This is a genomic window from Streptomyces sp. TRM49041 (assembly GCF_008271805.1).
GTDB lineage: Bacteria > Actinomycetota > Actinomycetes > Streptomycetales > Streptomycetaceae > Streptomyces.
Genome location: NZ_VSRY01000159.1, coordinates 56,727 through 111,870 on the forward strand (window position 1 = coordinate 56,727; position 55,144 = coordinate 111,870).

At 71.1% G+C, this 55,144-nt stretch carries 53 protein-coding genes and 7 tRNA genes (1 of these 60 running past the window's edge); 44 read left to right on the forward strand and 16 right to left on the reverse strand.

Going from position 1 to position 55,144, the window contains the following annotated elements; all coding sequences use genetic code 11:
- Nucleotides 1-482 carry the 3' portion of an RNA methyltransferase gene (locus tag FVS66_RS26800; RefSeq protein ID WP_149183804.1) on the forward strand. The gene continues 337 nt to the left of window position 1, outside the view, so only the last 482 of its 819 coding nucleotides appear in the window; its start codon lies off the left edge, out of view; the stop codon is at nucleotides 480-482.
- On the opposite strand, the gene FVS66_RS26805 is transcribed toward FVS66_RS26800, so the two are convergent.
- Nucleotides 473-1,786 carry a serine/threonine-protein kinase gene (locus tag FVS66_RS26805; RefSeq protein WP_149183805.1) on the reverse strand — a complete coding sequence of 438 codons (1,314 nt, stop codon included), beginning with the start codon at nucleotides 1,784-1,786 and terminating at the stop codon, nucleotides 473-475. The two genes, FVS66_RS26800 and FVS66_RS26805, sit on opposite strands and share 10 nt — an antisense overlap.
- A gap of 624 nt (nucleotides 1,787-2,410) precedes the next feature.
- On the opposite strand from FVS66_RS26805, the gene FVS66_RS26810 reads away from it, so the two are divergent.
- Nucleotides 2,411-2,620 carry a hypothetical protein gene (locus tag FVS66_RS26810; protein ID WP_149183806.1) on the forward strand — a complete coding sequence of 70 codons (210 nt, stop codon included), beginning with the start codon at nucleotides 2,411-2,413 and terminating at the stop codon, nucleotides 2,618-2,620.
- 193 nt (nucleotides 2,621-2,813) lie between these two features.
- On the opposite strand, the gene FVS66_RS26815 is transcribed toward FVS66_RS26810, so the two are convergent.
- From FVS66_RS26815 to FVS66_RS26835, 5 genes are all read right to left on the reverse strand, one after another.
- A tRNA-Val gene (locus tag FVS66_RS26815) sits at nucleotides 2,814-2,885 on the reverse strand.
- Between the two features lie 48 nt (nucleotides 2,886-2,933).
- A tRNA-Val gene (locus FVS66_RS26820) sits at nucleotides 2,934-3,005 on the reverse strand.
- A 28-nt stretch (nucleotides 3,006-3,033) separates the two neighbouring features.
- A tRNA-Val gene (locus FVS66_RS26825) sits at nucleotides 3,034-3,105 on the reverse strand.
- 1 nt (nucleotide 3,106) lies between these two features.
- Nucleotides 3,107-3,180 (reverse strand) — tRNA-Cys (locus tag FVS66_RS26830).
- 37 nt (nucleotides 3,181-3,217) lie between these two features.
- Nucleotides 3,218-3,290, reverse strand: a tRNA-Gly gene (locus tag FVS66_RS26835).
- A 179-nt stretch (nucleotides 3,291-3,469) separates the two neighbouring features.
- Between FVS66_RS26835 and FVS66_RS26840 the strand changes: the two genes are divergently transcribed.
- From FVS66_RS26840 to FVS66_RS26850, 3 genes are read left to right on the forward strand one after another with little or no spacing between them, the layout of a single operon-like run.
- Nucleotides 3,470-4,528 carry a chorismate-binding protein gene (locus FVS66_RS26840; protein ID WP_149183807.1) on the forward strand — a complete coding sequence of 353 codons (1,059 nt, stop codon included), beginning with the start codon at nucleotides 3,470-3,472 and terminating at the stop codon, nucleotides 4,526-4,528.
- A 1-nt stretch (nucleotide 4,529) separates the two neighbouring features.
- Entirely contained in the window at nucleotides 4,530-5,342 is an 813-nt protein-coding gene (locus FVS66_RS26845; protein ID WP_149183808.1) for an aminodeoxychorismate lyase, read from the forward strand.
- Nucleotides 5,343-5,385: 43 nt separating this feature from the next.
- A complete protein-coding gene (locus FVS66_RS26850) occupies nucleotides 5,386-6,183 on the forward strand; it encodes a GNAT family N-acetyltransferase (RefSeq protein ID WP_149183809.1) in 798 nt (265 codons plus the stop codon).
- Here the strand turns inward: FVS66_RS26850 and FVS66_RS26855 are convergent.
- Complete coding sequence (locus FVS66_RS26855; protein WP_149183810.1) at nucleotides 6,177-6,722, reverse strand: DsbA family protein; 546 nt, start codon at nucleotides 6,720-6,722, stop codon at nucleotides 6,177-6,179. The two genes, FVS66_RS26850 and FVS66_RS26855, sit on opposite strands and share 7 nt — an antisense overlap.
- A gap of 167 nt (nucleotides 6,723-6,889) precedes the next feature.
- Between FVS66_RS26855 and FVS66_RS26860 the strand changes: the two genes are divergently transcribed.
- Nucleotides 6,890-7,321: a hypothetical protein gene (locus FVS66_RS26860; protein ID WP_262387228.1), complete on the forward strand. Its 432-nt coding sequence runs from the start codon at nucleotides 6,890-6,892 to the stop codon at nucleotides 7,319-7,321.
- A 143-nt stretch (nucleotides 7,322-7,464) separates the two neighbouring features.
- Nucleotides 7,465-7,632: a hypothetical protein gene (locus tag FVS66_RS35240; protein ID WP_187645711.1), complete on the forward strand. Its 168-nt coding sequence runs from the start codon at nucleotides 7,465-7,467 to the stop codon at nucleotides 7,630-7,632.
- Between the two features lie 35 nt (nucleotides 7,633-7,667).
- Here FVS66_RS35240 and FVS66_RS26865 read toward each other — a convergent pair whose 3' ends face one another.
- Together FVS66_RS26865 and FVS66_RS26870 are read right to left on the reverse strand one after the other, a co-directional pair.
- Nucleotides 7,668-8,228 (reverse strand): CGNR zinc finger domain-containing protein, encoded by a 561-nt coding sequence (locus FVS66_RS26865; RefSeq protein ID WP_149183812.1) that lies wholly within the window; start codon nucleotides 8,226-8,228, stop codon nucleotides 7,668-7,670.
- 253 nt (nucleotides 8,229-8,481) lie between these two features.
- Nucleotides 8,482-8,895: an SsgA family sporulation/cell division regulator gene (locus FVS66_RS26870; RefSeq protein ID WP_149183813.1), complete on the reverse strand. Its 414-nt coding sequence runs from the start codon at nucleotides 8,893-8,895 to the stop codon at nucleotides 8,482-8,484.
- 198 nt (nucleotides 8,896-9,093) lie between these two features.
- Between FVS66_RS26870 and FVS66_RS26875 the strand changes: the two genes are divergently transcribed.
- The 3 genes from FVS66_RS26875 (at nucleotide 9,094) to FVS66_RS26885 (ending at nucleotide 9,967) form a co-directional block, all read left to right on the forward strand.
- The gene (locus FVS66_RS26875) at nucleotides 9,094-9,582 is read left to right on the forward strand and encodes a TIGR02611 family protein (protein WP_149183814.1); all 489 of its coding nucleotides are present in this window, start codon (nucleotides 9,094-9,096) and stop codon (nucleotides 9,580-9,582) included.
- Between the two features lie 76 nt (nucleotides 9,583-9,658).
- Nucleotides 9,659-9,733, forward strand: a tRNA-Val gene (locus FVS66_RS26880).
- A gap of 162 nt (nucleotides 9,734-9,895) precedes the next feature.
- A tRNA-Val gene (locus FVS66_RS26885) sits at nucleotides 9,896-9,967 on the forward strand.
- Nucleotides 9,968-10,057: 90 nt separating this feature from the next.
- Here the strand turns inward: FVS66_RS26885 and FVS66_RS26890 are convergent.
- Complete coding sequence (locus tag FVS66_RS26890) at nucleotides 10,058-10,786, reverse strand: 3'-5' exonuclease (protein WP_149183815.1); 729 nt, start codon at nucleotides 10,784-10,786, stop codon at nucleotides 10,058-10,060.
- 152 nt (nucleotides 10,787-10,938) lie between these two features.
- Here FVS66_RS26890 and FVS66_RS26895 point away from each other — a divergent pair, with 152 nt between their 5' ends.
- The 4 genes from FVS66_RS26895 to FVS66_RS26910 all read left to right on the forward strand — a co-directional run bounded on the left by FVS66_RS26895 (nucleotide 10,939) and on the right by FVS66_RS26910 (nucleotide 15,370).
- Nucleotides 10,939-11,499, forward strand: coding sequence for a DUF4365 domain-containing protein (locus FVS66_RS26895; protein WP_149183816.1), 561 nt, complete (start codon nucleotides 10,939-10,941; stop codon nucleotides 11,497-11,499).
- Complete coding sequence (locus FVS66_RS26900; RefSeq protein WP_262387229.1) at nucleotides 11,499-12,620, forward strand: hypothetical protein; 1,122 nt, start codon at nucleotides 11,499-11,501, stop codon at nucleotides 12,618-12,620. Before FVS66_RS26895 ends, FVS66_RS26900 begins: the two co-directional genes overlap by 1 nt.
- Before the next feature lie 124 nt (nucleotides 12,621-12,744).
- A complete protein-coding gene (gene thrS, locus FVS66_RS26905; protein WP_149183817.1) occupies nucleotides 12,745-14,721 on the forward strand; it encodes a threonine--tRNA ligase in 1,977 nt (658 codons plus the stop codon).
- Nucleotides 14,722-14,809: 88 nt separating this feature from the next.
- Entirely contained in the window at nucleotides 14,810-15,370 is a 561-nt protein-coding gene (locus FVS66_RS26910) for an HIT domain-containing protein (RefSeq protein WP_149183818.1), read from the forward strand.
- Here FVS66_RS26910 and FVS66_RS26915 read toward each other — a convergent pair whose 3' ends face one another.
- Both FVS66_RS26915 and FVS66_RS26920 read right to left on the reverse strand, forming a co-directional pair.
- Nucleotides 15,371-16,993 (reverse strand): hypothetical protein, encoded by a 1,623-nt coding sequence (locus FVS66_RS26915; protein ID WP_149183856.1) that lies wholly within the window; start codon nucleotides 16,991-16,993, stop codon nucleotides 15,371-15,373.
- Nucleotides 16,994-17,205: 212 nt separating this feature from the next.
- Entirely contained in the window at nucleotides 17,206-19,419 is a 2,214-nt protein-coding gene (locus FVS66_RS26920; protein ID WP_149183819.1) for an elongation factor G-like protein EF-G2, read from the reverse strand.
- 277 nt (nucleotides 19,420-19,696) lie between these two features.
- Between FVS66_RS26920 and pgsA the strand changes: the two genes are divergently transcribed.
- From pgsA to FVS66_RS26955, 7 genes are all read left to right on the forward strand, one after another.
- Nucleotides 19,697-20,371 (forward strand): phosphatidylinositol phosphate synthase, encoded by a 675-nt coding sequence (gene pgsA / locus FVS66_RS26925; protein WP_149183857.1) that lies wholly within the window; start codon nucleotides 19,697-19,699, stop codon nucleotides 20,369-20,371.
- Nucleotides 20,368-21,279, forward strand: a complete 912-nt coding sequence (locus FVS66_RS26930) for a phosphatidylinositol mannoside acyltransferase (protein WP_149183820.1) — start codon at nucleotides 20,368-20,370, stop codon at nucleotides 21,277-21,279. The genes pgsA and FVS66_RS26930 overlap by 4 nt, the downstream gene beginning before the upstream one ends.
- A complete protein-coding gene (locus FVS66_RS26935) occupies nucleotides 21,276-22,442 on the forward strand; it encodes a glycosyltransferase family 4 protein (protein ID WP_149183821.1) in 1,167 nt (388 codons plus the stop codon). The genes FVS66_RS26930 and FVS66_RS26935 overlap by 4 nt, the downstream gene beginning before the upstream one ends.
- Nucleotides 22,443-22,903: 461 nt before the next feature.
- Nucleotides 22,904-23,446 (forward strand): hypothetical protein, encoded by a 543-nt coding sequence (locus FVS66_RS26940; RefSeq protein WP_149183822.1) that lies wholly within the window; start codon nucleotides 22,904-22,906, stop codon nucleotides 23,444-23,446.
- Nucleotides 23,447-23,632: 186 nt separating this feature from the next.
- On the forward strand, nucleotides 23,633-24,547 hold the full coding sequence (pdxS, locus tag FVS66_RS26945) for a pyridoxal 5'-phosphate synthase lyase subunit PdxS (protein ID WP_149183823.1): 915 nt from the start codon (nucleotides 23,633-23,635) through the stop codon (nucleotides 24,545-24,547).
- Nucleotides 24,548-24,553: 6 nt separating this feature from the next.
- Nucleotides 24,554-25,159, forward strand: coding sequence for a pyridoxal 5'-phosphate synthase glutaminase subunit PdxT (pdxT, locus tag FVS66_RS26950; protein WP_187645709.1), 606 nt, complete (start codon nucleotides 24,554-24,556; stop codon nucleotides 25,157-25,159).
- Nucleotides 25,160-25,218: 59 nt separating this feature from the next.
- Nucleotides 25,219-25,971 (forward strand): YebC/PmpR family DNA-binding transcriptional regulator, encoded by a 753-nt coding sequence (locus FVS66_RS26955; RefSeq protein WP_149183824.1) that lies wholly within the window; start codon nucleotides 25,219-25,221, stop codon nucleotides 25,969-25,971.
- 202 nt (nucleotides 25,972-26,173) lie between these two features.
- On the opposite strand, the gene FVS66_RS26960 is transcribed toward FVS66_RS26955, so the two are convergent.
- The gene (locus FVS66_RS26960) at nucleotides 26,174-26,467 is read right to left on the reverse strand and encodes a hypothetical protein (protein ID WP_149183825.1); all 294 of its coding nucleotides are present in this window, start codon (nucleotides 26,465-26,467) and stop codon (nucleotides 26,174-26,176) included.
- Nucleotides 26,468-26,689: 222 nt separating this feature from the next.
- Between FVS66_RS26960 and ruvC the strand changes: the two genes are divergently transcribed.
- The 8 genes from ruvC (at nucleotide 26,690) to FVS66_RS27000 (ending at nucleotide 35,997) form a co-directional block, all read left to right on the forward strand.
- The gene (gene ruvC, locus FVS66_RS26965; protein ID WP_149183826.1) at nucleotides 26,690-27,223 is read left to right on the forward strand and encodes a crossover junction endodeoxyribonuclease RuvC; all 534 of its coding nucleotides are present in this window, start codon (nucleotides 26,690-26,692) and stop codon (nucleotides 27,221-27,223) included.
- Complete coding sequence (gene ruvA, locus FVS66_RS26970) at nucleotides 27,220-27,831, forward strand: Holliday junction branch migration protein RuvA (RefSeq protein WP_149183827.1); 612 nt, start codon at nucleotides 27,220-27,222, stop codon at nucleotides 27,829-27,831. Before ruvC ends, ruvA begins: the two co-directional genes overlap by 4 nt.
- A 53-nt stretch (nucleotides 27,832-27,884) precedes the next feature.
- Nucleotides 27,885-28,955 (forward strand): Holliday junction branch migration DNA helicase RuvB, encoded by a 1,071-nt coding sequence (ruvB, locus tag FVS66_RS26975; RefSeq protein ID WP_149183828.1) that lies wholly within the window; start codon nucleotides 27,885-27,887, stop codon nucleotides 28,953-28,955.
- A gap of 186 nt (nucleotides 28,956-29,141) precedes the next feature.
- Nucleotides 29,142-29,639: a preprotein translocase subunit YajC gene (gene yajC, locus FVS66_RS26980; protein ID WP_149183829.1), complete on the forward strand. Its 498-nt coding sequence runs from the start codon at nucleotides 29,142-29,144 to the stop codon at nucleotides 29,637-29,639.
- Nucleotides 29,640-29,789: 150 nt separating this feature from the next.
- Complete coding sequence (secD, locus tag FVS66_RS26985; RefSeq protein WP_149183830.1) at nucleotides 29,790-31,559, forward strand: protein translocase subunit SecD; 1,770 nt, start codon at nucleotides 29,790-29,792, stop codon at nucleotides 31,557-31,559.
- Nucleotide 31,560: 1 nt separating this feature from the next.
- Nucleotides 31,561-32,718: a protein translocase subunit SecF gene (secF, locus tag FVS66_RS26990; RefSeq protein WP_149183831.1), complete on the forward strand. Its 1,158-nt coding sequence runs from the start codon at nucleotides 31,561-31,563 to the stop codon at nucleotides 32,716-32,718.
- Nucleotides 32,715-33,263 (forward strand): adenine phosphoribosyltransferase, encoded by a 549-nt coding sequence (locus FVS66_RS26995; RefSeq protein WP_149183832.1) that lies wholly within the window; start codon nucleotides 32,715-32,717, stop codon nucleotides 33,261-33,263. Before secF ends, FVS66_RS26995 begins: the two co-directional genes overlap by 4 nt.
- Before the next feature lie 223 nt (nucleotides 33,264-33,486).
- On the forward strand, nucleotides 33,487-35,997 hold the full coding sequence (locus FVS66_RS27000; protein ID WP_149183833.1) for a bifunctional (p)ppGpp synthetase/guanosine-3',5'-bis(diphosphate) 3'-pyrophosphohydrolase: 2,511 nt from the start codon (nucleotides 33,487-33,489) through the stop codon (nucleotides 35,995-35,997).
- Nucleotides 35,998-36,105: 108 nt separating this feature from the next.
- Here the strand turns inward: FVS66_RS27000 and FVS66_RS27005 are convergent, their stop codons facing one another.
- Nucleotides 36,106-37,335, reverse strand: a complete 1,230-nt coding sequence (locus FVS66_RS27005) for a DUF349 domain-containing protein (protein WP_149183834.1) — start codon at nucleotides 37,333-37,335, stop codon at nucleotides 36,106-36,108.
- 174 nt (nucleotides 37,336-37,509) lie between these two features.
- Nucleotides 37,510-38,301, reverse strand: coding sequence for a peptidylprolyl isomerase (locus FVS66_RS27010; protein ID WP_149183835.1), 792 nt, complete (start codon nucleotides 38,299-38,301; stop codon nucleotides 37,510-37,512).
- 141 nt (nucleotides 38,302-38,442) lie between these two features.
- Between FVS66_RS27010 and FVS66_RS27015 the strand changes: the two genes are divergently transcribed.
- The 4 genes from FVS66_RS27015 to FVS66_RS27030 all read left to right on the forward strand — a co-directional run bounded on the left by FVS66_RS27015 (nucleotide 38,443) and on the right by FVS66_RS27030 (nucleotide 42,677).
- On the forward strand, nucleotides 38,443-39,150 hold the full coding sequence (locus FVS66_RS27015) for an MBL fold metallo-hydrolase (RefSeq protein WP_149183836.1): 708 nt from the start codon (nucleotides 38,443-38,445) through the stop codon (nucleotides 39,148-39,150).
- A 12-nt stretch (nucleotides 39,151-39,162) separates the two neighbouring features.
- Complete coding sequence (gene hisS / locus FVS66_RS27020) at nucleotides 39,163-40,425, forward strand: histidine--tRNA ligase (protein WP_149183837.1); 1,263 nt, start codon at nucleotides 39,163-39,165, stop codon at nucleotides 40,423-40,425.
- A 184-nt stretch (nucleotides 40,426-40,609) separates the two neighbouring features.
- Nucleotides 40,610-41,230 (forward strand): vitamin K epoxide reductase family protein, encoded by a 621-nt coding sequence (locus FVS66_RS27025; RefSeq protein ID WP_149183838.1) that lies wholly within the window; start codon nucleotides 40,610-40,612, stop codon nucleotides 41,228-41,230.
- Between the two features lie 76 nt (nucleotides 41,231-41,306).
- Nucleotides 41,307-42,677 carry a replication-associated recombination protein A gene (locus tag FVS66_RS27030; protein WP_149183839.1) on the forward strand — a complete coding sequence of 457 codons (1,371 nt, stop codon included), beginning with the start codon at nucleotides 41,307-41,309 and terminating at the stop codon, nucleotides 42,675-42,677.
- 56 nt (nucleotides 42,678-42,733) lie between these two features.
- Here the strand turns inward: FVS66_RS27030 and FVS66_RS27035 are convergent, their stop codons facing one another.
- On the reverse strand, nucleotides 42,734-43,465 hold the full coding sequence (locus FVS66_RS27035; RefSeq protein ID WP_149183840.1) for a DUF2470 domain-containing protein: 732 nt from the start codon (nucleotides 43,463-43,465) through the stop codon (nucleotides 42,734-42,736).
- Nucleotides 43,466-43,656: 191 nt separating this feature from the next.
- Here FVS66_RS27035 and rpsD point away from each other — a divergent pair, with 191 nt between their 5' ends.
- The 11 genes from rpsD (at nucleotide 43,657) to aroQ (ending at nucleotide 54,774) form a co-directional block, all read left to right on the forward strand.
- Nucleotides 43,657-44,271, forward strand: a complete 615-nt coding sequence (rpsD, locus tag FVS66_RS27040; RefSeq protein WP_149183841.1) for a 30S ribosomal protein S4 — start codon at nucleotides 43,657-43,659, stop codon at nucleotides 44,269-44,271.
- A 549-nt stretch (nucleotides 44,272-44,820) separates the two neighbouring features.
- A complete protein-coding gene (locus tag FVS66_RS27045) occupies nucleotides 44,821-45,261 on the forward strand; it encodes a DUF948 domain-containing protein (RefSeq protein ID WP_149183842.1) in 441 nt (146 codons plus the stop codon).
- An 8-nt stretch (nucleotides 45,262-45,269) separates the two neighbouring features.
- A complete protein-coding gene (locus FVS66_RS27050) occupies nucleotides 45,270-45,617 on the forward strand; it encodes a hypothetical protein (protein ID WP_149183843.1) in 348 nt (115 codons plus the stop codon).
- Nucleotides 45,617-48,286 carry an alanine--tRNA ligase gene (gene alaS, locus FVS66_RS27055; RefSeq protein WP_149183844.1) on the forward strand — a complete coding sequence of 890 codons (2,670 nt, stop codon included), beginning with the start codon at nucleotides 45,617-45,619 and terminating at the stop codon, nucleotides 48,284-48,286. The genes FVS66_RS27050 and alaS overlap by 1 nt, the downstream gene beginning before the upstream one ends.
- Nucleotides 48,286-48,759: a Holliday junction resolvase RuvX gene (gene ruvX, locus FVS66_RS27060; protein ID WP_149183845.1), complete on the forward strand. Its 474-nt coding sequence runs from the start codon at nucleotides 48,286-48,288 to the stop codon at nucleotides 48,757-48,759. Before alaS ends, ruvX begins: the two co-directional genes overlap by 1 nt.
- 100 nt (nucleotides 48,760-48,859) lie before the next feature.
- Nucleotides 48,860-50,566, forward strand: coding sequence for an endolytic transglycosylase MltG (gene mltG, locus FVS66_RS27065; protein WP_149183846.1), 1,707 nt, complete (start codon nucleotides 48,860-48,862; stop codon nucleotides 50,564-50,566).
- Nucleotides 50,563-51,390, forward strand: a complete 828-nt coding sequence (locus tag FVS66_RS27070) for a shikimate dehydrogenase (RefSeq protein WP_149183847.1) — start codon at nucleotides 50,563-50,565, stop codon at nucleotides 51,388-51,390. The genes mltG and FVS66_RS27070 overlap by 4 nt, the downstream gene beginning before the upstream one ends.
- 135 nt (nucleotides 51,391-51,525) lie before the next feature.
- A complete protein-coding gene (gene aroC, locus FVS66_RS27075) occupies nucleotides 51,526-52,710 on the forward strand; it encodes a chorismate synthase (RefSeq protein ID WP_149183848.1) in 1,185 nt (394 codons plus the stop codon).
- Nucleotides 52,707-53,225: a shikimate kinase gene (locus FVS66_RS27080; protein WP_149183849.1), complete on the forward strand. Its 519-nt coding sequence runs from the start codon at nucleotides 52,707-52,709 to the stop codon at nucleotides 53,223-53,225. Before aroC ends, FVS66_RS27080 begins: the two co-directional genes overlap by 4 nt.
- Nucleotides 53,222-54,316 (forward strand): 3-dehydroquinate synthase, encoded by a 1,095-nt coding sequence (gene aroB, locus FVS66_RS27085; protein WP_149183850.1) that lies wholly within the window; start codon nucleotides 53,222-53,224, stop codon nucleotides 54,314-54,316. Before FVS66_RS27080 ends, aroB begins: the two co-directional genes overlap by 4 nt.
- Entirely contained in the window at nucleotides 54,313-54,774 is a 462-nt protein-coding gene (gene aroQ / locus FVS66_RS27090) for a type II 3-dehydroquinate dehydratase (protein WP_149183851.1), read from the forward strand. The genes aroB and aroQ overlap by 4 nt, the downstream gene beginning before the upstream one ends.
- The last annotated feature ends 370 nt before the right edge of the window (nucleotides 54,775-55,144 follow it).

A 55,144-nucleotide genomic window follows, 5' to 3' on the forward strand; every position in this document is an offset into this window, starting at 1 on the left:
AGCTGCTCACGAGGGCCCGCCGCGTGGCGGTCATGGAGTCGGTCAACGACCACACCAACATCGGCGCCGTCTTCCGCAGCGCGGCGGCGCTCGGCATGGACGCGGTCCTGCTCTCCCCGGACTGCGCGGACCCGCTGTACCGGCGCTCGGTGAAGGTGTCGATGGGCGCGGTCTTCTCGGTCCCGTACGCCCGTCTCGACACCTGGCCACGCGGCCTGGAGGCCGTACGGGAGGCGCGGTGCACGCTGCTGGCGCTGACACCCGACGAGAAGGCGACCGCGATCGACGAGGTCGCCCCGCACCGCCTGGACCGGGTCGCCCTGATGCTGGGCGCGGAGGGCGCCGGTCTGTCGGCACAGGCGCTGCGGGCGGCCGACGCGTGGGTGCGCATCCCGATGGCGCACGGCGTGGACTCGCTCAACGTGGGCGCGGCGGCCGCGGTGGCCTTCTACGCCGTGACGGCCGGGCGCCCTCAGCCCTGAAGGGTCTGAGCCCCGGCGATACCGAGCAGCACGATCAGCGTCACGACGACGAAGACGAACAGCCGCTGCCGCAGCAGCCGCGGGTTCGCGGGCCTGCGGAGGCCCGACGACGTGCCCGTCCCGGTCCCGGTACCCGCCCCGGTCCGCCGGGGCCCCGTACGCGGCCCGGTACGCGGCCCGGTGCGCGGACCCGGGTGCGAGGGGTGCGACGCGTGCCGCCGGTCCCGTGAGCCACCGGTCCGGGGAGACGAGACGTGCGCGGCCTGCGGACCCGGGGCGTGCGGCGCGGGCGTCCGCTGCGTACGCCGCTGCTGGGTGGTCCGCTCGGTGTACCTCTCCGTCGGCCGCAGCGGTGCCCGCTCGTGCCCGCCTGCGCCGTGCTGACCGGCGCCCCGCTCCGCCCGCGCCAGCCGCTCGGCGGCCCGCTCGGGTCGCGGGGCGGGGGCCCACCCGTCCGCGGGCGGCTGCCCCAGGCCGAGCCCCTGGGCCTCGCGGGCGGCGATCTCCTTGAGCCGCAGGGAGAGCTGCAGAGTGCTGGGACGATCCTCCGGCTCCTTGGCGAGACAGGCCCGCACCAGCGGTGCGAGCGCGTCCGGCACGCCCTGCAGCTGGGGCTCCTCGTGGACGACGCGGTACAGCATCACCTCGGAGCTGCCGTGCCCGAACGGCGAGTCGCCCATCGCCGCGTACGCGAGGGTCGCGCCGAGCGCGAAGACGTCCGTCGCGGGGGTGACGGCGGCGCCGCGCACCTGCTCGGGCGCGAGGAAGCCGGGGGAGCCCACCGCCGTACCGACGTGGGTGAGGGTGGAGGCGCCGGTAGCCCAGGCGATTCCGAAATCGATGATCCTGGGCCCCTTGGGGGACAGCAGGATGTTCGACGGCTTCAGATCCCGGTGCACGACCCCCGCCTCGTGGACGGCGACGAGCCCCTCGGACAGCGCGGCCCCGATCGCCGCGACGTCGGCCGCCGACAGCGGCCCCTCCTCGGCGATCTTGTCGTGCAGCGAGGGCCCGGGCACGTACTGCGTGGCGAACCACGGCCGGTCCGCCTCCAGATCGGCGGCGACGAGCCGCGCCGTGCATCCGCCGCGGATCCGCCGCGCGGCGGACACCTCGCGCGCGAAGCGCGAACGGAACTCCTGGTCCTCGGCCAGATCCGGCCGGATCACCTTCAGGGCCACCCGCTGGCCGCGCCGGTCGGAGCCCAGGTAGACGACTCCCATACCGCCCGCGCCGAGCCGCCGGTGCAGCCTGAACGAGCCGACGACACGCGGGTCCTCGCGCCGGAGCCGCATCATCGCCATGTCCGTCCCCTACCTGCCGTGGGGAGCGCCCCCACCCCGCTGCCGCGGTCCATTTGACGTCGCCCAGCTTACGTACCCGGGCCCGGGTGCGCTCATAGGCCGCGCCCTCAGGTCCCGATCGATTGTCAGTGCTGGGACCCGCACCTGAGGCTGACTCAGGGGAGCCCCGCGCCAAGGCGCGTGATCCGGACGGATGATCAAGCCCCTTCAGAGCAAGGGGGATTGACGCCCGCGACCGCTACGGCCCTGCCACGGCACGCACCTGACGGCCCGCGCCCCGCCGCCCGGGGCGGCGGGGGACACGGGGGAGACGGGGGAGCCCGCACCCGGGACCTCGACGTGAGCGATGTCACCTGGTGCGGGCCGCGCACCACCTCACCCGCCACCACGTCCCCACCCGTCCTCCCGCGTCCCCTCCGGGAAGACCCTCAGCGTGGGGCCGGCGTCTCCAACCAGGGGAGTACACGGCCGGGTGGGGCCTCCTCCTGGAGGAGGCCCGGCAATCGGTACGCGGGCATGACGCCCGGGCTGTCCGGTCTCCCTAGTGTTGAAGTCAAGCGGCGGGTGCAGCACTCGTCCCCCGAGGTCCGACACCCGCCGCCGCAGACAGACGGGAGAGGAGCCATGGCGGACACGGCACCGCGGACGATGATCCGCACGCAGGGACGGAAGGCGTCGTTCGCCTCGTTCGGCGGCCGTCCGACGGGCCGACGCCATCCGCTGGTGGCGACGGCGATGGTTCTTCCTCTGGCCACCCTGCTGGTCGTCGTCTTCGGCGGCTGGGACGCGGTGGTGACACAGGCGTCGTCCGTGGGCGTGATGCTGGGGCGCTGAGCGGGCGCCCCGGGCCCGGGAGAGCGGCCCGGGCCGGGGACATCCGGCCAACCCCGTGGGGACGGGGGTGCGGCGGACGGCAGTGGCGGTCGGCCAGCTGGGGAGCTGGCCGACCGCCACTTCATCGCGCCCGGGAACCGTCGGCGTACGACAGAGCCCCCGTCCGCGATGGCGGACAGGGGCTCTTGAACTGTGGACGATACTGGGATTGAACCAGTGACCTCTTCCGTGTCAGGGAAGCGCTCTCCCGCTGAGCTAATCGTCCTCGGGACCACGGAGTCGTGACAGAAGGTACGGAACCGTGGGCACTGCGTGCGCGATACTGGGATTGAACCAGTGACCTCTTCCGTGTCAGGGAAGCGCTCTCCCGCTGAGCTAATCGCGCAGGAAACCGCTGCTACCAGCGGTTTCAGTGGACGATACTGGGATTGAACCAGTGACCTCTTCCGTGTCAGGGAAGCGCTCTCCCGCTGAGCTAATCGTCCTTGGAGGTGGAGACGGGATTTGAACCCGTGTAGACGGCTTTGCAGGCCGTTGCCTCGCCTCTCGGCCACTCCACCCGGAGCGCAGGGGGTCTCGGGAAGATCCCCCACATCGAGCGGACGACGAGATTCGAACTCGCGACCCTCACCTTGGCAAGGTGATGCTCTACCAACTGAGCCACGTCCGCCTGTCTTTTCCGGTCCGCTTCCGCGTCCCGGCGACGTGTTGAACTCTAGCGGATTCCCGGGCCAGTACAAAAACGCGTTTGCCCAGCGTGCTGCGCCACCGCCCAGCGGGCCCCCGCTCTGACCTCGGCCCATGGCGCCCGATCGGCCCCGGCGCGGCCCCCGTCCTACACTCGCATCCGTGCACGACCTCGCTCCTCTGGCCCGCTTCGGCGGCCTCGTCGCAACCGATCTGCGGGACGTCACCAGTGATCCGGAGGCCCTCGAATCCTCCGGCTTCTGGGCCGTCGCCGCCGACTTCGAAGGCCGCCTCACCTGCGCCCGCTTCGGTGACGTCCGCCCCGAACCGGTGCCCGCGCCCGTATCCGGCCGGTGGCGCGGGCCCGCGGCGGACGACTGGACCTCGTCGCTCGACCGCGACGCGTACATCGCGGGCGTACGCCGTATCCGCGAGCACATCGCGGCCGGCGAGGTCTACCAGGCGAACCTCTGCCGCGTCCTGTCCGCACCCCTCCCGCCGGGTACGGCGGCCACCGCCGACGTGGACGCCCTCACCGCGCTCCTCGCCCGGGGCAACCCCGCCCCCTACGCAGGAACGATTCGGCTGCCCGCGCACGGCGTGGAGATAGCCACCGCGTCCCCGGAGCTCTATCTGCGGCGCGACGACCGCACCGTCGAGTCCGGCCCCATCAAGGGCACCGGCAGGACCGCCGACGACCTGCTGGAGAAGGACCACGCCGAGAACGTGATGATCGTGGACCTGGTCCGCAACGACCTCGGCCGCGTCTGCGCCACCGGCACCGTGACCGTCCCACGGCTCTGCGCGGTCGAGCCCCACCCCGGTCTCGTCCACCTCGTCTCCACCGTCCGCGGCGAGCTCGCCCCCGGCCAGGGCTGGCCGGGACTCCTCGACGCGACCTTCCCGCCGGGCTCCGTGACCGGTGCGCCCAAGTCCAGCGCCATGCGGATCATCGACGCCCTGGAGACCGCGCCCCGCGGTCCGTACTGCGGCGGCATCGGCTGGGTCGACGCCGACCGCCGCACCGGGGAGCTGGCCGTCGGCATACGCACCTTCTGGATCGACCGACGCGAGCCGGAGGGCCTCCTCCGCTTCGGCACCGGCGCCGGCATCACCTGGGGCTCCGACCCAGAGCGCGAGTGGCGGGAAACCGAGCTCAAGGCGGCGCGGCTCCTCGCGGTAGCGTCAGGCGTGCACGAGGCGATCGGAAGGACCATCTGAGATGAAGCTGTGGGTCAACGGCGAACTGCGCGACGCGGACGCCGCGACGATCTCCGTCCTCGACCACGGCCTGACCGTGGGCGACGGCGTCTTCGAGACGCTCAAGGCGGTACGCGGCCGGCTGTTCGCCCTGGACCTCCACCTCGACCGGCTCGTCCGCTCCGCGCGCGGCCTCGGCCTGCCCGACCCGGACCTGGACGAGGTGCGCCGCGCCTGCGCCGCCGTCCTGGAGGCCAACCCGACGGAGCTCGGCCGGCTCCGCGTCACGTACACCGGCGGTCTGTCCCCGCTCGGCTCCGACCGGGGCGACACCGGCCCCAGCCTCGTCGTCGCCCTCGGCGAGATCACCCGCCGCCCCGACACGACAGCCGTGATCACCGTCCCCTGGACCCGCAACGAACGCGGGGCCCTCACCGGCCTCAAGACCACCTCGTACGCCGAGAACGTCGTGGCCCTCGCCAGGGCCCACCAGCGAGGCGCCTCCGAGGCGCTGTTCGCCAACACCGTCGGGCGCCTCTGCGAGGGCACCGGCTCCAATGTCTTCGTCGTCCTCGACGGCCACATCCACACCCCGCCGCTCGCCTCCGGCTGCCTCGCCGGCATCACCCGCCACCTCGCCGTCGAGTGGACCGGCGCGCAGGAGACGGACCTGCCCATGGACGTCCTGGAGCGCGCCGACGAGATCTTCCTGACCTCCACGCTCCGCGACATCCAGGCCGTCCACCGCGTCGACGACCGCGAGCTGTCCGCCGCTCCCGGCCCGGTCACCGCCAAGGCGATGCGCGTCTTCGCGGAACAGGCCGCCCTCTTGTGACCGGGTGATGGCCCGGGGCCCCGTGGTGGGTAGGAAACCGGTGATGACCACCACCCTGCGGCCGACCGGGCCGCTTCAGCAGCACGACGACGGATCCCTGGCGCGCTCCTACGAGGTGTGCGTCAACAGCCGCCCCGTGGGCGGCGTCCAGCTCGGGACGGTACGCGGACAGGGCCGCACCGTGGGCACCATCCGCGCCCTCCATGTGGAGGAGGCGGACCGCGGGCGCGGCCGGGGCACGGTGGCCGCACTCGCCGCCGAGGAGGTGCTGCGGGGCTGGCGCTGCGACCGGATCCGGATCTCCGTACCGGCCGGCGACGACGCCGCCGCGGCCCGGCGTCTGGCCACCGCGCTCGGCTACACGGAACACGGCCACATCCTCGTCAAGGATCTCGACGGGACCGCCCCCGAGCCGCCTCCGCCCGGCCTGGAGATACTGCCCATGACGGAGGCGGAGTCCGGGCGGTTGCGGAGCGCCGACCCGCACGCCACCCGGGCATCCCTCCCCGAGCCCCCGCTCCCCGGCGGCCCCGCGACCGAGGACACCGCCCTCCACGTCGCCGTACGGGACGGTGTGCGGCTCGGCCACCTGCTGACGGGCCGACGCGAGCTGGCGCCGGGGGAGTGGGTGCCGTGCGTGCGGCAGATCGCGGTCACGGAGGCCGAGCGCCACAAGGGCTACCGCCGCGCCCTTCTCCACTTCGCCGAACAGACCGCCCGCTCCTCCGGCGCCCGCCGCCTGGCCCTCCGGGTCGCCCCGGACGCCGCCCCGCCGCGCACCCCGTACAGCGCACTCGGCTACCGCCCGGCACTCATCGACTACGAGAAGCAGCTCTACTGACGGCCGGGCCGCGTCCGCCGGCCCTCCGCGAGCAGGCGGTCCGCGATCTCCTCGATGCGGGCGCGGAGGCCCTCCTGGCTCTTGCCGCCGTCCAGGCGCTCGCCGCCGATCATGTACGTGGGCGTGCCGGTGACGCCCAGGGCCTTGCCCTCGGCCTGGTCGGCGTCGACGATCAGGAGGTGCCGGCCGTCGATCAGGGCGGTGTCGAACTCCTCGTCGTCCAGGCCCAGCTCCCGCGCCACCTCCAGCAGGAACGTCTCGCCCTTGGTGCTCAGATCCTCCACCCGCGCCAGGACCGCCTCCGCGTACGCCCTGCCCTCGCCCTGCGCCAGGGCCTCCTCGGCGGCCTGGGCGGCGGCGTAGGCGTGCTTGTTCTTCTCCAGCGGGAAGTGGCGCAGCCGCACCTCCAGCCGGTCGCCGTAACGCTCCCGCAGCGCGCGCTGGTCCTCCAGCGCGGTCCGGCAGTCCGGGCACTGCAGGTCGCACCAGACGTCGAGGACGACGGGCAGCGCGGTGTGGTCGGTGGTGGAGTCGCTCATGGTCTCAGTCTTCCAGCCCGCCGATCCGCGTCCCAACCGGGACCTGGGGAGGAGGCGGGCCCGGAGATCTCCCGGAGATCTCCGGGCCGTGCCCGCGGGACCGTGGCCACCGCGTACCCGGGCGATGCAGGATGGAAGGGACGCGACGCCCACGGCTGGAGGACCGCATGCTTGCCGAGACCATTTGTTCCGCGGTGTCCGCGGCGGGACTGGGCATCGCGGCGATCACCGCGTACCGCCGCCGCTTCCTCGCCGCGACCCGCATCGCCGCCTACTCGCTGGTACCTCTGGGGCTGGTGATGACCGGCGCCGTCCAGTGGCTGGCCGACACGGCGTTCAGCCCGGTGGCGTGGGCCGGCTTCGGCGTGCTCGGGGCGTCCTGGCTGCTGTTCTCCAGCACCCGGGCGGTCGAGCGGCGCAGGGGCGGCCGCAAGGAGCGCGAGGAGCGCGGGGCGGCGGCCGGAGCGGAGCGGCCGGGCGCCGTGGCGCCGGGCGCCGCGAAGCCCTCCCTGGAGGGCGGGCCCCGCCGTACGAAGAAGGACGCACCCGCCGACGACTTCAGCGAGATCGAGGCCATCCTCAAGAAGCACGGAATCTGACGTCACCGTCCCGAGAGGCGGTGACACGGGGTGGCGCGAAAGGGTGGCGGTGGGCGGCGCCCTGGTGGCGGTCACCGGAGCTATGCGGCGAACTGCCCTTTTTGTGGGGCCTGTTGAGTCAGGGCCGGGCTGTCGGTTACGCCATGATCGGCCCCGAGATGCTCGATACCTCGCGGGAGCAGAACCCCGCCACCACCGAAGAACCGCGCGGCTGCCTGTTCGCGCTCTCCCAGCCACCGCTCATGATCTTCCTGACGGTGATCGGCGTCCTTCTCCTGATGGCGTCGGTGCACGACCTCTTCCTGCTGTGAACCCGCTACGGCGCGGAGTCGGACCGCCCACCGGCTCAGCCGGCCGCCGCCTCCCTGCGGCGCGCCCGGTAGGCCGCCACGTGCAGCCGGTTGCCGCAGGTGCGGCTGTCGCAGTAGCGGCGCGACCGGTTGCGCGACAGGTCGACGAACGCCCGCCCGCAGTCCGGCGCCTCGCACCGCCGCAGCCGCTCCCGCTCGCCCGCCACCAGGATGAACGAGAGTGCCATGCCGCAGTCGGCCGCGAGGTGGTCGGCGACCGAGGCGCCCGGGGCGAAGTAGTGGACGTGCCAGTCGTAGCCGTCGTGGTCGGTGAGCTGCGGTGTGGTGCCGGCGGCCGCCACCAGCTGGTTGATCAGCCCGGCCGCCGTCCGTGCGTCGGGCGCCGCGAACACCTCGGTGAATCCGCTCCGTACGGCCCGCACCGCTCGCAGGTCCTGCGGCCCCAGCTCGCCGACGCCGCTGATCTGGTGTCCCTCCACGAACGCGTACAGCGACGGTACGTCCCCGAGCTCCTCGCTGCGGCCCCCTTCCGGCGCCGTGTTCATCAGGTCGACGACGGTGTCGAGGGCGATCCGGGTGTCGTGGGGGATCAGCACGCTTCCGCTCCCTGGCCTGCCGCGGGCGGGCGCCCGACGGTTCCGCTGACTCTAGCGGCTTGCCCGCGGCGCCCCCGGGTCACCTCCGAACACGGCCGGAACAAGCACGGGGGCGCCGTCACCGCGACGATGCGCGGTGACGGTGCCCCCGTTTACCGTGTTCACCCTCCCGCGGCCCGCGTGCCGCGGCCACAGGAGGGCGTACCGGCGCCGTCGCCCCGAGTCGGACGGCGCCGGAAGGCTCCCTTCCGGCTCAGCTTTCGGCCAGGATGTGCGAGAGCTCCGTATCGAGGTCGAAGTGACGGTGTTCGGTGCCGGGCGGCACCGCCGCGTCGGTCCGCTTCAGGAACGACTCCAGGGCCCGCGCCGGGGCCTCGAGCAGGGCCTCGCCCTCCGGGGAACTCAGCGCGATGCAGACGACGCCCTGGCCGTGGCTGCGGGACGGCCAGACTCTGACGTCGCCGGTGCCCGTGGGCCGGTGCAGCCCTTCGGTGAGAAGATCGCGGGCGAAGACCCACTCGACCGTCTCCTCGGCGCCGGTGTGGAAGGTGGCGTGCACGGCATACGGATCGGCCGTGTCATACCGCAGGCCCGCCGGAACAGGCAGTGATGACTCGCTCGATACAACGAGGCGCAGGTGCAGCTCGCAGCTGACCGTGGTGTTCATAAGCGCCATGGCCTTTCGCTCAGTGTGCGCTCGGGGATTCGCACGTCGGCGAAATCGACATCCCACCTACGGTGCCGTTGTAAACCCCTCTGACCGTTTTGTGATGCTTGGGGTACCTCGTTTGGCGGTGTGTAACCAGGGGTTATAGGTCTATTTCGGTAGCCCACTCGACGCCGTTCGTCGGGTAGGTTGGCCTTTATGAAGGCGGAGAGTGACGAGCGGGGAGAGGTCGCCCGGTCGGCGACCGGCGCGCCCGCTGCGGGGGACACGGCCCCGGGCGTGACCACGGACGTGACCACCGAAGCGGCCATGGGGCGGCCGCTCGGCTCAAGAGCGCCCGGCTTCATCAAGGCCCGCCGGACCCTCCATGTCAGCTGGCAGGTCGGCGTCTTCCTCATCGGCCTCGCTGTCGTCGTGGTCGGCGTGATCATGCTGCCGCTGCCCGGACCCGGCTGGTTCGTGATCTTCGCCGGCATGGCCATCTGGGCCACCGAATTCGTCTGGGCGCAGCTCGTGCTGCGCTGGACCAAGCGCAAGGTCACCGAAGCCGCACAGCGCGCACTCGACCCTCGCGTACGACGCCGCAACATCATCCTCACCACCACCGGGTTGATCATCACCGGCGTGCTGATCGGCATCTACGTGTGGAAGTTCGGCATCGTCATGCCCTGGAAGATCGACAGGTGACCCGACGGGCCCCCACCGGCATCACCGACCCCGGTCAGAGCACCCGCTGACATGCGGTAATGTTTGCGGTGCGCCCGGGCGATTAGCTCAGTGGGAGAGCGCTTCGTTCACACCGAAGAGGTCACTGGTTCGAACCCAGTATCGCCCACCACCCGGACCGAAGGCCCTGGAGATCACCGATCTCCAGGGCCTTCGGCATATCCCTGCGGTCTCGCCGTCACCTGATGACGCGCACCGGACACCGCGGCTCACCGCCCACCTGAAAGCGGTTTGAACGAAACCCGCCAGGACCTGTATGGTTCAGTGCGTTCCCGGGCGATTAGCTCAGCGGGAGAGCGCTTCGTTCACACCGAAGAGGTCACTGGTTCGAACCCAGTATCGCCCACGGAAAAGGCCGGTCTTGCATACGCGGACCGGCCTTGTCGCATTTCCCGGGACCTGTTTCTGTTCCCGGCGCACGCCTCATGCGCACGCCTCACGCCGCCGCCGCCGACTGCTCCGGCCGCAACGGCCACGCCGGATCCACCGCCTCCTCCGACCCGTTCCGCGCGAACCACGCCTGCAACCCCCGCGCCTGCGCCGCATGCCACACCGCCTGCCGCGTATGCAGCTCCGCCACCGACAACTCGTCCAGCCGCGCCGCGAACCGACGCCCCACCGCCCGTACGACCCCCAGCGCCGCCGCCGCGTCCGCCGCCGCGTCATGCGCCCCGTCCAGCGCCACCTCGTAGTGCGCACACAGGTCGGTCAATGTGCGACGGCCCTTCCGGTACCGGTCGAGATGCTTGTCCAGCACCCGCGGATCCAGCACGCACAACGGCGTGTTCTGCAGATACCGCGCCAACGACGACGCCCGGTGCCGTCGCAACTCACGGTCCAGCAATGTCAGATCGAACGGCGCGTTCATCACCACCAACGGCCGCCCCGCCGCACACTGCTCCGCCAGCAGCCGGGCTATCTCCTCCACCACCGGCGCCGGCCACCGCCCGTGCCGCTGCAGATGATCGTCCGTCAGACCGTGCACCTCCGTCGCCGCCGACGGCACCGGAACACCCGGATTCACCAGCCAACGCGTCGTCCGCAACCGACCACCCTCGGCGTCCTGCACCACCACGGCCGCCGAAACGATCCGGTCCCGCTCGACGTCGACTCCCGTCGTCTCCGTGTCGAATGCCGCCAGAGGCCCCTCGAACCAGCTCGCCATAGCCCGAACTCCTCGTACATCACCGGCAGATGGTCCGATCCCCTGCCCGAATCGGTGATACCCGGACCGTTTGTCCCGTACGCCGCCCGGTCACAACAGACATGAGACGCAACCCCACTGACGCAAAGCCAGCCCGGAAGGCCCGAAGAGCCATGGCGCTCGCCGCGCAGCCCGACCCCGGCACCCAGCACGCCCCACCCCTCCGCGGCGCGCTCGCCACCACCGCCTGCATGGAGACCCTCCAGGTCGGCTACCTCCACGCCGTCGTGGCCGCCGCAGGATGCACGCTCTCCCAGCCCTTCCCCGACAACGGCATCGACTGGCACATCAGCCACAGCGCCCCCGGGCACACCGTCGACGACGAAGTCACCATCAAGGTCCAGCTCAAGGCGACCTACCAGATCCCCCCACACCCCCCGGGCCCCGCCTTCTCCTTCACCCTCGACAACGACCACCTGGTGAAGCTCGCCCGCACCCCCGTCGCCGTACACAAGATCCTCGTCGTCATGCTCGTCCCCCGCACCCAGGGCGACTGGCTCCGCGCCGCTCACGACCGGCTCGACCTGCGCCACTGCTGCTACTGGACCAACCTCGCCGGCCACCCCGTCACCGGCAGGCGCCGCACCACCGTCCGCGTACCGACCACACGGATCTTCGACGACCGGGCGCTCTGCGAGATCATGAACCGCGTAGGGGCGGGAGGGACACCCTGATGCCACACCGGCCGACCGACATCGACCCCGTCGTCCTCGGAGCCCTCCTCCGCCGCCACGGCTGGCAGCCCCACGGCAGCGCCACCGGCCAATGCACCCGCTGGACCCCGCCCGGCCCCGGCACCACCCCCACCAGCCTCCTCGTCCCCACCAGCCGCGCCTTCCCCGACTGCGACGACCTCCTCACCGAAGCCCTCGCCGCCCTCACCCGCAGCGCGGCACCCTCCGCCCGCGACATCCTCACCTGCCTCACCCTCCCCAGCGACGAGATCCGCTGGAACCGCGACACCGCCCGGCCCACCGCCCCGGACGCCACCCCCTGGAGCACCCAGGACCGCCTCCGCACCGCGGCCCGCCAGGTCCTCCTCGCCGCCGCACTCGCCGTCCACCGCCACGCCCGCCACCACGGCGCCCGCCACCGCGACCACGCCCGGGCCCTCATCGACGACGTCCTCGTCGGCACCGCACCCGGCGCCCCCCACGGCCTCACCGCCTTCGTCCCCGTCGACCCCGGCCGCCCCGTCACCGAACGCCTTCACCACGGCCTCCACGCCACCCGCGACGCCGTCGACTACCAGCGCGCCACCGGCCGTCCCGACGCCTTCGACACCGCCGTCGCCGCCGGCGCCGGCCGTGAACTCACCGAGGCCCTCATCGCCCTCGTCCACGGCACCGAAGGCGCCACCGTCACCCTCGCCTGGGCCCCCGCCACCGGCGCCCCCACCGGCTGCGCCACCCTCCCCGAACCCGTCGAGTTCACCCCCGGCGACCTCCCCGCCCTCCGCGTGGCCTCCGCCCGCTACCTCCGTGACGAGCCCTCCGTACCCGCCCACGTCACCGGCACCGTCACCCGCCTCCGCCGTTCCGGCCACCACGGCGCCGGAACGATCCGCCTCCGCGTCCTGACCGGCGCCGACGTACCTCATCTGCGTGTCATCCTCGACGAGGACGCCTACCGCACAGCCGCCCACGCCCATCTCGCCGGGATCCCCATCCGCGTCTCCGGGCGTCTGGAGAGCACGGGCGGCTTCCGACGGCTCACCGGCGCGTACGGAGTGGAACCGGTCCAGGTGGACGACGCGGAGCGGGAACGGCTGATGAAGTCCCTCGGTGAGGACTAGCCGACGAGGAGTGCCGAGGCGGACGCAAACCGTTTCGCGAGGGGGTACGGCGGCTCGGTACCATTCCGTACTACATGTGCGCGCCCGTCGCCGGGCGTGCTCCCCCTTCAGTCAGGAGAGACCGGTGTCAGACGTCCGTGTGATCATCCAACGCGATTCCGAGCGGGAAGAGCGCGTGGTGACGACGGGCACTACGGCCGCCGACCTCTTCGCCGGTGAGCGCACCATCGTCGCGGCCCGTGTGGACGGCGAGCTGAAGGACCTCGCGTACGAGATCAAGGACGGCGAGGCCGTCGAGGGCGTCGAGATCTCCTCCGAGGACGGTCTCGGCATCCTGCGCCACTCCACCGCGCACGTCATGGCCCAGGCCGTCCAGGAGCTCTTCCCGGAGGCCAAGCTGGGCATCGGCCCGCCGGTCAAGGACGGCTTCTACTACGACTTCGACGTCGAGAAGCCGTTCACGCCCGAGGACCTCAAGCGCATCGAGAAGAAGATGCAGGAGATCCAGAAGCGCGGCCAGAAGTTCGCCCGCCGCGTGGTGACCGACGAGGCCGCCCGCGACGAGCTCGCGAACGAGCCGTACAAGCTGGAACTCATCGGACTCAAGGGTTCCGCGTCCAGCGACGACGGCGCGGACGTCGAGGTGGGCGCCGGCGAGCTGACCATCTACGACAACCTGGACGCCAAGACCGGCGAGCTGTGCTGGAAGGACCTGTGCAGGGGTCCGCACCTGCCCAGCACCCGCGCGATCCCGGCATTCAAGCTCATGCGCAACGCCGCCGCGTACTGGCGCGGCAGCGAGAAGAATCCGATGCTCCAGCGCATCTACGGCACCGCCTGGCCGTCCAAGGACGAGCTGAAGGCACACCTGGACTTCCTGGCCGAGGCGGAGAAGCGCGACCACCGCAAGCTGGGTTCTGAACTGGACCTCTTCTCCATCCCGGAGGAGATCGGCTCCGGCCTCGCCGTCTTCCACCCGCGCGGCGGCATCATCCGCCGGGTCATGGAGGACTACTCGCGCCGTCGGCACGAGGAAGAGGGCTACGAGTTCGTCTACTCGCCGCACGCCACCAAGGGCAAGCTCTTCGAGAAGTCCGGGCACCTGGACTGGTACGCCGACGGCATGTACCCCCCCATGCAGCTCGACGAGGGCGTGGACTACTACCTCAAGCCCATGAACTGCCCGATGCACAACCTGATCTTCGACGCGCGGGGCCGCTCGTACCGTGAGCTGCCGCTGCGGCTGTTCGAGTTCGGGACCGTGTACCGGTACGAGAAGTCGGGCGTCGTGCACGGCCTGACCCGCGCCCGGGGCTTCACACAGGACGACGCGCACATCTACTGCACCAAGGAGCAGATGGCGGAGGAGCTCGACAAGACGCTCACCTTCGTCCTGAACCTGCTGCGCGACTACGGCCTGACCGACTTCTACCTGGAGCTGTCCACCAAGGACGAGACCAAGTTCGTCGGGTCGGACGAGATCTGGGAGGAGGCCACCGAGACCCTTCGCCAGGTGGCCGAGAAGCAGGGCCTGCCCCTCACCCCGGACCCGGGCGGCGCGGCGTTCTACGGCCCGAAGATCTCCGTCCAGGCGAAGGACGCGATCGGTCGCACCTGGCAGATGTCGACCGTGCAGCTGGACTTCAACCTGCCGGAGCGCTTCGACCTCGAGTACACGGCTGCCGACGGCACCAAGCAGCGCCCGGTCATGATCCACCGCGCGTTGTTCGGTTCGATCGAGCGTTTCTTCGCCGTGCTGCTCGAGCACTACGCGGGTGCCATGCCGCCGTGGCTGGCCCCGGTCCAGGCGGTAGGCATCCCGGTGGGCGACGCTCACGTCCCGTACCTGCAGGACTTCGCCGCCGAGGCGAAGAAGAAGGGCCTGCGGGTCGAGGTGGACGCATCCTCGGACCGGATGCAGAAGAAGATCCGCAACCACCAGAAGCTGAAGGTCCCGTTCATGATCATCGTCGGTGACGACGACATGAGCGCAGGCACGGTCTCCTTCCGCTACCGCGACGGCTCGCAGGAGAACGGCATCCCCAAGGGCGAGGCCATCGCCAAGCTCCTCGATGTGGTGGAGCGCCGCGTTCAGGTGTGACGTGCTCCCTGCGTAGGCGGGCGTAGCCCAGGGGCGGTACCCGGCCGGGTACCGCCCCTCGGCGCATCCGTCGTCGCGCGTAGCCCATATGCTGATCCGCATGACGAATGAGCCGGAGCAGCAGATCGGAGTGGGGACGCCGGACGCGTTCCAGCGCCTGTGGACCCCTCATCGGATGGCCTACATCCAGGGGGAGAACAAGCCCACCGGCTCGGGGGCCGGCGACGGCTGTCCATTCTGCTCGATTCCGGCCAAGTCCGACGAGGACGGCTTGATCGTCGCCCGGGGCGAGACCGTCTACGCGGTGCTGAACCTCTACCCGTACAACGGCGGACACATGATGATCGTGCCGTTCCGGCATGTTGCCGACTACACCGACCTGAGCGAGGCCGAGACCGTCGAGCTCGCCGAGTTCACCAAGCGTGGAATGACCGCGCTGCGGACCGCTTCCGGCGCGCACGGGTTCAACCTGGGCATCAACCAGGGTGACGCCGCCGGTGCCGGTATCGCCGCTCACCTGCATCAGCACATCGTGCCGCGCTGGGGCGGCGACACCAACTTCATGCCGGTCACCGCCCACACCAAGGTGCTGCCGCAGTTGCTGGCCGACACACGGCGGATGCTCGCGGAGGCGTGGCCCGCGGCCTGATCAGGCGTCGTACACGTCGGCCTTCTTCGGGGCCGGGTCGGCGGTGAAGCTGCTGTCGGCGATGGAGCTGGTGTCCACGCCGTGTTCGTCGAGCATCTTGACCGTCGCGGCGTGGACGGCGCGCATCACGGGCGTGGACGCGCGGATGACGTCGTCGGCCATGAAGCGGTCGCGCCAGGGTGCCCCGGCCCAGGCGTGGCGGAGGCCGAAGGGCTCGGGAAGGACGAGTTTGCCGCCGAGGAAGTCGAGGACCGGCGGGAACCAGGTGAGCGGGGCGCGGACGGCCAGTCGGACCACCTCGTTGGTCTCGACGAGGGGGAGTTTGATCTCTCTTGTCTCCCAGAAGCGAACGGTCTTGGAGACTTCCTTGGTCTTGGCGGCGGGCTTGCCCATGAAGAGGGAGTGGACCGGGCCGAGGGCGTGCCCGGAGACCTCGATACGGAGGGTGTGCAGCAGGGTCGTGACGGTGACCAGCATGGTGAGGACGAGCTGGCCGTCCCAGAGGACGAACTGCACGCCGAGGTAGTGGCGGTTGCCCTTGCCGAACTGGTTCTCGTTGCAGATGCGCTGGATCTCGTGCGGCTTCACCTGGTACATGACGGTGTCCTCGCCGTCGGGGCGGGCGACTTCCTTCGCGCCGTCGCCGACGGGGACCACGACCCAGTGCTTGACCGACGGGGTGGGGAAGCCGCTCTTGAGCGAGCCGCGTTCCAGGAGTTTCAGCTGGTCGTGGATGGGGCGTATGACGTCCCAGGTGCGGAAGGCGTGGATCTCCTTGCCGTCGCGGGGTTTGAGCTCTTCGGCCAGGTGCCAGCCGCCCCAGCGGGTGCCCATGCCGAGTATGCCGCGGGGGCCGGCGTAGAAGACGACATTGGAGCGCTGTTCGGCGGTGAGCTTCTCGAGGGACTGGCGGAGTTCCTCGGCGGCGGTCTCGCCGGGGTTCTGGGGGACGGCTTCCGGGATCTTGGCGGCGACGCCGCCGCCGCTGAGGAGGGCCTCCCAGCGGGCGCGGAGGTCCTTGGCGGTGGTTTCGCAGATGTGCTTGGCGAGGAACCAGCCGATGACCGGCGCGATGAGCATGGCGCGTACGTAGAGCGACAGGAAGCCGGTCGTCGGCAGCTTGATCAGTACGAGTACGGCCAGGGCGCCGGCGCCGAGGAGGAGCGCAGTGCCGGTGGCGCCGGCGCGTTTGCCGGCCGCGCCGGCCATGGTGCGGCGCAGCTGGAAGACGAGCAGCCAGATGAGGAGGCCGGGGAGGAAGGCCACGCCGCAGAAGAGGGTGATGAGGGTGAGGCGGAGGTCGCGTTGTCTGCGGATGCGGTTGGCGGCGAGGCAGTGTTCGACGACCGGCTGGGGTTCGGTGCCGAAGGACTGGATGACGGGTTTGCGTCCGCCGCCGAGCATGCGGATGACCACCGCGCGGGAGAAGGCCTCGCCGAGGTTGGGCTCGAAGAGGGAGAACTTGCCCTTCTTGACGGTTGATTCGTACCAGTCGTTGTTGGCTTTGAGGATGTCCTCGACCGGGCTGTCCCGGTACGCGGCGGAGGCCAGCGCGTTCGTGGCCGCCGTCTGTCCGTCCGAGCCCTGGAGCGGGACCTGTGCCCCGGGGCCGAAACTGTCCATTGTCACTGCCGCCCCCATCGACGCGTGTGCCGCAACCCCTTGTTCCCCGCACTGCGGCCTTTCCCAACTCGGCGGCCTCGCACACTTGCTGAGCTGGGCACTACAGCCTATCGGGGAGTGGGGGTGTACGTCAGGGAGACGGGGAACGGGCGAAGGCCGCCCGCCGGAGGGGGTGGCGGGCGGCCGTGCTCCCTGGTGAGGGGTGCTCGGGGTCAGCGGGTGGAGCGTTCGTGGTTCTGTTCGCGGATCTTCTCGGCGACGTGGGTCGGCATGGCCTCGTGGCGCGCGTAGGCGCGGTTGAAGCGGCCGGTGCCGTGGGAGAGGGAGCGGAGGTCGACGGCGTACCGGCCGATCTCGAGCTCGGGGACGTCGGCGCGGACGAGGGTCTGTCCGGGGGCGGCCTGTTCGGTGCCGACGACGCGGCCGCGGCGGCCGGACAGGTCGCTCATGACGGGCCCGACGTACTCGTCGGGGACGAGGACCTGGACTTCGGAGACGGGTTCCAGGAGGTTGATGGAGGTGTCGGCGGCGGCTTCGCGCAGAGCCAGGGCGCCGGCGGTCTGGAAGGCGGCGTCGGAGGAGTCCACGGAGTGGGACTTGCCGTCGACGAGGGTGACGCGGATGTCGACGAGGGGGTACCCGGCGGCGACGCCGCGGGCGGCCTGGGAGCGGACGCCCTTCTCGACGGACGGGATGAACTGGCGGGGTACCGCTCCGCCGACGACCTTGTCGACGAACTCGATGCCGGAGCCGGGCGGCAGGGGTTCCACCTGGATGTCGCAGATGGCGTACTGGCCGTGGCCGCCGGACTGTTTGACGTGGCGTCCGCGGGCCGCGGCGCGGTCGCCGAAGGTCTCGCGGAGGGCGACCTTGTGGGGGACGGCGTCGACCTGGACTCCGTAGCGGTTGCGGAGCCGCTCGAGGGCGACGTCCATGTGGGCCTCGCCGAGGCACCAGAGGACGACCTGGTGGGTGTCCTGGTTCTGTTCCAGGCGCATGGTGGGGTCCTCGGCGGCGAGCCGGGCCAGGCCCTGGGAGAGCTTGTCCTCGTCGGCCTTGCTGCGGGCCTGGATGGCGAGGGGTAGGAGCGGGTCGGGCATGGTCCAGGGCTCCATGAGGAGCGGGTCGTCCTTGGCGGAGAGAGTGTCGCCGGTCTCGGCGCGGGACAGTTTGGCGACGCAGGCGAGGTCGCCTGCGATGCAGCGGTTCATCTGGCGCTGCTGTTTGCCGAAGGGGGCGAAGAGCGCGCCGATGCGCTCGTCGACATCGTGGTCCTCGTGGCCACGGTCGGCGAGGCCGTGTCCGGAGACATGGACGGTCTCGTCGGGGCGGAGGGTGCCGGAGAAGACGCGTACGAGGGAGATCCGGCCGACGTACGGGTCGGAGGTGGTCTTGACGATCTCGGCGGCGAGGGGGCCGTCGGGGTCGCAGCCGAGCGCGGGGCGGGACGTGCCCTGCGGGGTGGTGACGTCCGGTGCGGGGCGTTCCAGGGGGGTGGGGAAGCCTCGGGTGATGAGGTCGAGGAGTTCGACGGTGCCGAGGCCCTGTTTTCCGCCGGGGGCGGCCGGGGCGGCGGCGAGTACGGGGTGGAAGGTGCCGCGGGCGACCGCCTTCTCGAGGTCGTCGATGAGGGTCTTGAGGTCGATGTCCTCGCCGCCGAGGTAGCGGTCCATGAGGGACTCGTCCTCGCTCTCGGCGATGATGCCTTCGATAAGGCGGTTCCGGGCGTCCTCGATGAGGGGGAGTTGGGTGTCGTCCGGGGGGTTTTCCTTCCGTTCACCGGAGGAGTAGTCGAAGATCTTGCGGGTGAGGAGGCCGGTGAGGCCGGTGGCCGGGGCGTGTCCGTCGGGGGCTTCGGGGCCGAGGACGGGCAGGTGGAGGGGGAGGACCGCGTCGGGGTCGTCGCCGCCGAAGATCTCGCCGCAGATGCGGGTGAGCTGGTCGAAGTCGGTGCGGGCCGTGTCGAGATGGGTGACGACGATGGCCCGGGGCATGCCGACCGCCGCGCACTCATCCCATACGAGGCGGGTGGAGCCGGCGACGGCGTCGGCCTCCTGGGCCGCGGAGACGACGAAGAGGGCGGCGTCCGCGGCGCGCAGGCCGGCGCGGAGTTCGCCGACGAAGTCGGCGTATCCGGGGGCGTCCAGGAGGTTGATCTTGCAGCCGCCCCATTCGACGGGGACGAGGGAGAGCTGTACCGACCGCTGCTGGCGGTGTTCGATCTCGTCGTAGTCGGAGAGTGAGGAGCCGTCCTCGACGCGGCCGGCCCGGTTGACGGCGCCCGCGGTGAGGGCGAGGGCCTCGACGAGGGTGGTCTTGCCGGAGCCGCTGTGGCCGACCAGCACCACGTTCCTGATGGATGAGGGCTGGTCGGCCGTTACTGCCCTGCCGGCGGCCCCGGGGTGGGTGTTCGCCTTGTCGCCCATGGTTCTTCCTCCCGATCGCTGTTGGACGGTGAGGTGGGGGGCGCGGGCGCGGGGGAGCGGGTGGGCATGGCCCCAGCCCGGCGGGGCTGCTCCGGTGGTGCCCGCGGTCGTTCTTCGAGCTTTCCACTCCGTTGGGGCTGCGTCCATACGTCGGACATCGGCCGACGTCGGAGGGGTGGTGCGGGTGCCCGCGGGGATGGCGGGGCGGTCCGTGACTACGATGGGCCCGCCGGTGGCCGAAGTGGCCGCGCGGCACCACCTACCCCTCGGGAAGGCCATGCTGAACAAGTACGCGCGTGCTTTCTTCACGCGTGTTCTCACGCCGTTCGCCGCGTTTCTGCTCCGCCGCGGGGTGAGCCCGGACGCGGTCACGCTCGTCGGCACGGCGGGTGTCGTGGCGGGAGCGCTGGTCTTCTTCCCGCGCGGGGAGTTCTTCTGGGGCACGATCGTCATCACGCTGTTCGTGTTCTCCGACCTCGTCGACGGCAACATGGCACGTCAGGCCGGGGTCTCCAGCCGGTGGGGCGCGTTCCTCGACTCGACGCTGGACCGGGTGGCGGACGGGGCGATCTTCGGCGGTTTCGCGCTCTGGTACGCGGGCGGGGGTGACGACAACGTGCTGTGTGCCGTGTCGATCTTCTGCCTGGCGAGTGGCCAGGTCGTGTCGTACACGAAGGCGCGCGGGGAGTCGATCGGGCTGCCGGTCGCGGTGAACGGGCTGGTGGAGCGGGCCGAGCGGCTGGTGATCTCGCTGGTCGCGGCGGGGCTGGCCGGGCTGCACGGGTTCGGCGTGCCGGGCATCCAGATCCTGCTGCCGATCGCCCTGTGGATCGTGGCGGCGGGCAGTGCGTTGACGCTGGGGCAGCGGGTGGTGACGGTGCGCCGTGAGGCCGCGGAGGCGGACGCGGAGGCCGGCGGCGGTTCTCCGAGGGGGAGTGAGGCCACGTCATGAGCGGGGCGAGGGACCGGCTGACCGACGCGCTGTACGGGCTTGGCTGGGGGACGGTGAAGAAGCTCCCGGAGCCGGTCGCGGCCGGACTGGGGCGGCGGATCGCCGACACGGCGTGGAAGCGGCGGGGCAAGGGCGTGCTGCGGCTGGAGGCCAACCTGGCGCGGGTGGTGCCCGACGCCACGCCGGCGCGGCTGGCGGAGTTGTCGAAGGCCGGTATGCGCTCGTACATGCGCTACTGGATGGAGTCGTTCCGGCTGCCGACGTGGAGCGCCGAGCGGGTCGAGCGGGCCGTCGACATCAAGGACGTGCACTACCTGAAGGACGGGCTGGAGGCCGGCAACGGTGTGATTCTGGCGCTGCCGCACCTCGCGAACTGGGACCTGGCCGGGGTGTGGGTGACGCGTACGCTCGGTGTGCCGTTCACGACGGTCGCGGAGCGGCTGAAGCCGGAGACGCTGTACGACCGGTTCGTGGCGTACCGGGAGTCGCTGGGCATGGAGGTGCTGCCGCACACCGGCGGGGCGGCCTTCGGGAGGCTGGCGCGGCGGCTGCGGGAGGGCGGCCTGGTCTGCCTGGTCGCGGACCGTGACCTGTCGGAGTCCGGGGTCGAGGTGGACTTCTTCGGCGAGACGGCTCGGATGCCCGCCGGGCCCGCGCTGCTGGCCCAGCAGACCGGGGCGCTGCTGCTGCCGGTGACGCTGTGGTACGAGGACGCCCCGGTGACTAGAGGGCGGGTGTATCCGCCGGTCGACGTACCGGAGTCAGGTACGCGGGCCGCGAAGACGTCAGTGATGACACAGGCGCTGGCCGATGCCTACGCCGAAGGGATCGCCGACCATCCGGAGGACTGGCACATGCTCCAGCGGCTGTGGCTCGCCGACCTGGATCCCGCGAAGGGGCCGATGTGAGGATCGGCATCGTCTGCCCGTACTCCTGGGACGTGCCGGGCGGCGTTCAGTTCCATATCCGTGACCTGGCGGAGCATCTGACCGGCCTCGGGCACGAGGTGTCGGTGCTGGCCCCGGCCGACGACGGGACGCCGCTGCCGCCGTACGTCGTGTCGGCGGGGCGAGCCGTGCCTGTGCCGTACAACGGGTCGGTGGCCCGGCTGAACTTCGGGTTCCTGTCGGCGGCGCGGGTGCGGCGGTGGCTCCACGACGGCACGTTCGACGTGATCCACATCCATGAGCCGGCTTCGCCGTCGCTGGGGCTGCTGGCCTGCTGGGCGGCGCAGGGGCCGATCGTCGCCACGTTCCACACGTCGAACCCCCGGTCGCGGGCGATGATCGCGGCGTATCCGATCCTGCAGCCCGCGCTGGAGAAGATCAGCGCACGGATCGCGGTGAGCGAGTACGCGCGGCGGACCCTGGTGGAGCACCTGGGCGGTGACGCGGTGGTCATCCCGAACGGCGTCGACGTGGACTTCTTCGCGCGGGCCGAGCCGAAGGCGTCGTGGCAGGGGGAGACGCTCGGCTTCATCGGGCGGATCGACGAGCCGCGCAAGGGGCTGCCCGTGCTGATGAAGGCCCTCCCGAAGATCCTGGAGGCCCGCCCGGGGGCCCGGCTGCTGGTCGCCGGACGCGGTGACGAGGAGGAGGCCGTCGCGTCGCTGCCCGCGGAGATGCGGCAGCGCGTGGAGTTCCTCGGCATGGTCAGCGACGAGGACAAGGCGCGGCTGCTGCGCAGCGTGGACGTGTACGTGGCGCCCAACACGGGCGGCGAGAGCTTCGGGATCATCCTGGTCGAGGCGCTGTCGGCGGGCGCGCCGGTGCTGGCCAGCGACCTGGACGCGTTCGCGCAGGTCCTGGACCAGGGTGCGGCGGGCGAGTTGTTCGCCAACGAGGACGCCGACGCCCTCGCGGACGCGGCGATCCGCCTCCTCGGCGACGAGACCCGCCGCGCGGAGCTGCGGGAGCGGGGCTGCGCCCATGTGCGGCGCTTCGACTGGTCGACGGTCGGCGCGGACATCCTGGCGGTGTACGAGACGGTCACGGACGGCGCGGCATCGGTCGCGGCGGACGAGCGCACGACGGGCCTTCGGGCGCGGTGGGGGCTGGCGTCGCGGGACTGAGGGGCGCCTGGCGCGGCCGGGGGTGCGCGCCTGGACGGGAAGTCGTGCCGATGCCGCGCTGGGGCATGGCACAGGGCCGGGTCGCCGTGCCGTGCCCTCGTCCGGCGCAGGGCGGGGTCGCCGTGCCGTGCCCTCGTCCGGCGCAGGGCGGGGTCGCCGTGCCGTGCCCTCGTCCGGTGCAGGGCGGGGTCGCCGTGCCGTGCCCTCGTCCGGTGCAGGGCGGGGTCGCCGTGCCGTGCCCTCGCCCGGCACAGGGCGGGGTCGCCGTGCCGTGCCCTCGTCCGGCACAGGGCGGGGTCGCCGTGCCGTGCCCTCGCCCGGCACAGGGCCGGGTCGCCGTGCCGGTGCCGCTTCCCGGGAGCCTGCCGAGTCCTCGCCCCACTGTGGCGGCCTCCCTTCTTCGCGGGTGAGCGGGCGGCGCTGAATCGGCGCGCAGCGGCGCCCGGGTAGCCTTTGCGCCCGTGACCGTAACCCTGATCTGGATCGCCGTAGCCCTGCTCGCGATCGGCCTTTACCTGAGCTGGACCGCGGGGCGGCTCGACCGGCTGCACGCCCGTATCGACGCCGCCCGCGCCGCGCTCGACGCGCAGCTGCTGCGCCGTGCGTCGGTCGCCCAGGAGCTGGCCACGTCCGGGGTGCTGGACCCGGCGGCGTCGATCGTCCTCTACGAGGCCGCGCACGCCGCCCGGCAGGCGGAGGAGGAGCAACGGGAGGTCGCTGAGAGCGAGCTGAGCCAGGCGTTGCGCGCGGTGTTCGGGGAGCCGGAGCAGATGGAGGCCGTACGGGAGGCGCCCGGCGGCGAGGAGGCGGCGGGTGAGCTGGCCGCCGCGGTGCGCCGGGTGCCCATGGCGCGGCGGTTCCACAACGACGCCGTACGGGCGGCGCGGGCGCTGCGGCGGCACCGCAAGGTGCGGTGGTTCCGGCTGGCGGGGCACGCGCCGTTCCCGATGGCGTTCGAGATGGACGACGAGCCGCCGGTCGCGCTGGCGGACCGGCCCGCCTAGCGCCCGCGCTCCAGGGCACGGCGGGGCAGCACATCTCCGCTGCTCAGCGGTGCCGTTTCACCGTACGTTCTCCCAAAATGAGCCACTGCCTCACCATTGGCCCTTGCTGTGGCCTGGCTCGGCCATGTTTGCTCGCTGTGTTGTCGTGGGTCCCGTACCCGTCCCGTACTTCCGAGTGAGGTCTCCGTGTCCACCACGCCCACCACCACCCCGCAGTCCCCCGAGACCGGCACCGCGCGCGTGAAGCGCGGCATGGCCGAGCAGCTCAAGGGCGGCGTGATCATGGACGTTGTCACGCCGGAGCAGGCGAAGATCGCCGAGGACGCCGGTGCCGTCGCCGTCATGGCCCTGGAGCGCGTGCCCGCCGACATCCGCAAGGACGGTGGCGTGGCCCGGATGTCCGACCCGGACATGATCGAGGGCATCATCGACGCCGTCTCGATCCCGGTCATGGCCAAGTCCCGCATCGGCCACTTCGTCGAGGCGCAGGTCCTGCAGTCCCTCGGTGTCGACTACATCGACGAGTCCGAGGTCCTGACCCCGGCCGACGAGGTCAACCACTCCGACAAGTGGGCGTTCACCACCCCCTTCGTGTGCGGTGCCACCAACCTGGGCGAGGCGCTGCGCCGTATCGCCGAGGGCGCGGCCATGATCCGCTCGAAGGGCGAGGCCGGTACCGGCAATGTCGTCGAGGCCGTCCGTCACCTGCGCCAGATCAAGAACGAGATCGCCAAGCTGCGCGGCTTCGACAACAACGAGCTGTTCGCCGCCGCCAAGGAGCTCCGCGCCCCGTACGAGCTGGTCAAGGAGGTCGCCGAGCTCGGCAAGCTGCCGGTCGTGCTGTTCTCCGCCGGCGGTGTCGCCACCCCGGCCGACGCCGCGCTGATGCGCCAGCTGGGCGCCGAGGGCGTCTTCGTCGGTTCCGGCATCTTCAAGTCCGGCGACCCGGCCAAGCGTGCCGCCGCCATCGTGAAGGCCACGACCTTCTACGACGACCCGAAGATCATCGCCGACGCCTCCCGCAACCTGGGCGAGGCCATGGTCGGCATCAACTGCGACACCCTCCCCGAGGCCGAGCGCTACGCGAACCGGGGCTGGTAGACCCCGATGAGCTCGTTGCGCACCACCCCCGTGATCGGCGTCCTGGCCCTCCAGGGCGACGTACGGGAGCACCTGGTCGCCCTGGCCGCGGCGGACGCCGTGGCCAGGCCGGTCCGGCGCCCCGAGGAACTCGCCGACATCGACGGCCTCGTCATCCCGGGCGGCGAGTCCACCACCATCTCCAAGCTGGCGAACCTGTTCGGCATGACGGAGCCGCTGCGTGAGCGCATCGCGGGAGGCATGCCCGTCTACGGCACCTGCGCCGGCCTGATCATGCTCGCCGAGAAGATCCTCGACCCGCGCTCGGGCCAGGAGACGCTCGGCGGTATCGACATGATCGTCCGCCGCAACGCCTTCGGTCGGCAGAACGAGTCCTTCGAGGCGTCCGTCGACGTCACCGGCATCGACGGCGGCCCCGTGGAGGGCGTCTTCATCCGCGCCCCCTGGGTCGAGTCCGTCGGTGCGGCCGCCGAGGTCGTCGCCGAATACGACGGCCACATCGTCGCCGTACGCCAGGGCAACGCGCTGGCGACGTCCTTCCACCCCGAGCTGACCGGTGACCACCGGGTGCACGCCCTGTTCGTCGACATGGTGCGCACGGTGCTCGGATGAGATCCCGGTAGGATCTCTGGGGTTCGTTCTGTATTCGGTTACGCGAAGGAGACAGGCAGATGTCCGGCCACTCTAAATGGGCTACGACGAAGCACAAGAAGGCCGTGATCGATGCCAAGCGCGGCAAGCTCTTCGCGAAGCTGATCAAGAACATCGAGGTCGCGGCCCGCACCGGCGGGGCCGACCCGGACGGTAACCCCACGCTCTTCGACGCCATCCAGAAGGCGAAGAAGAGCTCCGTCCCGAACAAGAACATCGACTCGGCGGTCAAGCGCGGCGCCGGCCTCGAGGCCGGCGGCGCCGACTACGAGACGATCATGTACGAGGGTTACGGCCCCAACGGTGTCGCGGTGCTCATCGAGTGCCTCACCGACAACCGTAACCGCGCCGCCTCGGACGTCCGCGTGGCGATGACGCGCAACGGCGGCTCGATGGCCGACCCGGGCTCGGTGTCGTACCTGTTCAACCGCAAGGGCGTCGTGATCGTCCCCAAGGCCGGGCTCACCGAGGACGACGTGCTCGGTGCCGTCCTCGACGCGGGTGCCGAGGAGGTCAACGACCTCGGTGAGAACTTCGAGGTCATCAGCGAGGCCACCGATCTGGTCGCGGTCCGCTCCGCCCTCCAGGAGGCCGGGATCGACTACGACTCGGCCGAGGCCGACTTCGTCCCGACCATGCAGGTCGAGCTGGACGAGGAGGGCGCCCGCAAGATCTTCAAGCTGATCGACGCGCTGGAGGACAGCGACGACGTGCAGAACGTCTTCGCCAACTTCGACGTCTCGGACGACGTGATGGAGAAGGTCGACGCCTGACGAAGGCAACGCACCTGGGACAGAACCGGCCGGACCGACGGATACCCCGTCGGTCCGGCCGGTTCTGTCGGCACGTTGGGCGCGGCCGGCTGCTCCGCGGGCCGGGATTCCTGGCGCAGACGGACAGCGGCCCGCCGGAACACCGGCGGGCCGCTCTTCGGAATCCTGCTGTGTCAGGAATCAGCGGGATGCGGGATCACGTTCAGTCAACCCGCTTGAAGCTGCCCGTGTTCTTGACGCTGCCCTTCGCGCCGCCCTTGGCGGTGACCTTCTTCATCCTGCTGGTCTTGCCGTCCTGCCACCAGATGTTGATCGAGGACTCGAAGGAGCAGGTGTTGCGGTAGTACACCGTGGTGGTGGTCCAGCCCTCGGCCCAGGACCAGCTGAAGCAACCGGTCTTCCCGCGGTGGACGTCCGACGAGGCTGCCTGTGCGGGCGAGCTGAGGCCCGCCATGGCAAGAGCGAGCGTGGCGCCCGTGACGCCGATCTTGGACATGCGACGCATGTGTCCCCCTACTGAGTTGTTCGTTCGAGATGAATGAGTCATCGAACATTCGCACGTAGGTCAAACGTGCGAATATGTCCGATCGTGGTGGTTGGTGATCATGGAGGCAAGGCAGCAGCGCAGCCCTGGGCCGCTGCGGCCGGGCCGTGTGGTCGGTCGTGCTGTCAGTCGCAGCCGGTAGCCTTCAGGCGGTTGTCGAAGGAAGGAGGGGCTGTGCGCGTCTTGGGTGTTGACCCCGGGCTGACGCGGTGCGGCGTAGGGGTCGTCGACGGCGTGGCCGGGCAGTCTCTGACCATGCTCGGCGTCGGAGTCGTACGCACCCCGGCGGACGAACAGATCGGCGCGCGGCTCGTCCTCGTCGAACAGGGAATCGAGACCTGGCTCGACGAATACCGCCCGGAACTGGTCGCGGTGGAGCGGGTCTTCAGCCAGCACAACATGCGTACGGTGATGGGTACCGCCCAGGCCAGCGCGGTCGCCATGCTCTGCGCGTCCCGGCGCGGCATCCCCGTCGCCCTGCACACCCCCAGCGAGGTCAAGGCCGCCGTCACCGGCAGCGGCCGCGCCGACAAGGCCCAGGTCGGCGCGATGGTCACGCGGCTGCTGCGGCTCTCCGCCCCGCCCAAGCCGGCCGACGCGGCGGACGCGCTCGCCCTCGCCATCTGCCACATCTGGCGGGCGCCCGCACAGAACCGCCTCCAGCAGGCGGTCGCCGCACAGCACGCGACGAAAGGCCGAACCGCATGATCGCCTTTGTGACCGGCCCGGTCGCCGCCCTCGCCCCGACCACCGCGGTGATCGAGGTCGGCGGTGTCGGCATGGCCGTCCAGTGCACACCCGACACGCTCTCCGGGCTGAGGATCGGTCAGGAGGCCCGCCTGCACACATCGTTGGTGGTGCGGGAGGACTCCCTCACGCTGTACGGCTTCGCCGACGACGACGAACGGCAGGTCTTCGAGCTCCTCCAGACCGCCAGCGGCGTCGGCCCCCGCCTCGCCCAGGCCATGCTCGCCGTGCACAGCCCGGACGCCCTGCGCGTCGCCGTCGCGTCCGGCGACGAGAAGGCCCTCACGGCCGTGCCCGGCATCGGCAAGAAGGGTGCCCAGAAACTCCTCCTCGAACTCAAGGACCGGCTCGGCGAACCGCTCGGCACGGGCCGTCCGGCCATCGGCACGACCGTCACACCCGGCTGGCGCGACCACCTCCACGCCGCGCTCGTCGGCCTCGGGTACGCCACCCGCGAGGCCGAAGAGGCGGTCGCCGCCGTCACCCCGCAGGCCGAGGCCGCCGAAGGCGTGCCGCAGGTCGGCCAGTTGCTGAAGGCCGCCCTGCAGACCCTCAACCGGGCCCGCTGAACCGCCCGGCCGACAGACGCACGCCCCCGGCACGCCCCGCGAGGAGAACTTCAGTGAACTGGGACGACACAAGCGACGAGACCGCCGCCGAGCGGCTGGTGGGCCCTGTCGCCGACGGCGAGGACCAGGCCGTGGAGGCCGCGCTGCGCCCGAAGGACCTGGACGAGTTCATCGGCCAGGAGAAGGTCCGCGAGCAGCTCGACCTAGTCCTCAAAGCCGCCCTCGCCCGCGGCGCCACCGCCGACCACGTACTGCTCTCCGGCGCGCCCGGCCTCGGCAAGACCACCCTCTCCATGATCATCGCCGCGGAGATGGGCGCCCCCATCCGGATCACCTCCGGCCCCGCCATCCAGCACGCCGGCGACCTCGCGGCGATCCTCTCCTCCCTCCAGGAGGGCGAGGTCCTCTTCCTGGACGAGATCCACCGCATGTCCCGGCCCGCCGAGGAGATGCTGTACATGGCGATGGAGGACTTCCGCGTCGACGTCATCGTCGGCAAGGGCCCCGGCGCCACCGCCATCCCGCTCGAACTGCCGCCGTTCACCCTGGTCGGCGCCACCACCCGGGCCGGACTGCTGCCGCCGCCGCTGCGCGACCGCTTCGGCTTCACCGCCCACATGGAGTTCTACGCGCCGCCCGAGCTGGAGCGCGTCGTCCACCGCTCCGCCCGCCTCCTCGACGTCGACATCGACGCCGAGGGCGCCGCCGAGATCGCCGGCCGCTCCCGCGGCACACCCCGGATCGCCAACCGGCTGCTCCGCCGCGTCCGTGACTACGCCCAGGTCAGGGCCGACGGGGTGATCACCCGCGAGATCGCCGCGACCGCGCTCGGTGTGTACGAGGTCGACGGCCGAGGCCTGGACCGACTGGACCGGGCCGTGCTGGAGGCGCTGCTGAAGCTGTTCGGCGGCGGCCCGGTCGGCCTGTCGACCCTCGCCGTGGCGGTGGGGGAGGAGCGCGAGACCGTCGAGGAGGTCGCCGAGCCCTTCCTCGTACGGGAGGGGCTGCTGGCCCGCACTCCGCGTGGCCGGGTCGCGACCCCCGCCGCGTGGACCCACCTCGGGCTCGTACCGCCGCAGGCCACGGCCCCCGGCGGGGGACAACGGGGACTGTTCGGTGTGTGACCCGAGCGTGATCCGTATGTGACGGCGCGGACGCTCGCCTGCTCGGGAACCGCGGTGCGATGCTGGGCGTTGTTCCATCGATGCGGACTCGCCTAGACTCCGCCGATGCCGCCCTTTCGGGTCGGCGTGCCCACCCCCGTAGATCAGGCCGCTCACCAGCGCGGTCGTGCGAAGGAATTCCGTCCCGTGGATATCGTGACCCTCCTCCCGTTCATCGTGCTCATCGGGGCCATGTTCCTGATGACCCGCTCCGCCAAGAAGAAGCAGCAGGCGGCGGCGCAGATGCGCAACCAGATGCAGCCCGGCACCGGCGTGCGGACGATCGGGGGGATGTACGCCACCGTCAAGGAGGTCGGCGACGACACGGTCCTCCTCGAAGTCGCGCCCGGCGTTCACGCCGTATACGCGAAGAACGCGATCGGCGCCGTCCTCGACGACGACGAGTACAACCGCATCGTCCACGGCGACACGGACTCGGACACCGAAGGTGACCTGAAGTCCGACGACCTGCCGGCCGTCCCGGACGACGCCTCCTCGCTGACCGAGCCCGCCGGCGCGGCCGGCGCCGACGACTCCTCGGACGCCTCGGGCGCCGCCAAGCCGGACCTCACCAAGAAGGCCGACACGGAGGACGCCGCACCGAAGAAGGACGGTAAGGGCGACGGCGAGGCCGACGCGAAGTAGCCACGGCCGGGGACCGCGCGACGCCCACCGGTGACGCGCGGTCCCCGGATCGCGTCACATCTGCATCTGCGGGGGCAGGTCCCCACACACACTTCGTGGCCGCCCCGCGCACACCCGGCGCGGGGCGGTTGGACAGGGAGAAACGACAAGGTGGCAGCACCGAAGAAGGGCCGGAGGCCCAGTGGCCCAGGCAGGCCGGGCCGTGCGCTCGCCCTCATCCTGACCGTCATGGTGGGTCTCGCGGGGGGAATGTTCCTCTTCAAGGCCACCACGCCGCGTCTGGGTATCGACCTCGCGGGTGGAACGACCATCACCCTTGAGGCGAAGGCACAGCCGGGCAAGGAGGACGCGGTCAACCCGACCAACCTGAACACCGCGGTCGCCATCATCGACCGCCGGGTCAACGGTCTGGGCGTCTCGGAGGCCGAGGTCCAGACACAGGGTGACCGCAACATCGTCGTCACCATCCCCAAGGGAACCAACGAGAAGCAGGCGCGTGAGCAGGTCGGTACGACCGCGCAGCTCTACTTCCGTCCGGTGCTGACCTGGGCCCCGAGCGCGCCGGCCGCGCCGACGCCGTCCGGCAGTCCCACGCCGTCCGCGTCCACGACGCCGTCCGCGTCCACGACGCCGTCCGCCGGCTCCTCCGCGAGCCCGTCGGCCTCCGCGACGACACAGGGCCGCGCCGTCACCGACGCCCTGAAGAAGGCGCCCACCCCGAGCGCCACCGCCGGTGCCGACGCCTCCGGCTCGCCCAACCCCACGGCGCCCACGCCCCCGGCCGACACGTCCGACCAGGACAACGCGGAGCTGCAGCAGAAGTTCGCAGCGCTCGACTGCACCCCCGGGGCCGCGAAGTCCGGCGACCAGAAGGCCGTGCCCAATCCGGCCCGTGAGGTTCCGCCGGAGCAGCCGACCGTAGCGTGCGGCACCGAGGGTGACGCCAAGTACATCCTCGGCCCGGCCGAGGTCGCCGGTACCGACGTGGACGACGCCACGGCCGCCATCGACCAGCAGCGCGGCATGTGGATCGTGCAGATGGATTTCACCTCCGCCGGCTCCAAGAAGTTCCAGCAGATCACCAGCAAGCTGTCGCAGCAGGCCCCCCCGCAGAACCAGTTCGCCATCACGCTGGACGGCCAGGTCGTCTCCGCCCCGTCGGTGCAGACCACACTGAGCGGGAGCGCGGAGATCTCCGGTAGCTTCGACAAGCAGTCCGCCACGGAACTCGCCAACATCCTGTCCTACGGTGCCCTCCCGCTCACCTTCGAGGAGGCCAACGTACTCACGATCTCGCCGACGCTCGGCGGGGAGCAGCTCAAGGCGGGCCTGATCGCGGGTGCCATCGGTCTGCTGCTCGTCGTGGTCTACCTGTTGGTGTACTACCGGGCGCTCGCCGTCGTGGCGATCGCCAGCCTCCTGGCCATGGGCGCCATGACGTACGCGATCATGAGCCTGCTGGGACCGGCCATCGGCCTGGCGCTCAGCCTGCCCGCCGTCTGCGGCGCCATCGTGGCCATCGGTATCACGGCGGACTCCTTCATCGTCTACTTCGAGAGGATCAGGGACGAGGTCCGCGAGGGGCGGTCGGTGCGTCCGGCCATCGAGCGCGCCTGGCCGCGGGCCCGGCACACCATCCTCGTCTCCGACGTCGTCTCGTTCCTCGCGGCCGTGGTGCTGTTCTTCGCCGCTGTCGGTTCGGTGCAGGGCTTCGCCTTCGTCCTCGGCCTCACCACCCTCCTCGACGTCGTGGTGGTGTTCCTGCTGACGAAGCCGCTGACCAGCCTGCTGGCCCGCCGGAAGTTCTTCTCCAGCGGCCACCCGTGGTCCGGTCTCGACCCCAAGCGGCTGGCCGGCCGGCCGCCGATCAGAGGCGGACGCCGTTCGTTCGTCAAGTCCGCCGACCCGAAGGAGGCCTGAGATGTCACGGATCGGCAGCTTCGGCGCCCGCCTCTACAGTGGCGAGACCGCCGTGGACTTCATCGGTCGCCGTAAGATCTGGTACGCGATCTCACTGCTCATGATCGCGATCTCACTCGGCGGGCTGGGCTTCAAGGGCCTGACGATGGGTGTCGAATTCCAGGGCGGCGCCGTCTTCACGACTCCTGCCGACCCGGGTCTGTCGGTGGAGGAGGCGCGCTCCACCGCGCAGTCCGCTTCCGGCAGCGACGCCCGTGTGCAGAAGCTCGGCAACGGCGCGCTCCGGATCACGGTCACCGGCCTGGACACCGAGACCTCCGGTGAGACCCGGGAGGCCCTCGCCGAGGACCTCGGCATCCCGGCCGAGAGGCTCGACGCCGAGCTCGTCGGCCCGAGCTGGGGCGAGCAGATGACCAGCAAGGCCCTCACCGGCATGGTGATCTTCCTGGTGCTGGTGAGTGTCTACCTGGCGATCGCCTTCGAGTGGCGCATGGCCGTCGCCGCTCTCGTGGCGCTCGTCCACGACCTGGTGATCACCGTCGGCGTGTACGCCATCGTCGGCTTCGAGGTCACCCCCGGCACGGTGGTCGGCCTGCTGACGATTCTCGGCTACTCGCTTTACGACACCGTGGTGGTGTTCGACAAGGTCAACGAGAAGACCAAGACCGCATCCCACCAGTCCCGTTACACCTACGGCGATCTCGCCAACCAGGGTCTCAACGCCACGCTGGTCCGCTCGGTGAACACCTCGGTCGTCGCCCTGCTGCCGGTGGCCGGACTGCTCTTCATCGGCGCCGGTCTCCTCGGCGGCGGCATGCTGAAGGACATCGCCCTGTCGCTGTTCGTCGGCCTCACCGCGGGTACCTACTCCTCGATCATGCTCGCCACCCCGGTGGTCGTCGAGCTCAAGACACGCGAGCCGGACGTCGCGGAGCACGACCGGCGCGTGCTCGCCAAGCGAGCCAGGCGGGCCGAGCGCGGACTGACCGAGGACGACCCCGAGGAGTCGGGGGACGACTCGGCGGACCCGGTCGGTCGGCTCGGTCGGTCTCGACCCGACGACGACTCGACCAGGGTCGGCGCCGGACCAGTCGTCGCCCCGCGTGGCACCCGGCCGGCGAGCCGTGTCCGCGGCCGGTCCTCGGAGAAGCGCCGATGACGACCACCGAGACCACCCGGGAGCTGCTCCTCAGCCGTATCCGGGACGTTCCCGACCACCCGAAGCCCGGCGTCATGTTCAAGGACATCACGCCGCTGCTCGCGGACCCCGTGGCGTTCGCCGCGCTCACCGGCACCTTCGCCGAGCTGAGCGCACGCCACGGGGCCACGAAGATCGTCGGACTGGAGGCGCGCGGGTTCATCCTCGCCGCCCCGGTCGCGGTCTGCGCGCAGATCGGGTTCGTGCCGGTCCGCAAGGCGGGCAAGCTGCCCGGCGCCACTCTCCGGCAGGCGTACGAGCTGGAGTACGGCACGGCGGAGATCGAGGTCCACGCCGAGGACCTGGCCCCGGGCGACCGGGTCCTGGTCATCGACGACGTCCTCGCCACCGGCGGCACCGCCGAGGCGTCGCTGGAGCTCATCCGTCGCGCCGGCGCCGAGGTGGCCGGTGTCGCCGTCCTCATGGAGCTCGGCTTCCTCGCCGGCCGAGCCCGGCTGGAGACGGCCCTGCGCGGCGCCCCGCTGGAGGCGCTGATCACCGTCTGACCACGGTCTACGAGCGGGCCTGGGAACACGGTCCGGGCACCGGCCGAGACCCCTTCGCGGGCGGCCGAAAACGTACGGGACGGGCATCCGGGAACATCGGGTGCCCGTTCCGCGTTGTCGGGTGTCCCGCCAGGAACCTCCCGGGACGAGAGGGGCGCCCGAGGTCGATACCATGGGATTTCCGGGACTCACCGGGGGACCCGGACCCGCACGAGGAGCTCCCTTGCCAGACGAGGCCCAGCCACTCTCCGCCGCGACCCCCGATCAGCGGGCCGACCAGGCCGCGGCTTCCTCCGGCACGTCGCCGACCAGGCCGAACACGCCGAGCAAGCCCGAAAGGCCCGCGGACCCCAAGCAGGCCGCGGCGGTACCACCCCGCGCCGCCCACCCGGCCCCGGTCTCGGCTCCCAAGCCCGCACCGCCCTCCACGGCCCGCGCCGGCGGCTCCTCCAACCGGGTACGCGCCCGCCTCGCCCGCCTCGGCGTGCAGCGCTCGTCGCCGTACAACCCGGTCCTGGAGCCGTTGCTGCGGATAGTGCGGAGCAACGACCCGAAGATCGAAACGGCGACTCTCCGCCAGATCGAGAACGCCTACCAGGTCGCCGAGCGCTGGCACCGCGGCCAGAAGCGCAAGAGCGGCGACCCGTACATCACACACCCGCTCGCCGTCACCACCATCCTCGCCGAGCTCGGCATGGACCCGGCGACGCTCATGGCGGGCCTCCTCCACGACACCGTCGAGGACACCGAGTACGGCCTGGAGGACCTCCGCCGCGACTTCGGCGACCAGGTCGCCCTCCTCGTCGACGGCGTCACCAAGCTCGACAAGGTCAAGTTCGGCGAGGCGGCCCAGGCGGAGACCGTCCGCAAGATGGTCGTCGCCATGGCCAAGGACCCCCGGGTCCTGGTCATCAAGCTCGCAGACCGCCTGCACAACATGCGCACCATGCGCTACCTCAGGCGGGAGAAGCAGGAGCAGAAGGCCCGCGAGACCCTCGAGATCTACGCGCCGCTCGCCCACCGCCTGGGCATGAACACCATCAAGTGGGAGCTGGAGGACCTCGCCTTCGCGATCCTCTACCCCAAGATGTACGACGAGATCGTCCGCCTCGTCGCCGAGCGCGCCCCCAAACGCGACGAGTACCTCGCCATAGTGACCGACGAGGTCCAGTCCGACCTGCGCGGCGCCCGTATCAAGGCCACCGTCACCGGCCGCCCCAAGCACTACTACAGCGTCTACCAGAAGATGATCGTCCGCGGCCGTGACTTCGCGGAGATCTACGACCTGGTGGGTATCCGCGTCCTCGTCGACACGGTCCGCGACTGCTACGCCGCCCTCGGCACCGTCCACGCGCGATGGAACCCGGTCCCCGGCCGGTTCAAGGACTACATCGCGATGCCCAAGTTCAACATGTACCAGTCGCTCCACACGACGGTCATCGGCCCCAACGGCAAGCCCGTCGAGCTGCAGATCCGCACGTTCGACATGCACCGCCGCGCCGAGTACGGCATCGCCGCGCACTGGAAGTACAAGCAGGACGCCGTCGCCGGCGCCTCCAAGGTGCGCACCGACGTGCCGAAGAAGTCCGGCAAGGACGACCACGTCAACGACATGGCGTGGCTGCGCCAGCTGCTGGACTGGCAGAAGGAGACCGAGGACCCCGGCGAGTTCCTGGAGTCACTCCGCTTCGATCTGTCACGCAACGAGGTCTTCGTCTTCACCCCGAAGGGCGACGTCATAGCGCTCCCGGCGGGCGCCACCCCGGTCGACTTCGCATACGCCGTCCACACCGAGGTCGGCCACCGCACCATAGGAGCGCGGGTCAACGGGCGGCTCGTCCCGCTGGAGTCGACCCTCGACAACGGCGACCTCGTGGAGGTCTTCACCTCCAAGGCCGCCGGCGCCGGCCCGTCCCGCGACTGGCTCGGCTTCGTCAAGTCGCCGCGCGCCCGCAACAAGATCCGCGCCTGGTTCTCCAAGGAGCGCCGCGACGAGGCGATCGAGCACGGCAAGGACGCCATCGCCCGCGCCATGCGCAAGCAGAACCTGCCGATCCAGCGCATCCTCACGGGCGACTCCCTGGTCACCCTCGCGCACGAGATGCGCTACCCCGACATCTCGTCGCTGTACGCGGCGATCGGCGAGGGCCATGTCGCCGCCCAGGGCGTCGTGCAGAAGCTCGTACAGGCCCTCGGGGGCGAGGAGGCCGCCACCGAGGACATCGCCGAGACCGCGCCGCCCTCCCGGGGCCGCGCCAAGCGCCGCGCCAAGGCCGACCCGGGTGTCGTCGTCAAGGGCGTCGAGGACGTGTGGATCAAGCTCGCCCGCTGCTGCACGCCCGTGCCCGGCGACCCGATCATCGGCTTCGTCACCCGCGGCAGCGGCGTATCGGTTCACCGCGCGGACTGCGTCAACGTCGACTCGCTGTCGCAGCAGCCCGAGCGGATCCTCGACGTCGAGTGGGCCCCCACCCAGTCGTCGGTCTTCCTGGTCGCCATCCAGGTCGAGGCGCTGGACCGCTCCCGGCTCCTGTCGGACGTCACCCGCGTCCTGTCCGACCAGCATGTGAACATCCTGTCCGCGGCCGTCCAGACGTCCCGCGACCGGGTCGCCACCTCCCGGTTCACCTTCGAGATGGGCGACCCCAAGCATCTGGGGCATGTCCTGAAGGCCGTCCGCGGTGTGGAGGGCGTGTACGACGTGTACCGCGTGACCTCGGCCCGCAGGCCGTAAGGCCGGACCCGGACGTCGCGCACGACCTACGCGGACGACACACGGACGCGCGAAAGGGCCGGTACGGACATCCGTACCGGCCCTTTCGCGCGTCTGGTGGCTATTCCGTCAGCCGCCGAACTCCTCCAGGCCCTTGAGAGCCTGGTCCAGCAGCGCCTGGCGGCCTTCCAGCTCACGCGTGAGCTTGTCCGCCTTGGCGTCGTTGCCCGCGGCGCGCGCCGTGTCGATCTGCTTGCGCAGCTTGTCGACGGCGTCCTGGAGCTGGCCCGTCAGACCTGCGGCACGCGCGCGTGCCTCCGGGTTCGTGCGGCGCCACTCGGCCTCCTCGGCCTCCTGGAGCGCCCGCTCCACGGCGTGCATCCGGCCCTCGACCTTCGGCCGGGCGTCCCGCGGCACATGGCCGACGGCCTCCCACCGCTCGTTGATGGCCCGGAAGGCCGCCCGGGCCGCCTTCAGGTCCGTCACCGGCACCAGCTTCTCGGCCTCCGCGGCGAGTTCCTCCTTCAGCTTGAGGTTCTCGGCCTGCTCGGCGTCCCGCTCGGCGAACACCGCGCCGCGCGCCGCGAAGAACACGTCCTGCGCACCGCGGAAACGGTTCCACAGATCGTCCTCGTGCTCACGCTGCGCCCGGCCCGCGGCCTTCCACTCCGCCATCAGCTCGCGGTACCGCGCGGCCGTCGCACCCCAGTCGGTGGAGTTCGACAGCGACTCCGCCTCCGCGACCAGCCGCTCCTTGGTCCGACGGGCTTCTTCGCGCTGCGCGTCGAGCGCCGCGAAGTGCGCCTTGCGCCGCTTGGAGAACGCCGAGCGGGCGTGCGAGAAGCGGTGCCACAGCTCGTCGTCCGACTTCCGGTCGAGCCGCGGCAGACCCTTCCACGTGTCCACGAGGGAGCGCAGCCGCTCGCCGGCCGCCCGCCACTGCTCGCTCTGCGCGAGCTCCTCGGCCTCCGCGACCAGCGCCTCCTTGGCACGCCGCGTCTCGTCGGTCTGCTTCGCCTTCTGGGCCTTGCGCTCCTCGCGACGCGACTCCACCGTCTCGACCAGCTTGTCGAGCCGCTTGGCAAGCGCGTCGAGGTCCCCGACCGCGTGGTGCTCGTCGACCTGCTGCCGCAGGTGGGCGATCGCGGTCATCGCGTCCTTCGCGGACAGGTCGGTGGTCTTCACCCGCCGCTCGAGGAGGCCGATCTCGACAACCAAGCCCTCGTACTTGCGTTCGAAATAGGCCAGGGCCTCCTCGGGAGAACCGGCCTGCCACGATCCGACGACCTTCTCGCCATCGGCAGTACGCACGTACACGGTGCCCGTCTCGTCGACGCGGCCCCACGGGTCGCTGCTCACAGCGCCTCCTCCACATGATGCCGATGGGGGGTCCTCCCCCTGGGCATCGTCCACAGTTTCCCGGACGGGCCTCGCCCGCCCTTCACGGCGCGCATCCAGTCCGCGCCGCACAACGCCAATCTAGGCGAACCGCCACCCGGCTGTCCGCACTCAGCGCGACCGAAATTCAGTGGGTCACTCCTTGCTGACCGTGGCCTTTTCGACGGTGACGGCCTTCTTGGGCGCGCCGTCCCCGGCACCGCCCTCGACACCGGCCTTGGCGATCTCCTGTACGGCCTTGAGACCGGCCGCGTCCATCGTGCCGAACGGCGTGTACTGCGGGGGCAGCTTCGTGTCCTTGTACACCAGGAAGAACTGGCTGCCGCCGCTGTCCGGCTGGCCGGTGTTGGCCATGGCCACGGTCCCCGCCGGGTACGTCACCTTGCCGTCCGGGCCCGCCTTGCCCAACGAGGGCAGGTTCTCGTCCGGGATGGTGTAGCCGGGGCCGCCCGTGCCGTCGCCCTGCGGGTCGCCGCACTGGAGGACGAAGATGCCCTCGGTCGTCAGGCGGTGGCACTTGGTCCCGTCGAAGAACTTCTTGTCGGCGAGGTGCTTGAAGGAGTTCACGGTGCGCGGCGTCTTCGCGGCCTCCATGGAGATCCGGATGTCGCCCCGGTCCGTCTTGAGGGCCAGCGTGTACGCCGCCTTGGCGTCGATCGCCGGCGACGGCTCGGGGGACTGCTCCGGCTCGCTCGCCGTGGGGCTCGCGGCCCCGTCGGCGGCGCTGTCGACGCTGTCGTCCCTGTCGCTGCCCGTCAGCTGGACCGAGGCGTACACGGCGCCGCCCGCCGCGAGCACCACGGCGAGCGCGGCGGCCACGACCGAGTTGCGGCGCCTGGACCTTCTTCGCGCCTCCTCACGGCGCCGCTGCTGCCGCTCGAACTTCTCACGGGCGAGCTGCCGCCGCCGCTGATCGCTGCTGACCACCGGATCTTCTCCTTGTCGGTCGTACATTCCTGTCCGGGCCTCGTGTGCCCCGTACCGTATACGGGTTGGCTGTGGAATGAGCAGCGCCGGTAGGCTCTGATCTGCTGTATTCCTCCACCGGACGACAATCTGAGGACGATCGTGCTTATTGCCGGGTTCCCCGCCGGGGCCTGGGGGACCAACTGTTATCTGGTCGCCCCCGCCGCAGGCGAGGAGTGCGTGATCATCGACCCGGGCCATCAGGCCGCCCAGGGAGTCGAGGAGACGCTCAAGAAGCATCGGCTCAAGCCTGTGGCGGTCGTCCTCACCCATGGCCACATCGACCATGTGGCGTCCGTCGTCCCGGTCTGCGGAGCCCACGACGTACCCGCGTGGATCCACCCGGCCGACCGGTACATGATGAGCGACCCGGAGAAGGCCCTCGGCCGCTCCATCGGAATGCCGCTCATGGGGCAGCTGACCGTGGGGGAGCCGGACGACGTCCAGGAGCTCACCGACGGCGCGCGGCTGCGGCTGGCCGGTCTGGAGTTCTCGGTCGCGCACGCGCCCGGCCATACCAAGGGGTCGGTGACCTTCAGGATGCCCGAGGCCGCGGACGTACCGTCCGTGTTCTTCTCGGGCGACCTCCTCTTCGCCGGCTCCATCGGACGCACCGACCTGCCCGGCGGTGACATGGACGAGATGCTCGCGTCGCTGGGCCGTGTGTGCCTGCCGCTCGACGACTCGACCGTGGTGCTGTCCGGCCACGGCCCCCAGACGACCATCGGCCGCGAGCGCGCCACCAACCCGTATCTGCGGGAGGTGGCCGCCGGCCTCGGGAGCTCCGCGGCTCCCCGACGAGGAATGTGACGAGAGAGTTCCGTGAGTACTTTCCAGGCCCCCAAGGGCACGTACGACCTGCTGCCGCCCGATTCCGCGACGTATCTCGCGGTCCGCGAGGCGATCGCGACGCCGCTGAAGAACTCCGGCTACGGCTACATCGAGACGCCCGGATTCGAGAACGTCGAGCTCTTCGCGCGCGGGGTCGGTGAGTCGACCGACATCGTGACCAAGGAGATGTACGCCTTCGAGACCAAGGGGGGCGACAGGCTGGCCCTGCGCCCCGAAGGCACCGCGTCCGTCCTGCGCGCCGCGCTGGAGGCCAACCTGCACAAGACGGGCAACCTCCCGGTCAAGCTCTGGTACTCCGGCTCGTACTACCGCTACGAGCGCCCGCAGAAGGGCCGCTACCGCCACTTCTCGCAGGTCGGCGCCGAGGCGATCGGTACCGAGGACCCGGCGCTCGACGCCGAGCTGATCATCCTGGCCGACCAGGCGTACCGCTCACTGGGCCTGAGTGACTTCCGCATCCTGCTGAACTCGCTCGGCGACAAGGAGTGCCGCCCGGTCTACCGCGACGCCCTCCAGGGCTTCCTGCGCGGCCTCGATCTGGACGAGGACACCCGCCGCCGCATCGACATCAACCCGCTGCGCGTCCTCGACGACAAGCGCGCCGAGGTGCAGAAGCAGCTGGTGGGCGCACCGATGCTGCGCGACTACCTGTGCGACGCGTGCAAGGCGTACCACGAGGAGGTGCGCGAGCTGCTGGCGGCGGCGGGCGTGGCCTTCCAGGACGACGAGAAGCTGGTGCGCGGCCTCGACTACTACACGCGCACGACGTTCGAGTTCGTCCACGACGGGCTCGGCGCGCAGTCCGCGGTGGGCGGCGGCGGCCGCTACGACGGCCTGTCCGAGATGATCGGCGGCCCCGCCCTGCCGTCCGTGGGCTGGGCGCTCGGCGTCGACCGCACGGTCCTGGCGCTGGAGGCCGAGGGCATCACCCTCGACATCCCGGCGAGCACCAGCGTGTACGCCGTCCCGCTGGGCGACGAGGCGCGACGCGTGCTGTTCGGCGTCGTCACCGAACTGCGCCGGGAGGGCGTCGCCACGGACTTCTGCTACGGCGGCAAGGGCCTGAAAGGCGCCATGAAGAACGCCAACCGCAGCGGCGCCCGGTACGCGCTCGTCGCGGGCGAGCGCGACCTCGCCGACGGCGTGGTGCAGCTCAAGGACATGGAGTCCGGCGAGCAGGAGCCGGTCACCCTGGACGAGGTCGTGGCCACGCTTCAGGCCAAGCTGGCCTGAAAGATCCGCACGTGAGGAAGGCGGGGCGCCGGAGCAGGCGGCCCCGCCTTCGTCATGTCCCCTCTCATGTCCCCCTTCTGTCTCTCCTTATGTCCATCGGACGGCGGACAGTGCCCCTCGTCCGGCACAATGACCAATGCCTCAGCACCCACCTCACCCACCACCTACTGACGGAACGGCTGGTATGACGACGAAAGCAGCGGTTGACGACGTCTCCTCGGACTCGCGCGCCATCGGTGCGAGCCGGGCGTTCGCCTGGATGCTGGTCGTCACCGGTGCGGCCGGGCTGCTCGCCGCGTGGGTGATCACGCTCGATAAGTTCAAGCTCCTCGAGGACCCCACCTTCACGCCCGGCTGCAGCCTCAACCCGGTGGTGTCCTGCGGCAGCATCATGCAGAGCGATCAGGCGTCGGTCTTCGGCTTCCCCAACCCGATGCTCGGCCTGGTCGCCTACGGCATGGTGATCGCGATCGGCGCCGGCCTGCTGGCAGGGGCGCGCCACCGCCGCTGGTACTGGCTGGGCCTCAACGCCGGGACGCTGTTCGGGGTCGGGTTCTGCACCTGGCTGATGCAGCAGTCCCTGTACGAGATCAACGCCCTGTGCCTGTGGTGCTGCCTCGCGTGGGTCGCGACGATCGTCATGTTCTGGTACGTGACCTCGCACAACATCCGTCAGGGCGTCCTGCCCGCCCCGGCGGGCGTGCGCCGTTTCCTGGCCGAGTTCACCTGGGTGCTGCCCGTCGTGCACATCGGGATCATCGGGATGCTGATCCTGACCCGCTGGTGGGACTTCTGGACCAGCTGACCGGCCCGGTCCGGGTCCGCCTCGGTTCGGTCCCGGCCCCGCCGGAGTGTCAGTGGGCTGACATAGGCTTCACGACGTGGAGCCCGACCTCTTTACCGCCGCAGCCGAAGACCGCCAGGAGAAGGACCCGTCCAGCAGCCCCCTGGCGGTCCGGATGCGCCCGCGCACCCTGGACGAGGTCGTCGGCCAGCAGCATCTGCTGAAGCCGGGATCGCCGCTGCGCCGTCTCGTTGGCGAGGGGGACGGCGGCCCGGCGGGTGCCTCGTCCGTGATCCTCTGGGGGCCGCCCGGCATCGGGAAGACGACCCTGGCGTATGTGGTCTCCAAGGCGACCAACAAGCGGTTCGTGGAGCTCTCCGCGATCACGGCCGGGGTCAAGGAGGTCCGGTCGGTCATCGACGGCGCGCGGCGCGCGGCGGGCGGCTTCGGCAAGGAGACCGTCCTGTTCCTGGACGAGATCCACCGGTTCAGCAAGGCCCAGCAGGACTCGCTGCTGCCGGCCGTCGAGAACCGCTGGGTCACCCTGATCGCGGCGACGACGGAGAACCCGTACTTCTCGGTGATCTCCCCGCTGCTCTCCCGCTCCCTGCTGCTCACGCTGGAGCCGCTCACCGACGACGACCTGCGCGGGCTGCTGAAGCGGGCGCTGACCGAGGAGCGCGGACTGGCCGGCGCGGTCACGCTCCCCGAGGACGCCGAGGCGCATCTGCTGCGTATCGCGGGTGGCGACGCGCGGCGCGCGCTGACGGCGCTGGAGGCGGCTGCCGGTGCTGCCATCGCCCAGGGGGAACCGGAGATCACGCTCGCGACGCTCGAGGCGACGGTGGACCGCGCGGCGGTGAAGTACGACCGGGACGGCGATCAGCACTACGACGTGGCGAGTGCCCTCATCAAGTCGATCCGCGGCTCGGACGTGGACGCGGCGCTGCACTATCTGGCCCGGATGATCGAGGCCGGGGAGGACCCGCGGTTCATCGCCCGCCGGCTGATGATCTCGGCGAGCGAGGACATCGGGCTCGCGGACCCCACCGCGCTGCCGACGGCGGTGGCGGCGGCGCAGGCGGTGGCGATGATCGGCTTCCCCGAGGCGGCACTGACGCTCGGCCACGCCACCATCGCGCTGGCGCTGGCCCCGAAGTCCAACGCGGCGACGGTGGCGATCCAGGCGGCGCAGGCCGACGTACGGGCCGGTCTGGCCGGGCCGGTGCCGGCGCATCTGCGGGACGGGCACTACAAGGGTGCGGCCAAGCTGGGGCACGCGCAGGGCTATGTGTACCCGCACGACGTGCCGGGCGGGATCGCCGCCCAGCAGTACGCCCCGGACGCCGTCGACGGACGGCGCTACTACCGGCCGACGCGCTACGGGGCGGAGGCGCGGTACGCGGACGTGGTGGAGAAGGTGCGCGAGCGGCTGCGCGGCGACGGGACGGCCTCGTCGCCGACCTAGCCTTCGCCGCCCCGGTCCTTCGCCGGCCTGCTCGTCGCCGACCGGTCCTCGCCGTTTCAGTCCGGGTGCCGGTCGTGGAATGCGCCGCTCTCCTCCGCCGCCGCCTCGAAGAGGGCGTGCATGGCGCGGCGCAGCCCGTGGACGTCGCGCACGGGCTCCGGGAAGTCGAACCGCGCGTCGAACATACGGCGCTCGGAGTCCCGGCAGCGCACCCGGAGCCCGAACCGGTCCAGGGCCAGCGGCACGACCTGCCGTACGGCCGATTCCCCGGTCCCGGCCCGCTCGCCCAGCAGGGCGGCGAGCGTCAGCAGCCGGCTGTCGTGGGCGGCGGCCAGGTGCTGGAGCAGCTCCGTCTCGTACCGGCGCAGCGGGTCCGGCGCCGCGCGGGTGAACTCCTCGGGGGTGACCGTGCCGGTGCCCCACAGGTCGTCGAGGTACAGCTCGCCGACCTCCAGGCGCAGCATCATGTGGCCGGGCTCGGCGAGGCCGGGCACCCGGGTGAGCCAGCCGGACACCCGGGCGCGGCCGCGGATACGGTTCGGGACGGCGACCGGGGCCACGTCGGTGAGCTCCAGGACGGCGGGCAGCTCGTCGTCCTGGGCGTGGGTCGCGGCCCGTACGGCGGGGGAGCCGGCCGGGTGGAGGAGCAGGATCTCGCCGTCGGGGCCGACCGCCCGGGCGTCGGGGGTCAGCAGGTCCGGGCCGGCCGTGGCCGCCCCCGGGATCAGCAGCTCCGCGGAGCATGTACCCTGTACGAGAGTTCGTGTGCGCTCGGCTGCTGACGGCATCCGGGCGAATTCAAGCCCGCTGGGACGCGGCTGACCATGAGCTGATCGGACCTCCGTCACATCGATGCCCTGCTGAGAGGCATCGGTCTCTGTGCTGCTGTCTGTGATGCGCGTGGTGTTCCCAGGGCGAGACATGCGATCTCCTTGAGTAAGGTGAGCCTAACCTAACCTATTTCGGAGGTCTGGAGAACGTGCCTAACCAGTCGCGTCCCAAGGTCAAGAAGTCTCGTGCGCTCGGCATCGCCCTGACGCCGAAGGCCGTCAAGTACTTCGAGGCCCGCCCGTACCCCCCGGGTGAGCACGGCCGTGGCCGCAAGCAGAACTCGGACTACAAGGTCCGTCTGCTCGAGAAGCAGCGTCTGCGCGCCCAGTACGACATCAGCGAGCGCCAGATGGCCCGCGCCTACGACCGCGCCCGGAAGGCCGAGGGCAAGACGGGTGAGGCGCTGGTCGTCGAGCTCGAGCGCCGCCTCGACGCCCTGGTCCTGCGTTCGGGCATCGCCCGTACCATCTACCAGGCCCGCCAGATGGTCGTCCACGGCCACATCGAGGTCAACGGCCAGAAGGTCGACAAGCCGTCCTTCCGTGTCCGCCCCGACGACGTCGTGATGGTCCGCGAGCGCAGCCGCAGCAAGACGCTGTTCCAGGTCGCCCGCGAGGGTGGCTTCGCCCCCGAGGGTGAGACCCCGCGCTACCTGCAGGTCAACCTGAAGGCCCTGGCCTTCCGCCTCGACCGCGACCCGAACCGCAAGGAGATCCCGGTCATCTGCGACGAGCAGCTGGTCGTCGAGTACTACGCCCGCTGACCCGGGCGCGGTACACACAGCACCGCAGCGGTTTCGGCCCGCCGCTTCCCCACCCCTACCGGTGGGGGAGCGGCGGGCTTCCGCATGTCCGGTACCTGCGTACGCCCACCCTGCGGCCGGTCCGCCGGCGCCCCGACCGCCCACCGCTCCCGGCCCGCCGGTGCACGCGCCGCCGCCGCGTCGAGCGACCCGGCGCGATCAGGTGCTCGAACCCGTCGACGACCAGCGGCAGTTCCCGGTCGGCGAGATGTGCAGCGTTTCTGCGCCGTCCGCGCGGCCCTCACCGAGCCGGAACTCCGCCAGTGGTCCGTCCAGTTCAGCGCGTTCCGTGTCGCGCCCGACGAACCGGTCAGCTCGGCCGGGAGATTGCTCCGCCGCATAGGACACGGAGCGCACCCATGTCGATGCGCTCCGTACAATCGGACCGGCTCGCGCCCGTTCGGCGGCCGCTAATCCGGTTCGGGGAGCCACCACGGGCGCGATAGGCTCGGAGAACGACTTTCAGTTACTGAAAATCAACGGGCTTCGACGAGCAGAGAGCGGTGCGCAGTGACCGGTGGAGAGGTTGCCGGGATCCTGGTGGCCGTCTTCTGGGCGATCCTGGTGTCCTTCCTGGCCGTGGTGCTGGTGAGGCTTGCCCAGACGCTCAGGGCGACCACCCGGCTCGTGGCGGACGTGACCGAGCAGGCGGTTCCCCTGCTGTCCGACGCCTCCGCGACCGTGCGCTCCGCGCAGACCCAGCTCGACCGGGTCGACGCGATCGCCTCCGACGTCCAGGAGGTCACCTCCAACGCGTCAGCGCTCTCCACGACCGTCGCCTCCACCTTCGGCGGACCCCTCGTCAAGGTCGCGGCGTTCGGCTACGGCGTACGCCGGGCCCTGAGCCGCGACAGCGGCGACCGCCCCGCCGAGCGGCAGCAGTCGCGGCGCACCGTCATCGTCGGCCGTACGGTGCCCAAGGCGCGCGGCGGCCGGAACCGGAAAGGCTGACGCGACACATGTTCCGCCGGGCATTCTGGTTCACCGCCGGCGCCGCAGCCGGTGTGTGGGCCACTACCAAGGTCAACCGCAAGCTCAAGCAGCTCACCCCCGAGAGCCTCGCGGCTCAGGCCGCCGACAAGGCGGTCGAGGCCGGCCACAAGCTCAAGGACCTCGCGCTCGACGTCCGCGCGGGAATGCTGCAGCGCGAGGCGGAGCTGGAAGAGGCACTGGGCCTGGACGCACCGGTCGACCGGGCCTTGCCCGCCCCCCGCCGCCCGGGTGTGCTCGCCCCCGGCGACGGCACCGCGCCCCATCGAGACCACCCGTACCCCAACCACCCGTACAACCGGAATGAGGACCACTGATGGAGTCGGCTGAAATCCGCCGCCGCTGGCTGAGCTTCTTCGAGGAGCGCGGGCACACCGTCGTGCCTTCGGCGTCGCTCATCGCGGACGATCCGACTCTGCTGCTCGTCCCCGCGGGCATGGTCCCCTTCAAGCCGTACTTCCTCGGCGAGGTCAAGCCGCCGTTCTCGCGCGCTGCCAGCGTCCAGAAGTGCGTGCGTACGCCGGACATCGAAGAGGTCGGCAAGACCACCCGGCACGGCACGTTCTTCCAGATGTGCGGCAACTTCTCGTTCGGCGACTACTTCAAGGAAGGCGCCATCAAGCTCGCCTGGGAGCTGCTGACCTCCTCGGTCGAGCACGGCGGGTACGGCCTGGACCCCGAGAAGCTCTGGATCACCGTCTACCAGGAGGACGACGAGGCCGAGCAGATCTGGCGCGACGTCGTGGGCGTCCCCGCCGAGCGCATCCAGCGCCTCGGCAAGAAGGACAACTACTGGTCCATGGGCGTCCCCGGCCCCTGCGGCCCCTGCTCCGAGATCAACTACGACCGCGGCCCCGAGTTCGGCGTCGAGGGCGGCCCGGCCGTCAACGACGAGCGGTACGTGGAGATCTGGAACCTGGTCTTCATGCAGTACGAGCGCGGCCAGGGCACCGGCAAGGAGGACTTCGAGATCCTCGGTGACCTGCCGTCCAAGAACATCGACACGGGCCTCGGTATGGAGCGCCTGGCGATGATTCTCCAGGGCGTACGGAACATGTACGAGACCGACACCCTGAAGGTCGTCATCGACAAGGCCACCGAGCTCACCGGTGTCGCCTACGGCAAGGCCCACGACAGCGACGTCTCCCTGCGTGTGGTCGCCGACCACATGCGGACGTCCGTCATGCTCATCGGCGACGGCGTCACCCCCGGCAATGAGGGCCGCGGCTACGTCCTGCGCCGCATCATGCGCCGCGCCATCCGCAACATGCGCATGCTCGGCGCCACCGGCCCCGTCGTCGGCGAGCTGGTCGACACGGTCATCCGCACCATGGGCGAGCAGTACCCGGAGCTGGAGACCGACCGCAAGCGCATCGAGACGGTCGCCCTCGCGGAGGAGACCCGCTTCCTCAAGACCCTCAACGCCGGTACGAACGTCCTCGACAGCGCCGTCACCGAGGCCAGGCAGGCCGGCTCCGGCGTCCTCTCCGGCGACAAGGCGTTCCTGCTCCACGACACCTGGGGCTTCCCCATCGACCTCACCCTCGAGATGGCCGCCGAGCAGGGCCTCTCCGTGGACGAGGACGGCTTCCGCCGCCTGATGAAGGAACAGCGGGAGCGCGCCAAGGCCGACGCCAAGGCCAAGAAGACCGGCCACGCCGACGTCACTGCCTACCGCGAGATCGCCGACACCTCCGGCGCCACCGAGTTCACCGGCTACACCAACACCGAGGGCGAGACCACGGTCGTCGGCCTCCTTGTCAACGGCGTCCCGTCACCGGCCGCCTCCGAGGGCGACGACGTCGAGGTCGTCCTCGACCGCACGCCGTTCTACGCCGAGGGCGGCGGCCAGCTCGCCGACCAGGGCCGCATCAAGCTGCACAGCGGTGCCGTCATCCAGATCCGCGACGTACAGCAGCCGGTCCCCGGCGTGTCCGTGCACAAGGGCTCCGTCCAGGTCGGCGAGGTCACCCTGGGTGCCACCGCCTACGCCACCATCGACGTACGGCGCCGCCGCGCCATCGCCCGCGCCCACAGCGCCACGCACCTCACGCACCAGGCGCTGCGCGACGCTCTGGGCCCGACGGCCGCCCAGGCCGGCTCCGAGAACTCCCCGGGCCGGTTCCGCTTCGACTTCGGCTCCCCGGCCGCCGTCCCCGGCGCGGTGCTCACCGACGTCGAGCAGAAGATCAACGAGATCCTCGCCCGCGAGCTCGACGTGCACGCCGAGGTCATGCCGATCGACGAGGCCAAGCGGCAGGGCGCCATCGCCGAGTTCGGCGAGAAGTACGGCGAGAAGGTCCGCGTCGTCACCATCGGCGACTTCTCCAAGGAGCTGTGCGGTGGTACGCATGTCCACAACACCGCCCAGCTCGGCCTGGTGAAGCTGCTCGGCGAGTCCTCCATCGGTTCCGGTGTGCGCCGTATCGAGGCCCTCGTCGGCGTCGACGCCTACAACTTCCTCGCCAGGGAGCACACGGTCGTCGCCCAGCTCCAGGAGCTGGTCAAGGGCCGCTCGGAGGAGCTCCCGGAGAAGATCTCCGCCATGCTCGGCAAGCTGAAGGACGCCGAGAAGGAGATCGAGAAGTTCCGCGCCGAGAAGGTCCTCCAGGCCGCCGCCGGGCTCGCCGAGGGTGCCAAGGACGTCCACGGCGTCGCCCTCGTCACCGGCCGGGTCCCGGACGGCACCGGCGCCGACGACCTGCGCAGGCTGGTCCTCGACGTGCGCGGACGCATCCCTGGCGACCGCCCGGCCGTCGTCGCCCTGTTCACCACGGCCAACGGCCGCCCGCTGACCGTGATCGCCACCAACGAGGCCGCCCGCGAGCGCGGTCTCAAGGCCGGTGAGCTGGTCCGTACCGCCGCCAAGACCCTCGGCGGCGGCGGTGGCGGCAAGCCGGACGTCGCCCAGGGCGGCGGCCAGAACCCGGACGCCATCGGCGCGGCCGTCGACGCCGTCGAGCGCCTGGTCGCCGAGACCGCCTGATGAGCACGGTACGACGCGGACGCCGACTGGCGGTCGACGTCGGGGACGCCCGGATCGGGGTCGCCTCGTGCGACCCCGACGGGGTCCTCGCCACGCCGGTGGAGACCGTGCCGGGACGTGACATCCCGGCCGCCCACCGGCGACTCCGGCAACTCGTCGAGGAGTACGAACCGATCGAGGTCGTCGTCGGCCTCCCTCGCTCCCTCAGCGGAGGCGAGGGCCCGGCGGCGGCCAAGGTCCGCGCCTTCGCCCAGGAGCTTGCCAAGGGGGTCGCCCCCGTGCCCGTACGGCTGGTCGACGAACGAATGACCACGGTCTCCGCGGCGCATGGGCTGCGCGCCTCGGGGGTGAAGTCCAAGAAGGGCAGGTCCGTCATCGATCAGGCGGCCGCTGTGATTATCCTTCAGAACGCTCTTGAGTCCGAACGGGTATCAGGTAATCCGCCCGGCGAGGGCGTCGAAGTGGTCATCTGATCGCGATACGGTAACGTTCCGCGCCATGCGGTGGGTTCGAACAGCCACCGCACAACGTAGAGGCGGACGTCCCGGAAGCCTCGCGGCTGTTTGGGGATCGATGACTGAGTACGGCCGGAGTCCAGGCTCCCAGCCCTGGCACCCCGAGGACCCGTTGTACGGGGACCAGGGATGGGGTGGCCAGCAGCCGGGAGACCCCTACTACCAGCAGCAGCCGCAGTACGGGGCGGGCCAGCAGGACCCGTACCGGCAGAGTTACGGAGACCAGCAGCAGTACGGCACGGGCGGCCAGGAGTACGGCTCCGGGGCCCCCGGCCAGCAGTACGGCGGCGGCTGGGACACGGGCACCGGCCAGCATGCCGCCATGCCGTACGGGACGCCGCCCCCGCCCGCCGACCCCTACGGCACCGGCCAGGGCTCCGACCTGTACAGCACCCCCGAGGCGTACCCGCCGCCGCAGCCCCCGGGCCAGCGCCCCGCGGAGCCGCACGACCGGGCACAGGCCCAGGCGCAGCCACAGCAGGGCCGGCCCGACCCGGGCGCGGCGGACTGGCAGGCGGAGGCCGACGACGACCACCACGCCTTCTTCGACGGCCCCGGCGACGACGGGCGCCCCGACGACGACCCGGCCGACGACGGGTACGACGACGGGTACGACGACGAGCCGGCCGACACCCGCCGCGGCGCGCGCGACCGGCGCGGCCGGACCAAGAAGCGCAAGAGCCGCAACGGCGTGGCCTGCCTGTTCGTGGCCGTGGTCCTCGCGGGCGGCCTGGGCGGCGTCGGCTACTACGGCTACCAGTTCTGGCAGGACCGGTTCGGTCCCGCACCCGACTTCACCGGCTCCGGCACCGGCGAGGGTGTCACCGTCGAGATCCCCAAGAACGCGTTCGGCAGCGAGATCGGCAGCATCCTGCTCAAGGCGGGCGTCGTGAAGAGCGCCGACGCGTTCATCGCGGCCCAGGAGCGGAACCCCAAGGGCCAGACCATCCAGCCCGGCTTCTACACCCTCCAGAAGGGCATGTCCGGCGACGCCGCTGTCGAGGCCATGCTCAGCCCCAAGAGCCGCAACGTCCTCATCATCCCCGAGGGCAAGCGCAACTCCTGGGTGTACGAGCAGATCGACAAGCGCCTGGAGCTCGCCCCCGGCACCACCAAGAAGGTCGCCAAGGACCAGGCCAAGAACTTCGGCCTGCCCGACTGGGCGACCGGCCACGCCAACGTCAAGGACCCGCTGGAGGGCTTCCTCTTCCCGGCCGACTACCCGGTCGCGAAGGGCAACAAGCCCGAGGAGGTCCTGAAGAGGATGGTCGACCGCGCCAACGCCGAGTACGGCAAACTCGACTTGGACGCGAAGGCCAAGTCCCTCGGCCTGAAGGGCCCGTGGGAGCTGGTCACGGTCGCGAGCCTGGTGCAGGTCGAGGGCAAGTACAAGCACGACTTCGACAAGGTCGCCCGCGTCGTCTACAACCGCCTGAAGCCGGACAACGTCGAGACGGTCGGCCGGCTGGAGTTCGACTCCACGGTCAACTACCTCAAGGGCGAGAGCACGCTGGACGTCGGCACCGTCGCCGATCTGCGGAAGATAAAGGACCCGTACAACACGTACGACATCAAGGGGCTCACGCCGGGGCCGATCAGCAACCCCGGCACGGACGCCCTGGCGTCCGCGATGGACCCGACGCCGGGCCCCTGGTACTACTTTGTCTCGATCAACGAGGACAAGACGGTGTTCTCGGTCACCAACGAAGAGCACAACAAGAACGTGGCCGAGTACGAGAAGGAACGGGCACGGTCAGGGCAATGAAGATGGCCAAGCGCGCCGCCGTCCTGGGTTCTCCCATCGCGCACTCGCTCTCCCCGGTGCTGCACCGGGCCGCGTACGCCGAGCTGGGCCTCACCGACTGGACGTACGACCGGTTCGAGATCGACGAGGACGGGCTGCCCGCGTTCTTCGGCACGCTCGACGCGTCATGGGCGGGGCTGTCCCTCACCATGCCGCTCAAGCGGGCCGTCATCCCGCTGCTCGACGAGATCAGCGAGACCGCCCGCTCGGTGGAGGCCGTCAACACGGTCGTACTCACCGACGACGGCCGCCGTGTCGGCGACAACACCGACATTCCCGGCATGATCGCCGCCCTGCGAGAGCGGGGCGTGGAGAAGGTGGAGACCGCCGCGATCCTCGGCGCGGGCGCCACGGCGTCCTCGGCGCTCGCCGCGCTGGCCCGTGTCTGCTCCGGCCCGGTGACCGCGTACGTACGCAGCGAGGCCCGCGCCGACGAGATGCGCGGCTGGGGCGAGCACCTGGGCGTGGAGGTGCGCACGGCCGACTGGGCCGACGCGGTCCAGGCCTTCGACGCGCCGCTGGTCGTCGCCACGACCCCCGCGGGCTCCACGGACGCCCTGGCCCCCTGCGTCCCCGAGCGGCCCGGCACCCTCTTCGACGTGCTGTACGACCCGTGGCCCACCCCGCTCGCGGCCGCCTGGTCGGAGAGCGGCGGCGCCGTCGTGGGCGGTCTCGACCTCCTCGTCCACCAGGCGGTCCTCCAGGTCGAGCAGATGACCGGCCGCTCACCCGCCCCGCTCGCCGCGATGCGCGCGGCCGGCGAACAGGCCCTCGCGGCCCGCTGACGGCTCCCCCGGCGTCCGCTTGCTGGACCGGGGCCGGGTACGTGGCCCGGACATGGGAGGATTTGAACAGGCGGGCGAGGCCGCGTAGCCGGTCGCGCCAGTCCGCAGAACCAGGCCCGATGAGAAGGAGCACCGTTGAGCAGGTTGCGCTGGCTTACGGCGGGGGAGTCGCACGGTCCCGCGCTGGTGGCGACGCTGGAGGGTCTTCCGGCTGGTGTGCCGGTCACCACGGAGATGGTGGCGGATCATCTGGCGCGGCGCCGCCTGGGTTACGGGCGGGGTGCCCGGATGAAGTTCGAGCGGGACGAGGTGACGTTCCTCGGCGGTGTCCGGCACGGGCTCACCCTCGGCTCCCCGGTGGCCGTCATGGTGGGCAACTCCGAGTGGCCGAAGTGGGAGAAGGTCATGGCCGCCGACCCGGTCGACCCGGCCGAACTCGGCGAGCTGGCGCGCAACGCGCCGCTGACACGGCCCCGGCCCGGCCACGCCGACCTGGCCGGCATGCAGAAGTACGGTTTCGACGAGGCCCGGCCGATCCTGGAGCGGGCCTCCGCCCGCGAGACCGCCGCACGCGTCGCGCTGGGCACGGTCGCCCGTTCGTACCTGAAGGAGACGGCAGGCATCGAGATCGTCTCCCATGTCGTGGAGCTGGCCTCCGCCAAGGCCCCGTACGGGGTGTACCCGACACCCGCCGATGTGGAGAAGCTGGACGCCGACCCGGTCCGTTGCCTGGACGCCGACGCGTCGAAGGCGATGGTCGCGGAGATCGACCAGGCTCACAAGGACGGCGACACCCTGGGCGGTGTGGTGGAGGTGCTCGCGTACGGCGTGCCCGTCGGCCTCGGCTCGCACGTGCACTGGGACCGGCGGCTCGACGCCCGGCTCGCGGCCGCCCTCATGGGCATCCAGGCCATCAAGGGCGTCGAAGTCGGCGACGGCTTCGAGCTGGCCCGGGTGCCCGGCTCCAAGGCGCACGACGAGATCCTCCCCACCGAGGAGGGCATCCGGCGTTCCTCCGGCCGCTCCGGCGGCACCGAGGGTGGTCTCACCACCGGTGAGCTGCTGAGGGTCCGGGCGGCGATGAAGCCCATCGCGACGGTGCCGCGCGCCCTGAGGACGATCGACGTGACGACCGGGGAGGCGGCCGCCGCGCACCACCAGCGGTCCGACGTGTGCGCCGTGCCGGCGGCCGGGATCGTCGCGGAGGCGATGGTCGCGCTGGTGCTCGCGGACGCGGTCGCGGAGAAGTTCGGCGGCGACAGCGTGCCCGAGACCCGCCGCAACGTCCGCTCGTACCTCGACAACCTGCACATCCGGTGAGCAGCGGCCCGCTGATCGTCCTCGTCGGGCCGATGGGCTCCGGCAAGTCCACGGTGGGCGCGCTGCTCGCCGAGCGGCTCGGCGTGGCCTACCGGGACACGGACGCCGACATCGTCGCCGCCCAGGGCCGGGAGATCTCCGACATCTTCGTGGACGAGGGTGAGGAGTTCTTCCGGGAGCTGGAGCGCGAGGCCGTGCGCATCGCGCTCGCCGAGCACCCCGGCGTCCTCGCCCTCGGCGGCGGCGCGATCCTCGACGCCGGGACGCGTGCCCGGCTGGCCGGGCGGCCCGTCGTCTATCTCTCGATGAACGTCGAGGAAGCCGTCCGCCGTGTCGGCCTGGGCGCCGCCCGGCCGCTGCTCGCCGTCAACCCGCGCCGCCAGTGGCGGGAGCTGATGGAGGCGCGCCGCCCCCTGTACACCGAAGTCTCCCGGGTCGTCGTCCCCACCGACGACAGGACCCCCGAAGAGGTCGCCGACGCGATCTTGGACGCCTTGGAGTTGAAGGACGCATGACGGACCAGTCGGTCACCCGTATCCACGTCGGCGGCAGCGCCGGCTCGGAGCCGTACGACGTGCTGGTCGGCCGGCAGCTGCTCGGTGAGCTCGCCGGGCTGGTCGGGGACAGGGCCAGGCGTGTCGCCGTGATCCACCCCGAGGCACTCGCCGAGACCGGTGAGGCCCTGCGCGACGATCTCGCCTCGCAGGGGTACGAGGCCGTCGCCATCCAGGTGCCGAACGCCGAGGAGGCCAAGACCGCCGAGGTCGCCGCGTACTGCTGGAAGGCCCTCGGCCAGACCGGCTTCACCCGCACCGACGTGATCGTCGGCGTGGGCGGCGGCGCCACCACCGACCTCGCCGGGTTCGTCGCGGCGACCTGGCTGCGCGGAGTGCGCTGGATCGCCGTACCGACGACCGTCCTCGCCATGGTCGACGCGGCCGTCGGCGGCAAGACCGGCATCAACACCGCCGAGGGCAAGAACCTCGTCGGCGCCTTCCACCCGCCCGCCGGCGTCCTCTGCGACCTGGCCGCGCTGGACTCGCTGCCCGTCAACGACTACGTCAGTGGCCTCGCCGAGGTCATCAAGGCCGGTTTCATCGCCGACCCGGTGATCCTCGACCTCGTCGAGGCCGACCCGCAGGGTGCCCGTACGCCCGCCGGGCCGCACACGGCCGAGCTGATCGTACGGTCGATCAAGGTCAAGGCGGACGTCGTGTCGTCGGACCTCAAGGAGTCCGGACTCCGCGAGATCCTCAACTACGGCCACACCCTCGCGCACGCCATCGAGAAGAACGAGCGGTACAAGTGGCGGCACGGCGCCGCCGTGTCCGTCGGCATGGTGTTCGCCGCCGAGCTGGGCCGGCTCGCCGGGCGGCTCGACGACGCGACCGCCGACCGGCACCGTACGGTCCTGGAGGCGGTCGGGCTGCCGCTGACGTACCGCGGCGACCAGTGGCCGAAGCTGCTGGAGACCATGAAGGTCGACAAGAAGTCCCGTGGCGACCTGCTCCGCTTCATCGTCCTCGACGGCCTCGCCAAGCCGGCCGTCCTCGAGGGCCCGGACCCGGCGGTGCTGCTGGCGGCGTACGGGGAGGTGTCGGCGTGAGGGACCGGACGCGTAAGGACGTCCGCAAGGTCTACGTCCTCAACGGCCCGAACCTCGGCCGGCTCGGCTCCCGCGAGCCCGACGTGTACGGCGCCACCTCCTACGCCGGGCTGGTGGAGACCTGCCGGACCCTCGGCAGAGAACTCGGCTTCGACGTCGACGTGCGGGAGACGAACGACGAGGGCGAGCTGATCCGGTGGCTGCACGACGCGGCCGACCGTTCGATTCCGGTCGTTCTGAACCCGGGCGCGTTCACGCACTACTCGTACGCGATGCGGGACGCCGCCGCCCAGCGGACCGCGCCGCTGATCGAGGTCCATATCTCGAACCCGTACACGCGCGAGGAGTTCCGGCACACGTCGGTCGTCGCGGCGGTCGCCACGGGGACGGTCGCGGGCTTCGGGATCGGCTCGTACCGGCTCGCTCTGCGGGCGCTGGCAGACGAGTTGACGGACTGACGGGCGCGGAACCCTCCCGGGGCGTTCAGCGTCTGACAGCCCGGGAGGGTACGGTTCGATAACGGCCGTATCCGAACGGCCGCCCGATCAGCGTCAGTCGTACGAGACGGAGTGGCACCGGATGCAGGACGCAGTGGGGGCACCGCTGCCGCCGCCCCACCAGCCGGGGCACGCGGTGGCCGGCCGGCCCCAGCACGCACACCCCCCGGGCCCGCCGCCACCCCCACCCCGGCCCCCGCAGGGCCCGGCACCCCGGCCCCGCGCGCCGCAGGGACCGCCGCCTCCGCCTCCTCCGCCGGCCCCGGCTCAGCACCCTCCGGCCCCGCAGGGCCAGGCGCCGCAGGGCCAGGCGCCGCAGGGCCAGGCGCCG

Bases quoted from the DNA above. Each gene is read 5' to 3' on its own strand.
- FVS66_RS26805 (WP_149183805.1), bottom strand. From the start codon at position 1,786: ATGGCGATGATGCGGCTCCGGCGCGAGGACCCGCGTGTCGTCGGCTCG.
- aroB (WP_149183850.1), top strand. From the start codon at position 53,222: ATGACGGACCAGTCGGTCACCCGTATCCACGTCGGCGGCAGCGCCGGC.
- ruvX (WP_149183845.1), top strand. From the start codon at position 48,286: ATGAGCACGGTACGACGCGGACGCCGACTGGCGGTCGACGTCGGGGAC.
- FVS66_RS26860 (WP_262387228.1), top strand. From the start codon at position 6,890: ATGCTTGCCGAGACCATTTGTTCCGCGGTGTCCGCGGCGGGACTGGGC.
- ruvA (WP_149183827.1), top strand. From the start codon at position 27,220: ATGATCGCCTTTGTGACCGGCCCGGTCGCCGCCCTCGCCCCGACCACC.
- FVS66_RS26850 (WP_149183809.1), top strand. From the start codon at position 5,386: ATGACCACCACCCTGCGGCCGACCGGGCCGCTTCAGCAGCACGACGAC.
- FVS66_RS26955 (WP_149183824.1), top strand. From the start codon at position 25,219: ATGTCCGGCCACTCTAAATGGGCTACGACGAAGCACAAGAAGGCCGTG.
- FVS66_RS26895 (WP_149183816.1), top strand. From the start codon at position 10,939: ATGGCGCTCGCCGCGCAGCCCGACCCCGGCACCCAGCACGCCCCACCC.
- FVS66_RS27050 (WP_149183843.1), top strand. From the start codon at position 45,270: ATGTTCCGCCGGGCATTCTGGTTCACCGCCGGCGCCGCAGCCGGTGTG.
- FVS66_RS26960 (WP_149183825.1), bottom strand. From the start codon at position 26,467: ATGTCCAAGATCGGCGTCACGGGCGCCACGCTCGCTCTTGCCATGGCG.
- FVS66_RS26915 (WP_149183856.1), bottom strand. From the start codon at position 16,993: ATGGACAGTTTCGGCCCCGGGGCACAGGTCCCGCTCCAGGGCTCGGAC.
- FVS66_RS35240 (WP_187645711.1), top strand. From the start codon at position 7,465: ATGATCGGCCCCGAGATGCTCGATACCTCGCGGGAGCAGAACCCCGCC.
- FVS66_RS27035 (WP_149183840.1), bottom strand. From the start codon at position 43,465: ATGCCGTCAGCAGCCGAGCGCACACGAACTCTCGTACAGGGTACATGC.
- FVS66_RS26920 (WP_149183819.1), bottom strand. From the start codon at position 19,419: ATGGGCGACAAGGCGAACACCCACCCCGGGGCCGCCGGCAGGGCAGTA.
- FVS66_RS26845 (WP_149183808.1), top strand. From the start codon at position 4,530: ATGAAGCTGTGGGTCAACGGCGAACTGCGCGACGCGGACGCCGCGACG.
- FVS66_RS26910 (WP_149183818.1), top strand. From the start codon at position 14,810: ATGCTGATCCGCATGACGAATGAGCCGGAGCAGCAGATCGGAGTGGGG.
- FVS66_RS26810 (WP_149183806.1), top strand. From the start codon at position 2,411: ATGGCGGACACGGCACCGCGGACGATGATCCGCACGCAGGGACGGAAG.
- FVS66_RS26870 (WP_149183813.1), bottom strand. From the start codon at position 8,895: ATGAACACCACGGTCAGCTGCGAGCTGCACCTGCGCCTCGTTGTATCG.
- alaS (WP_149183844.1), top strand. From the start codon at position 45,617: ATGGAGTCGGCTGAAATCCGCCGCCGCTGGCTGAGCTTCTTCGAGGAG.
- FVS66_RS26995 (WP_149183832.1), top strand. From the start codon at position 32,715: ATGACGACCACCGAGACCACCCGGGAGCTGCTCCTCAGCCGTATCCGG.
- FVS66_RS26890 (WP_149183815.1), bottom strand. From the start codon at position 10,786: ATGGCGAGCTGGTTCGAGGGGCCTCTGGCGGCATTCGACACGGAGACG.
- FVS66_RS27025 (WP_149183838.1), top strand. From the start codon at position 40,610: ATGACGACGAAAGCAGCGGTTGACGACGTCTCCTCGGACTCGCGCGCC.
- FVS66_RS27070 (WP_149183847.1), top strand. From the start codon at position 50,563: ATGAAGATGGCCAAGCGCGCCGCCGTCCTGGGTTCTCCCATCGCGCAC.
- pgsA (WP_149183857.1), top strand. From the start codon at position 19,697: ATGCTGAACAAGTACGCGCGTGCTTTCTTCACGCGTGTTCTCACGCCG.
- secF (WP_149183831.1), top strand. From the start codon at position 31,561: ATGTCACGGATCGGCAGCTTCGGCGCCCGCCTCTACAGTGGCGAGACC.
- FVS66_RS26855 (WP_149183810.1), bottom strand. From the start codon at position 6,722: ATGAGCGACTCCACCACCGACCACACCGCGCTGCCCGTCGTCCTCGAC.
- pdxT (WP_187645709.1), top strand. From the start codon at position 24,554: ATGAGCTCGTTGCGCACCACCCCCGTGATCGGCGTCCTGGCCCTCCAG.
- mltG (WP_149183846.1), top strand. From the start codon at position 48,860: ATGACTGAGTACGGCCGGAGTCCAGGCTCCCAGCCCTGGCACCCCGAG.
- FVS66_RS26900 (WP_262387229.1), top strand. From the start codon at position 11,499: ATGCCACACCGGCCGACCGACATCGACCCCGTCGTCCTCGGAGCCCTC.
- FVS66_RS26875 (WP_149183814.1), top strand. From the start codon at position 9,094: ATGAAGGCGGAGAGTGACGAGCGGGGAGAGGTCGCCCGGTCGGCGACC.
- FVS66_RS26930 (WP_149183820.1), top strand. From the start codon at position 20,368: ATGAGCGGGGCGAGGGACCGGCTGACCGACGCGCTGTACGGGCTTGGC.